The sequence below is a fragment of the Streptococcus sp. HMSC067H01 genome, assembly GCF_001814775.1.
Lineage (GTDB): Bacteria > Bacillota > Bacilli > Lactobacillales > Streptococcaceae > Streptococcus.
Genome location: NZ_KV817784.1, coordinates 97,845 through 154,429 on the forward strand (window position 1 = coordinate 97,845; position 56,585 = coordinate 154,429).

General features: G+C 37.6%; 61 protein-coding genes, 1 tRNA gene, 1 riboswitch and 1 other annotated feature. Of the genes, 54 read left to right on the forward strand and 8 right to left on the reverse strand.

Features of this window, described 5'->3' with window-relative positions; genetic code table 11:
- From HMPREF2987_RS04120 to HMPREF2987_RS10665, 26 genes are all read left to right on the forward strand, one after another.
- On the forward strand, positions 1-245 hold a 245-nt coding region (locus HMPREF2987_RS04120; RefSeq protein WP_180364498.1), incomplete at its 5' end, for an LPXTG cell wall anchor domain-containing protein.
- A 191-nt stretch (positions 246-436) separates the two neighbouring features.
- Entirely contained in the window at positions 437-1,378 is a 942-nt protein-coding gene (gene prsA, locus HMPREF2987_RS04125) for a peptidylprolyl isomerase PrsA (protein WP_075229455.1), read from the forward strand.
- 220 nt (positions 1,379-1,598) lie between these two features.
- Positions 1,599-2,810, forward strand: coding sequence for a cell division peptidoglycan polymerase FtsW (gene ftsW, locus HMPREF2987_RS04130; RefSeq protein ID WP_075229456.1), 1,212 nt, complete (start codon positions 1,599-1,601; stop codon positions 2,808-2,810).
- A 25-nt stretch (positions 2,811-2,835) separates the two neighbouring features.
- A complete protein-coding gene (gene ppc / locus HMPREF2987_RS04135) occupies positions 2,836-5,643 on the forward strand; it encodes a phosphoenolpyruvate carboxylase (RefSeq protein ID WP_075229457.1) in 2,808 nt (935 codons plus the stop codon).
- Between the two features lie 96 nt (positions 5,644-5,739).
- Positions 5,740-5,955, forward strand: a binding site (T-box leader).
- A 128-nt stretch (positions 5,956-6,083) separates the two neighbouring features.
- Positions 6,084-7,082: a tryptophan ABC transporter substrate-binding protein gene (gene trpX, locus HMPREF2987_RS04140; protein ID WP_075229458.1), complete on the forward strand. Its 999-nt coding sequence runs from the start codon at positions 6,084-6,086 to the stop codon at positions 7,080-7,082.
- Between the two features lie 60 nt (positions 7,083-7,142).
- The gene (locus HMPREF2987_RS04145) at positions 7,143-8,009 is read left to right on the forward strand and encodes an ABC transporter permease (RefSeq protein WP_075229459.1); all 867 of its coding nucleotides are present in this window, start codon (positions 7,143-7,145) and stop codon (positions 8,007-8,009) included.
- Positions 8,006-8,764 (forward strand): ABC transporter ATP-binding protein, encoded by a 759-nt coding sequence (locus tag HMPREF2987_RS04150; RefSeq protein ID WP_075229460.1) that lies wholly within the window; start codon positions 8,006-8,008, stop codon positions 8,762-8,764. The genes HMPREF2987_RS04145 and HMPREF2987_RS04150 overlap by 4 nt, the downstream gene beginning before the upstream one ends.
- 263 nt (positions 8,765-9,027) lie before the next feature.
- Entirely contained in the window at positions 9,028-9,738 is a 711-nt protein-coding gene (locus HMPREF2987_RS04155; protein ID WP_075229461.1) for a TipC family immunity protein, read from the forward strand.
- A 372-nt stretch (positions 9,739-10,110) separates the two neighbouring features.
- Positions 10,111-10,734, forward strand: a complete 624-nt coding sequence (locus HMPREF2987_RS04160) for a TipC family immunity protein (RefSeq protein ID WP_075229462.1) — start codon at positions 10,111-10,113, stop codon at positions 10,732-10,734.
- Between the two features lie 39 nt (positions 10,735-10,773).
- On the forward strand, positions 10,774-11,301 hold the full coding sequence (locus tag HMPREF2987_RS04165) for a hypothetical protein (RefSeq protein ID WP_075229463.1): 528 nt from the start codon (positions 10,774-10,776) through the stop codon (positions 11,299-11,301).
- Between the two features lie 31 nt (positions 11,302-11,332).
- Complete coding sequence (locus HMPREF2987_RS04170; RefSeq protein WP_075229464.1) at positions 11,333-11,818, forward strand: hypothetical protein; 486 nt, start codon at positions 11,333-11,335, stop codon at positions 11,816-11,818.
- A 48-nt stretch (positions 11,819-11,866) separates the two neighbouring features.
- Positions 11,867-11,938, forward strand: coding sequence for a GH-E family nuclease (locus tag HMPREF2987_RS11410; protein ID WP_142995355.1), 72 nt, complete (start codon positions 11,867-11,869; stop codon positions 11,936-11,938).
- Between the two features lie 9 nt (positions 11,939-11,947).
- Entirely contained in the window at positions 11,948-12,487 is a 540-nt protein-coding gene (locus HMPREF2987_RS04175) for an ankyrin repeat domain-containing protein (RefSeq protein WP_075229465.1), read from the forward strand.
- On the forward strand, positions 12,480-12,812 hold the full coding sequence (locus tag HMPREF2987_RS04180; protein ID WP_218969677.1) for an immunity protein Imm33 domain-containing protein: 333 nt from the start codon (positions 12,480-12,482) through the stop codon (positions 12,810-12,812). Before HMPREF2987_RS04175 ends, HMPREF2987_RS04180 begins: the two co-directional genes overlap by 8 nt.
- 283 nt (positions 12,813-13,095) lie before the next feature.
- Positions 13,096-13,404 (forward strand): hypothetical protein, encoded by a 309-nt coding sequence (locus tag HMPREF2987_RS04185; RefSeq protein ID WP_075229467.1) that lies wholly within the window; start codon positions 13,096-13,098, stop codon positions 13,402-13,404.
- Positions 13,405-13,440: 36 nt separating this feature from the next.
- A complete protein-coding gene (locus HMPREF2987_RS04190) occupies positions 13,441-13,866 on the forward strand; it encodes a hypothetical protein (protein WP_075229468.1) in 426 nt (141 codons plus the stop codon).
- Positions 13,867-13,935: 69 nt separating this feature from the next.
- Positions 13,936-14,319 (forward strand): hypothetical protein, encoded by a 384-nt coding sequence (locus HMPREF2987_RS04195; protein ID WP_075229469.1) that lies wholly within the window; start codon positions 13,936-13,938, stop codon positions 14,317-14,319.
- 103 nt (positions 14,320-14,422) lie between these two features.
- Positions 14,423-16,183 (forward strand): DNA primase, encoded by a 1,761-nt coding sequence (gene dnaG / locus HMPREF2987_RS04200; RefSeq protein ID WP_075229470.1) that lies wholly within the window; start codon positions 14,423-14,425, stop codon positions 16,181-16,183.
- Positions 16,184-16,185: 2 nt separating this feature from the next.
- Positions 16,186-17,295 carry an RNA polymerase sigma factor RpoD gene (gene rpoD, locus HMPREF2987_RS04205; protein ID WP_000201894.1) on the forward strand — a complete coding sequence of 370 codons (1,110 nt, stop codon included), beginning with the start codon at positions 16,186-16,188 and terminating at the stop codon, positions 17,293-17,295.
- Positions 17,296-17,312: 17 nt separating this feature from the next.
- On the forward strand, positions 17,313-17,642 hold the full coding sequence (locus HMPREF2987_RS04210; protein ID WP_000331926.1) for a metal-sulfur cluster assembly factor: 330 nt from the start codon (positions 17,313-17,315) through the stop codon (positions 17,640-17,642).
- A 100-nt stretch (positions 17,643-17,742) separates the two neighbouring features.
- The gene (locus HMPREF2987_RS04215; RefSeq protein WP_075229471.1) at positions 17,743-18,795 is read left to right on the forward strand and encodes a glycosyltransferase family 4 protein; all 1,053 of its coding nucleotides are present in this window, start codon (positions 17,743-17,745) and stop codon (positions 18,793-18,795) included.
- 8 nt (positions 18,796-18,803) lie between these two features.
- The gene (locus HMPREF2987_RS04220) at positions 18,804-20,120 is read left to right on the forward strand and encodes a glycosyltransferase family 4 protein (RefSeq protein WP_075229472.1); all 1,317 of its coding nucleotides are present in this window, start codon (positions 18,804-18,806) and stop codon (positions 20,118-20,120) included.
- 26 nt (positions 20,121-20,146) lie between these two features.
- Positions 20,147-20,338 (forward strand): PspC domain-containing protein, encoded by a 192-nt coding sequence (locus tag HMPREF2987_RS04225; protein WP_075229473.1) that lies wholly within the window; start codon positions 20,147-20,149, stop codon positions 20,336-20,338.
- Between the two features lie 30 nt (positions 20,339-20,368).
- A complete protein-coding gene (locus tag HMPREF2987_RS04230) occupies positions 20,369-20,503 on the forward strand; it encodes a DUF4044 domain-containing protein (RefSeq protein WP_049548929.1) in 135 nt (44 codons plus the stop codon).
- A gap of 75 nt (positions 20,504-20,578) precedes the next feature.
- Complete coding sequence (gene obgE, locus HMPREF2987_RS04235) at positions 20,579-21,889, forward strand: GTPase ObgE (RefSeq protein ID WP_049548930.1); 1,311 nt, start codon at positions 20,579-20,581, stop codon at positions 21,887-21,889.
- A 9-nt stretch (positions 21,890-21,898) separates the two neighbouring features.
- On the forward strand, positions 21,899-22,063 hold the full coding sequence (locus HMPREF2987_RS10665) for a hypothetical protein (RefSeq protein ID WP_142995353.1): 165 nt from the start codon (positions 21,899-21,901) through the stop codon (positions 22,061-22,063).
- Positions 22,064-22,098: 35 nt separating this feature from the next.
- Here HMPREF2987_RS10665 and HMPREF2987_RS04240 read toward each other — a convergent pair whose 3' ends face one another.
- Both HMPREF2987_RS04240 and HMPREF2987_RS04245 read right to left on the reverse strand, forming a co-directional pair.
- Positions 22,099-22,569: an arginine repressor gene (locus HMPREF2987_RS04240; protein ID WP_075229474.1), complete on the reverse strand. Its 471-nt coding sequence runs from the start codon at positions 22,567-22,569 to the stop codon at positions 22,099-22,101.
- Positions 22,520-24,859 (reverse strand): Xaa-Pro dipeptidyl-peptidase, encoded by a 2,340-nt coding sequence (locus HMPREF2987_RS04245; RefSeq protein WP_075229475.1) that lies wholly within the window; start codon positions 24,857-24,859, stop codon positions 22,520-22,522. Before HMPREF2987_RS04245 ends, HMPREF2987_RS04240 begins: the two co-directional genes overlap by 50 nt.
- A gap of 179 nt (positions 24,860-25,038) precedes the next feature.
- On the opposite strand from HMPREF2987_RS04245, the gene mutY reads away from it, so the two are divergent.
- The 4 genes from mutY to HMPREF2987_RS04265 all read left to right on the forward strand — a co-directional run bounded on the left by mutY (position 25,039) and on the right by HMPREF2987_RS04265 (position 29,124).
- Positions 25,039-26,202 (forward strand): A/G-specific adenine glycosylase, encoded by a 1,164-nt coding sequence (gene mutY, locus HMPREF2987_RS04250; protein ID WP_075229476.1) that lies wholly within the window; start codon positions 25,039-25,041, stop codon positions 26,200-26,202.
- Positions 26,203-26,266: 64 nt separating this feature from the next.
- Positions 26,267-26,971 (forward strand): response regulator YycF, encoded by a 705-nt coding sequence (yycF, locus tag HMPREF2987_RS04255; protein WP_075226880.1) that lies wholly within the window; start codon positions 26,267-26,269, stop codon positions 26,969-26,971.
- Positions 26,964-28,313 (forward strand): cell wall metabolism sensor histidine kinase VicK, encoded by a 1,350-nt coding sequence (gene vicK, locus HMPREF2987_RS04260; RefSeq protein ID WP_075226879.1) that lies wholly within the window; start codon positions 26,964-26,966, stop codon positions 28,311-28,313. The genes yycF and vicK overlap by 8 nt, the downstream gene beginning before the upstream one ends.
- A gap of 1 nt (position 28,314) precedes the next feature.
- The gene (locus tag HMPREF2987_RS04265; protein WP_075229477.1) at positions 28,315-29,124 is read left to right on the forward strand and encodes an MBL fold metallo-hydrolase; all 810 of its coding nucleotides are present in this window, start codon (positions 28,315-28,317) and stop codon (positions 29,122-29,124) included.
- A 36-nt stretch (positions 29,125-29,160) separates the two neighbouring features.
- Here HMPREF2987_RS04265 and HMPREF2987_RS04270 read toward each other — a convergent pair whose 3' ends face one another.
- Both HMPREF2987_RS04270 and HMPREF2987_RS04275 read right to left on the reverse strand, forming a co-directional pair.
- On the reverse strand, positions 29,161-29,508 hold the full coding sequence (locus HMPREF2987_RS04270) for a thioredoxin (RefSeq protein WP_000434637.1): 348 nt from the start codon (positions 29,506-29,508) through the stop codon (positions 29,161-29,163).
- Between the two features lie 110 nt (positions 29,509-29,618).
- On the reverse strand, positions 29,619-31,337 hold the full coding sequence (locus HMPREF2987_RS04275) for a phospho-sugar mutase (RefSeq protein WP_075229478.1): 1,719 nt from the start codon (positions 31,335-31,337) through the stop codon (positions 29,619-29,621).
- Between the two features lie 152 nt (positions 31,338-31,489).
- On the opposite strand from HMPREF2987_RS04275, the gene HMPREF2987_RS04280 reads away from it, so the two are divergent.
- The 3 genes from HMPREF2987_RS04280 to HMPREF2987_RS04290 all read left to right on the forward strand — a co-directional run bounded on the left by HMPREF2987_RS04280 (position 31,490) and on the right by HMPREF2987_RS04290 (position 35,500).
- Positions 31,490-33,391: an ABC-F family ATP-binding cassette domain-containing protein gene (locus tag HMPREF2987_RS04280; RefSeq protein WP_075229479.1), complete on the forward strand. Its 1,902-nt coding sequence runs from the start codon at positions 31,490-31,492 to the stop codon at positions 33,389-33,391.
- Between the two features lie 2 nt (positions 33,392-33,393).
- Positions 33,394-34,257 carry an XRE/MutR family transcriptional regulator gene (locus HMPREF2987_RS04285; protein WP_075229508.1) on the forward strand — a complete coding sequence of 288 codons (864 nt, stop codon included), beginning with the start codon at positions 33,394-33,396 and terminating at the stop codon, positions 34,255-34,257.
- A 76-nt stretch (positions 34,258-34,333) separates the two neighbouring features.
- The gene (locus tag HMPREF2987_RS04290) at positions 34,334-35,500 is read left to right on the forward strand and encodes an MFS transporter (RefSeq protein ID WP_075229480.1); all 1,167 of its coding nucleotides are present in this window, start codon (positions 34,334-34,336) and stop codon (positions 35,498-35,500) included.
- 46 nt (positions 35,501-35,546) lie between these two features.
- On the opposite strand, the gene HMPREF2987_RS04295 is transcribed toward HMPREF2987_RS04290, so the two are convergent.
- The 3 genes from HMPREF2987_RS04295 to HMPREF2987_RS04305 form a co-directional block, all read right to left on the reverse strand.
- Positions 35,547-35,618: transfer RNA gene (locus tag HMPREF2987_RS04295), tRNA-Arg, on the reverse strand.
- 107 nt (positions 35,619-35,725) lie between these two features.
- The gene (gene mscL, locus HMPREF2987_RS04300) at positions 35,726-36,106 is read right to left on the reverse strand and encodes a large conductance mechanosensitive channel protein MscL (RefSeq protein ID WP_049526579.1); all 381 of its coding nucleotides are present in this window, start codon (positions 36,104-36,106) and stop codon (positions 35,726-35,728) included.
- Between the two features lie 70 nt (positions 36,107-36,176).
- Positions 36,177-36,611, reverse strand: a complete 435-nt coding sequence (locus HMPREF2987_RS04305; RefSeq protein WP_075229509.1) for a GtrA family protein — start codon at positions 36,609-36,611, stop codon at positions 36,177-36,179.
- A gap of 28 nt (positions 36,612-36,639) precedes the next feature.
- A riboswitch (PreQ1 riboswitch) is annotated at positions 36,640-36,737 on the forward strand.
- Here HMPREF2987_RS04305 and HMPREF2987_RS04310 point away from each other — a divergent pair.
- The 11 genes from HMPREF2987_RS04310 to HMPREF2987_RS04360 all read left to right on the forward strand — a co-directional run bounded on the left by HMPREF2987_RS04310 (position 36,735) and on the right by HMPREF2987_RS04360 (position 46,853).
- Positions 36,735-37,244: a QueT transporter family protein gene (locus tag HMPREF2987_RS04310; protein ID WP_075229481.1), complete on the forward strand. Its 510-nt coding sequence runs from the start codon at positions 36,735-36,737 to the stop codon at positions 37,242-37,244. It overlaps the preceding riboswitch by 3 nt.
- Before the next feature lie 120 nt (positions 37,245-37,364).
- Complete coding sequence (locus HMPREF2987_RS04315) at positions 37,365-37,781, forward strand: hypothetical protein (protein WP_049526585.1); 417 nt, start codon at positions 37,365-37,367, stop codon at positions 37,779-37,781.
- A gap of 66 nt (positions 37,782-37,847) precedes the next feature.
- Positions 37,848-38,477: a hypothetical protein gene (locus HMPREF2987_RS04320; protein WP_075229482.1), complete on the forward strand. Its 630-nt coding sequence runs from the start codon at positions 37,848-37,850 to the stop codon at positions 38,475-38,477.
- A gap of 160 nt (positions 38,478-38,637) precedes the next feature.
- A complete protein-coding gene (locus HMPREF2987_RS04325; RefSeq protein WP_075229483.1) occupies positions 38,638-39,435 on the forward strand; it encodes a formate/nitrite transporter family protein in 798 nt (265 codons plus the stop codon).
- 340 nt (positions 39,436-39,775) lie between these two features.
- A complete protein-coding gene (locus HMPREF2987_RS04330; protein WP_075229484.1) occupies positions 39,776-40,573 on the forward strand; it encodes a formate/nitrite transporter family protein in 798 nt (265 codons plus the stop codon).
- Between the two features lie 80 nt (positions 40,574-40,653).
- Positions 40,654-41,928: a DUF2130 domain-containing protein gene (locus HMPREF2987_RS04335; protein ID WP_075229485.1), complete on the forward strand. Its 1,275-nt coding sequence runs from the start codon at positions 40,654-40,656 to the stop codon at positions 41,926-41,928.
- A 53-nt stretch (positions 41,929-41,981) separates the two neighbouring features.
- Entirely contained in the window at positions 41,982-42,875 is an 894-nt protein-coding gene (locus tag HMPREF2987_RS04340; protein WP_075229486.1) for a hypothetical protein, read from the forward strand.
- On the forward strand, positions 42,872-43,750 hold the full coding sequence (truB, locus tag HMPREF2987_RS04345) for a tRNA pseudouridine(55) synthase TruB (RefSeq protein ID WP_075229487.1): 879 nt from the start codon (positions 42,872-42,874) through the stop codon (positions 43,748-43,750). The genes HMPREF2987_RS04340 and truB overlap by 4 nt, the downstream gene beginning before the upstream one ends.
- A gap of 178 nt (positions 43,751-43,928) precedes the next feature.
- A complete protein-coding gene (locus HMPREF2987_RS04350; RefSeq protein WP_049504976.1) occupies positions 43,929-44,420 on the forward strand; it encodes a DUF536 domain-containing protein in 492 nt (163 codons plus the stop codon).
- 70 nt (positions 44,421-44,490) lie between these two features.
- Positions 44,491-45,081 carry a 3'-5' exonuclease gene (locus tag HMPREF2987_RS04355; RefSeq protein WP_075229488.1) on the forward strand — a complete coding sequence of 197 codons (591 nt, stop codon included), beginning with the start codon at positions 44,491-44,493 and terminating at the stop codon, positions 45,079-45,081.
- Positions 45,082-45,089: 8 nt separating this feature from the next.
- Positions 45,090-46,853 carry a glycerophosphoryl diester phosphodiesterase membrane domain-containing protein gene (locus HMPREF2987_RS04360; protein WP_075229489.1) on the forward strand — a complete coding sequence of 588 codons (1,764 nt, stop codon included), beginning with the start codon at positions 45,090-45,092 and terminating at the stop codon, positions 46,851-46,853.
- Positions 46,854-46,893: 40 nt separating this feature from the next.
- On the opposite strand, the gene HMPREF2987_RS04365 is transcribed toward HMPREF2987_RS04360, so the two are convergent.
- Complete coding sequence (locus HMPREF2987_RS04365) at positions 46,894-47,193, reverse strand: YbaB/EbfC family nucleoid-associated protein (RefSeq protein WP_075229510.1); 300 nt, start codon at positions 47,191-47,193, stop codon at positions 46,894-46,896.
- 184 nt (positions 47,194-47,377) lie between these two features.
- Here HMPREF2987_RS04365 and efeO point away from each other — a divergent pair, with 184 nt between their 5' ends.
- The 10 genes from efeO to HMPREF2987_RS04415 all read left to right on the forward strand — a co-directional run bounded on the left by efeO (position 47,378) and on the right by HMPREF2987_RS04415 (position 56,543).
- Positions 47,378-48,250 (forward strand): iron uptake system protein EfeO, encoded by an 873-nt coding sequence (gene efeO, locus HMPREF2987_RS04370; protein WP_075229490.1) that lies wholly within the window; start codon positions 47,378-47,380, stop codon positions 48,248-48,250.
- Positions 48,251-48,255: 5 nt separating this feature from the next.
- Entirely contained in the window at positions 48,256-49,470 is a 1,215-nt protein-coding gene (efeB, locus tag HMPREF2987_RS04375) for an iron uptake transporter deferrochelatase/peroxidase subunit (RefSeq protein WP_075229491.1), read from the forward strand.
- Positions 49,445-51,133, forward strand: a complete 1,689-nt coding sequence (locus HMPREF2987_RS04380; protein ID WP_075229492.1) for an FTR1 family iron permease — start codon at positions 49,445-49,447, stop codon at positions 51,131-51,133. The genes efeB and HMPREF2987_RS04380 overlap by 26 nt, the downstream gene beginning before the upstream one ends.
- The gene (gene tatC, locus HMPREF2987_RS04385; protein WP_075229493.1) at positions 51,133-51,864 is read left to right on the forward strand and encodes a twin-arginine translocase subunit TatC; all 732 of its coding nucleotides are present in this window, start codon (positions 51,133-51,135) and stop codon (positions 51,862-51,864) included. Before HMPREF2987_RS04380 ends, tatC begins: the two co-directional genes overlap by 1 nt.
- The gene (locus tag HMPREF2987_RS04390) at positions 51,848-52,015 is read left to right on the forward strand and encodes a twin-arginine translocase TatA/TatE family subunit (protein ID WP_000512114.1); all 168 of its coding nucleotides are present in this window, start codon (positions 51,848-51,850) and stop codon (positions 52,013-52,015) included. Before tatC ends, HMPREF2987_RS04390 begins: the two co-directional genes overlap by 17 nt.
- 336 nt (positions 52,016-52,351) lie before the next feature.
- Entirely contained in the window at positions 52,352-53,059 is a 708-nt protein-coding gene (locus HMPREF2987_RS04395) for an IspD/TarI family cytidylyltransferase (protein WP_075229494.1), read from the forward strand.
- Positions 53,060-53,063: 4 nt separating this feature from the next.
- Entirely contained in the window at positions 53,064-54,086 is a 1,023-nt protein-coding gene (locus HMPREF2987_RS04400) for a ribitol-5-phosphate dehydrogenase (RefSeq protein ID WP_075229495.1), read from the forward strand.
- Positions 54,087-54,103: 17 nt separating this feature from the next.
- Positions 54,104-54,973, forward strand: a complete 870-nt coding sequence (locus tag HMPREF2987_RS04405) for a phosphotransferase family protein (protein ID WP_049549504.1) — start codon at positions 54,104-54,106, stop codon at positions 54,971-54,973.
- Positions 54,963-55,841 carry a DMT family transporter gene (locus HMPREF2987_RS04410; protein WP_075229496.1) on the forward strand — a complete coding sequence of 293 codons (879 nt, stop codon included), beginning with the start codon at positions 54,963-54,965 and terminating at the stop codon, positions 55,839-55,841. Before HMPREF2987_RS04405 ends, HMPREF2987_RS04410 begins: the two co-directional genes overlap by 11 nt.
- 12 nt (positions 55,842-55,853) lie before the next feature.
- Entirely contained in the window at positions 55,854-56,543 is a 690-nt protein-coding gene (locus HMPREF2987_RS04415) for a sugar phosphate nucleotidyltransferase (protein ID WP_075229497.1), read from the forward strand.
- The last annotated feature ends 42 nt before the right edge of the window (positions 56,544-56,585 follow it).

Consider the following 56,585-nt stretch of genomic DNA (forward strand, 5'->3'; position numbering starts at 1 on the left):
CTTCTGATACTTCAAAACCAGAAGTTAAGCCAGAGCTTAAACCACAAACTAATTCGAATACCGCTCCAACAGCTCCTGTGAAACCTGTTGGGCAAACTTCAAACTCTAAAGCTGATAAACCTACTTCGAAAAAAGAAACTCCAGCTCTGCCAAACACGGGTGAACAAAGTTCTTCACTTTCTCTAGTAGGCCTTCTCCTAGCAAGTCTTGGTTTAGCAGGTCTGACTTACAAAGGACGTCACTAAAAAATTAACATACGATAAACAAGAACTTGAACCATTGTTCAGGTTCTTTTTTGGAATAAGAAAAACTGGAATCGTAAAAAATTTAAAAGCTAGTATTTTTAGTCTTATTTAAGTTATCTGCTTTAAAATATGGTATAATGATTGAGTCGGTCTAAAGAAATTTTCGACCGTTTTTAGAAAAAGGAGTAAACATGAAGAAAAAACTAATGGCAGGAGCCATCACCTTGTTGTCAGTAGCTACTTTGGCTGCTTGTTCCAATAGCTCTCAAGGAGCAGACTTGATCAGTATGAAGGGTGATGTGATTACAGAACATCAATTCTATGATGAAGTTAAAAATAATCCAACTGCTCAACAAGTCTTGCTTAACATGACCATTCAAAAAGTTTTTGAAAAACAATATGGTTCAGAAGTTAGCGATAAAGAAGTAGAGGATGCCGTTGCAGAAGAACAAAAGAAATACGGTGATAGCTATCAAACAGTTCTAGCTCGTTCAGGTATGACTGCTGAAAGTCGTAAGGCTCAAATCCGAACAAGTAAATTGGTTGAGTTTGCAGTGAAGAAGGCTGCAGAAGCTGAATTAACAGATGAAAACTATAAAAAAGCATTTGAAGAGTATACTCCAGAAGTAACGGCTCAAATTATTAAACTTGACAGTGAAGATAAGGCTAAGGAAGTTCTTGCCAAAGCAAAAGAGTCAGGTGCTGACTTTGCACAACTTGCAAAAGACAACTCAACAGACGAAAAAACAAAAGAAAATGGTGGTGAAATCACCTTTGATTCTGCATCAACAGAATTGCCAGACGTGGTTAAAAAAGCTGCTTTTGCGCTTGATGTTAACGGAATTTCAGATGTTATCACTGCTCCAGGAACTCAAGCTTATACAAGTAGTTTCTACATTGTGAAACTAACTAAGAAGTCAGAAAAATCTTCAAATCTAGAAGATTATAAAGAAAAACTCAAAACAATTATTTTGACTCAAAAACAAAATGATGCAACCTTTGTTCAAGGTGTTATCGGTAAAGAATTGACTGATGCCAACATCAAAGTCAAAGACCAAACTTTCCAAAATATCTTTACTCAGTACATCAAGGGTGAAGCAACTACTGACAGTAGCAGTAGTTCATCAAACTAAGATAGTAATGAACTGCCTTCCTTTATCAGGGAGGTAGTTTTTGATTATGTAAAAATACAACATTAAAGTATTTTACATTCTAGTCCCAAGTCAGTCTTAAGTAAAATTCGAATGTTTTCACTGTAAGAGTTTTTTTCTAGCCTAAAAAATGGTATAATAGCATGTAAAACTAGAAATAATAAGGGAAAATAAAAATATTTTTCCGAAAGATAGGTGACATATGAAAATAAGTAAAAGGCACCTGCTGAATTATTCAATTTTGATTCCTTATCTACTTTTGTCCGTTTTAGGTTTGATAGTAGTTTATTCGACAACTAGTGCGTCCCTCATCCAAGAAGGAAAGAGTGCATTATATCTAGTGCGAAATCAGGGGATTTTCTGGATAGCCAGTTTATTCTTAATAGCCTTAATCTATAAATTAAAATTAGGATTTCTCCGTAATGAGCGCTTGATCTTTATCGTCATGTTTGTCGAGTTGATACTTCTAGCTCTGGCACGGTTAATCGGTACTCCCATCAATGGAGCCTATGGCTGGATCAAGGTTGGCCCGGTCACGATTCAACCAGCAGAGTATCTAAAGATTATTATCATTTGGTACTTGGCTCAGCGTTTTTCAAAACAACAAGATGAGATTGCGGTTTATGATTTCCAAGTTTTAACCCTTAATCAGTGGTTGCCAAGAGCCTTTAATGATTGGCGATTTGTCCTCTTGGTCATGATTGGTAGTTTGGCAATTTTCCCTGACCTTGGAAATGCAACCATCTTGATTTTAGTATCCTTACTCATGTATACCATTAGTGGGATTGCCTATCGCTGGTTCTCAACTATACTGGGACTGCTGGCTGGAACATCCATTTTTTCCTTGACTGCCATTCGGTTTATCGGTGTTGAAAAATTCTCAAAAATTCCTGTCTTTGGTTATGTTGCCAAGCGTTTCAGTGCTTTTTTCAACCCCTTTAATGACCTTGCGGGATCTGGGCATCAGTTGGCCAATTCTTATTATGCAATGGTTAACGGTGGCTGGTTTGGTCTTGGATTAGGAAATTCCATTGAAAAACGAGGTTATCTACCAGAAGCTCATACAGACTTTGTCTTTTCGATTGTGATAGAGGAGTTTGGATTTGTAGGAGCTAGTCTTATTTTGGCTCTTCTATTCTTCTTAATTCTTCGTATTATTTTGGTTGGTATTCGAGCGAGAGATCCTTTCAACTCAATGGTGGCAATCGGTATTGGTGGAATGATTCTGATACAGGTATTTGTTAACATTGGCGGTATATCAGGCTTGATCCCTTCAACAGGAGTAACCTTCCCCTTCCTATCGCAAGGCGGAAACAGTCTTTTGGTCCTATCAGTAGCCATCGCCTTTGTGTTGAATATTGATGCCAGCGAAAAACGTGCCAAACTCTATCGCGAATTAGAAGCGCAACTCTAAGACATAATATGACAAGGAGAAAAAAATGTCTCTTCAAAAGTTAGAAAATTTTAGTAACAAAGCTGTCGTACAAGAAGAAGTGCAAATCTTGACAGAAATGCTCGAAGATATTACAAGAAACATGCTTGCACCAGAGACCTTTGATAAAATCATGCAGTTAAAAGAACTTTCGACTGTAGCAGACTATCAAGGACTTGATAAAGTAGTAACTAGTCTATCAAACGACGAAATGGTCTACATTTCAAGATATTTCTCTATCTTACCACTCTTAATTAACATTTCCGAAGACGTAGACTTAGCTTACGAGATTAACCACCTAAATAATGTTGATCAAGATTATCTGGGTAAATTGTCAACAACTATCAAAATGGTGGCTGAAAAAGAAAACGCTGCTGAGATCCTTGAACACCTGAACGTGGTGCCTGTTTTGACAGCCCATCCTACTCAGGTACAACGTAAGAGTATGTTGGACTTGACCAATCATATCCATACCCTTTTACGTAAATATCGTGACGTGAGAATGGGCCTCATCAACAAGGAAAAATGGCATAATGATCTTCGTCGCTATATTGAGATTATCATGCAGACAGATATGATTCGTGAGAAGAAACTAAAAGTAACCAACGAAATTACTAACGTGATGGAATACTACAATAGTTCCTTCCTTCAGGCTGTTCCTAATCTGATGCTTGAGTACAAGCGTCTAGCAAAAGAACAAGGAATTGATCTTAAACAAGCCAAACCAATTACTATGGGAATGTGGATCGGTGGAGACCGTGATGGAAATCCATTTGTAACAGCTGAGACACTTATGCGTTCTGCTACCATTCAAAGTGAAGTAGTTTTGAACTATTACATCAGTAAAATCTCTAATCTCTACCTCAACTTTTCTCTCTCAACCAATCTTTCTAAAACAAGTAAAGCAGTAGAAGAGATGGCTGAACGTTCAGGTGACAATTCAGTCTTTCGTGAAAAGGAACCTTATCGCCGTGCTTTCCATTTGATTCAATCTAAACTAATCCAGACCTTGCTCAACTTAAAACAATGGTCTCTAGTTGGTTCTACGGTAGAAGAGCATCGTCCTGTTGCAGGTTTTATTTGGGGGAATAGCCATCAGCAAGGAGCGGTTACAGATTACATTGGTAATCGCCTTTCAGGAGCAATTCAAGAGCTGGCTGAAGATCGTCCACCATTTTACGAAACAGTTGAAGAGTTCAAAAAAGATCTATATACTATTAAGGATTCATTGCTTGAAAATAAGGCAGAGGCCTTGCTTACTGGTGAGTTCGCTGAGCTTTTAGAAGCTGTAGAAGTCTTTGGTTTCTTCTTGGCTTCCATCGACATGCGTCAAGACTCAAGTGTTCACGAGGCCTGTGTCGCTGAATTGTTAGCATCTGCTGGAATCAATGACCACTATAGTGATCTATCAGAAGATGAAAAATGCGAATTGCTCTTACATGAGTTATTAGAAGATCCTCGAATCTTGTCTGCAACCCATGCTGAGAAGTCTGAACTACTCGAAAAAGAGTTAGCTATTTTCCAAACTGCCCGTGAATTAAAAGACCGTTTGGGTGAAGATGTCATTCGTCAAACGATTATTTCTCATGCAACCAGCGTGTCTGATATGTTAGAATTGGCAATTATGCTCAAAGAAGTCGGTCTTGTGGATGCTGAAAAAGCTCGTGTTCAGATTGTACCACTCTTTGAAACTATCGAAGACTTGGATCATTCTGAAGAAACTATGAGAAAGTATTTCTCTCTACCTCTTGCTAAGAAATGGGTTGCTTCAAAAAACAATTACCAAGAAATCATGCTTGGCTACTCTGATAGTAACAAGGATGGTGGTTATCTATCCTCTTGTTGGACACTATACAAAGCTCAACAACAATTGACAGCCATTGGTGATGAGTTTGGTGTTAAGGTAACCTTCTTCCACGGTCGTGGTGGTGGCCCTACTTATGACGCTATTGCCTCACAGCCACTTAAGTCTATCAAAGATCGTATCCGTTTGACCGAGCAAGGGGAAGTGATTGGAAATAAATACGGAAACAAGGATGCAGCCTACTATAACCTTGAAATGTTAGTTTCAGCAGCAATCAACCGTATGATTACTCAAAAGAAGAGTGACACTAATACTTCAAATCGCTATGAGGCAATCATGGACCAAGTAGTCAGTCGTAGCTATGATATTTACCGTGAACTAGTATTCGGAAATGAACATTTCTATGATTATTTCTTTGAGTCTAGTCCAATCAAGGCGATTTCAAGTTTCAACATTGGTTCTCGACCGGCCGCTCGTAAAACCATCACTGAAATCGGTGGTCTACGCGCTATTCCTTGGGTATTCTCATGGTCACAAAGTCGTGTTATGTTCCCAGGCTGGTATGGTGTTGGTTCAAGTTTCAAGGAATTTATCGACCAAGATCCTAAAAATATTGAAATCCTTCGTGACATGTATAAAAACTGGCCTTTCTTCCAGTCGCTTTTATCTAACGTAGACATGGTCTTGTCTAAGTCAAATATGAATATTGCTTTTGAGTACGCACAACTTTGTGAAAGTGAAGAAGTGCAAGCGATCTACTATACTATCTTGGATGAATGGCAGTTGACCAAGGATGTCATTTTGGCTATCGAAGGGCAAGACGACCTCTTGGCTGAAAACCCATATTTGAAAGCCAGTCTAAAATATCGCATGCCTTACTTCAACATTCTCAACTACATCCAGCTTGAGTTAATCAAGCGCCAACGTCGTGGAGAGCTATCTACGCATGAAGAAAGATTGATTCATACGACCATTAACGGAATTGCTACTGGATTGCGTAATTCGGGCTAATTTCCATCGTCTTTTTCGAAAAATCCGTAGGAATTTTACTTTTTTAAAAAAATAATTCATATAATCTCTTGACAAGCATTTTAAAAATGTTATAATTTAACCATTCAGAAAGTAATCATTGAAATTTTTTAGAGAGTCTGTGGTTGGTGAAAACAGATAGATGAAAGTGATGAAAATTGGGCTGAATGTTATAAAGAATTTGAAATCATAAGAATTCGGTGCGCACACCTTACAGTGCAACTCGTGAAGCGAGATTGAGAGATAGGGATATTCCCTATAATTGAGGTGGCACCGCGTATCGACGTCCTCACACAAGTTTTTTGTGTGAGGACTTTTTCTATGGGGAGGATAAATAATGGAATTCAAACGATGGCGACGCTTGGTTAAGCGATTTAAAAGGTAAAATTAGAAGTAAGCATTGAAAAATAAGGAGAAATAAAATGAATAAACGATTAATGGGAATTATCGCAGCATTAGCTGTTTTAGTAGGTGGAAGCCTAATCTACTCTAATCTAACAAAACAAGAAACAAAGACCGAAACAGCTAATAAGACAGCCAAGGTTGGAGTTCTTCAGTTTGTCAGCCATCCATCACTCGACTTGATTTATCAAGGGATTCAAGATGGACTTGCCGAGGAAGGGTATAAAGGTGATCAAGTTAAAATTGATTTTATGAACTCAGAAGGTGACCAAAGTAAGGTTGCCACAATGAGTAAGCAGTTGGTGGCAAATGGAAATGATGTCGTTGTCGGTATTGCAACACCTGCAGCGCAAGGTCTAGCAAGTGCAACAAAAGATCTTCCTGTTATCATGGCAGCAGTAACAGACCCAATTGGTGCTAACCTTGTACAAAACTTGGAAAAACCAGGTGGGAACATCACTGGAGTTTCTGACCACAACCCTGCTCAACAACAGGTTGAATTGATCAAGACATTGACTCCTGATGTCAAGACGGTTGGAGCCCTTTACTCAAGTAGTGAAGATAACTCAAAATCACAAGTCGAAGAGTTCAAAGCTTACGCAGAAAAAGCTGGTTTGAAAGTAGAAACATTTGCAGTTCCATCAACGAACGAAATTGCTTCAACAGTTAACGTGATGACTGGTAAAGTAGATGCAATCTGGGTTCCAATTGACAACACAATCGCATCTGCATTCTCAACTGTAGTATCAAGTAATCAAACAGCTAAAAAACCAATCTACCCAAGTGCGACTGCCATGGTAGAAGCAGGTGGTTTGGCATCAGTCGTTGTGGACCAACACGATCTTGGTGTTGCTACCGGTAAGATGATTGCCAAAGTCTTGAAGGGGGAAAAACCTGCAGATACACCAGTTAATGTCTTCTCAACTGGTAAATCAGTTATCAATAAAAAAGTGGCTCAAGAACTTGAAATCACTATCCCTGAATCAGTTCTCAAAGAAGCTGGTCAAGTGATCGAATAAGAAAACGGGAGGAGTTGGATACATCTCCTCCAATTTTTAAAAGAAGGAAATGAATGTAACATGATAGTATCGATTATTTCACAAGGATTTGTCTGGGCTATCCTTGGTTTAGGAATCTTTATGACCTTTAGAATCCTAAACTTCCCAGATATGACAACTGAGGGCTCCTTCCCACTAGGAGGAGCAGTTGCAGTAACACTGATTACTCAAGGCGTTAATCCTTTTCTTGCTACCTTAGTAGCTGTTGGAGCAGGTTGTCTTGCAGGTTTAGCGACTGGTCTACTCTATACTAAAGGAAAGATTCCAACACTCTTGTCTGGAATTCTAGTCATGACTTCTTGTCATTCTATCATGCTCATGATTATGGGAAGGGCTAACCTTGGTCTTCTAGGGACTAAACAAATCCAAGATGTTCTTCCTTTCTCATCTGAGGTTAATCAATTATTTACAGGCTTGATTTTTGTGACTTTGGTTATCCTTCTTATGCTTTTCTTCCTAGATACTAAATTGGGACAGGCCTATATCGCAACAGGAGATAATCCAGATATGGCTCGTAGTTTTGGTATCAATACTGGACGTATGGAGTTGATGGGTCTGGTTTTATCAAACGGTGTGATCGCCCTTGCAGGTGCCCTTATCGCTCAACAAGAAGGATATGCGGATGTCTCTCGTGGTATCGGGGTTATCGTAGTTGGTCTTGCTAGCTTGATTATCGGTGAAGTCCTCTTCAAGAGTCTTACCCTAGCAGAACGCTTGGTTACTATTGTAGTTGGTTCCATCAGCTATCAATTCTTGGTATGGGGAGTCATTGCTCTCGGCTTTAATACTAGCTATCTCCGTTTGTACAGTGCCCTTATCCTAGCAACTTGCTTGATAATTCCAACCCTTAAGGATAAATACTTGAAAGGAGTCAAGTTAAGCAAATGACAGCAATTGTAGAATTAAGAAATGCCACTAAAATTGTTAAAAATGGCTTTGACGAGGAAAAAATTATCCTAAACGATGTTTCTCTTGATATTTATGAACACGACTTCATTACAATCTTGGGTGGAAATGGTGCAGGAAAATCAACACTCTTTAATAGCATTGCAGGAACGCTACCCTTGACTAGTGGTAGCATTCGTATCATGGGCGAAGATGTGACTCATTTCAGCCCTGAAAAGCGTGCCAAGTACCTCTCTCGTGTTTTCCAAGATCCCAAGATGGGAACTGCCCCTCGTATGACCGTTGCAGAAAACCTCTTGATTGCAAAGTTTCGTGGAGAAAAACGTGGTCTTTTTCCAAGAAGACTCTCAGCTTACAAGGAAGAATTTCAAGCAACTATTGAGAAGGTTGGCAATGGTCTAGAGAAGCACTTAGATACACCGATTGAATTTTTGTCAGGTGGACAAAGGCAGGCCTTGAGCCTCTTGATGGCAACCTTGAAGCGTCCAGAACTCCTTTTGTTGGATGAACATACAGCTGCTCTTGACCCTAAAACAAGTGTGGCCTTGATGGAATTGACAGATGACTTTGTCAGTAAGGACCATCTTACTGCTCTGATGATTACCCACCATATGGAAGATGCTCTCAAGTATGGAAATCGTCTCATTGTTATGAAGGAAGGACGAATCATCCAAGATTTAAACAAGGATGAGAAAGCCAAGATGAAAATTTCTGATTACTATCAACTATTTGAGTAGATGATTTTAAATAATTGATATAAAAACTTGGAAGTGGAATTTTTGCTTCTAAGTTTTTTGTATTAAAGGGAGATTATCTAAAAATGGTTTGGATTCCACCGTCTAAGATTTTATAGTATAATAATTATAAGGAAAATGTTGCTAAAGATAAAAAACTTATAAAAAAGAGTTTTGCATCTAAATTTTATCTTGTCTTTAAAATAAGGTATCTAAAATGTATTTTTACTTTGTAAATTATATAAGTTCTAGATAAGGAAAAAGTCATGAAAAAAATTTTAAAAATTGTACTCATAACTGTATTAGGTTTTCTAACTTTGTTCGGTCTATATCGTGTCTATCAAAAGAATTATTATAATGGAGTGTATGAATCTTTAAGTAATGTCTTTTTAGAAATGAACTATGCAGAAACCCATAGTGGTGTTTTACCTGGACTCGCTGATTTTAGCAAAGCCGTTGATGGAAGTCAGTCGTTTAGAGATCCAGACTGGATAATTTCCATAGGACTCGATGCAGACTTGTCTGAAAATGAAAGTTTAGAAGTGATTGTAGGTTTTGAAGAAACTTTTATTATTGAATACCAACAACTGTTATCTGATGGGAGATATCTATTTATTAGATATAATTATAAGAATAAAAATCTTAACCAAACTATCGAAATTTCGGATTCTAAAAGTTCACTAGCATACTACTTAGCTGGATATAATATAAGAAATAAGGATAGTGGCGAGATAAATTTGGAGTCGTATTTTAAGAGATCAGGCACTGTGGAAAAACCCAATTTTTACTTAACTAATCCCAACGAAGCACTAGAGTATTTAAAGCCTTATGGGATTGATGAAGCTTGGATTAAAGAAAAATCCCACTTCATGCTTTATGATGTTGTTCTGGCACGTTGGTTCAAAAATGGTAGTCAACGTTACTCAGTTGACAATCTTGGAGATGTAGAGATTGTGCCATTGAATGTTTCCAAATAGATTGTCCTACTTATGTAAAAAGTACTTTCTATCAAGTGTAAAATGTATGACTTGGAAAAAGATGTTTATATCTATATTTTAGGATGATGATCGAAATTTTGTGTTTAAATACGGTAAATAGTTACCTTCCATGTTCTACGGAAAAAATATCGAAGGATATTCCTAATTCAGATTATTGGAGCTAATTATAGATTGGATAAGTAATGTAACTTGATTGAAGGGAGAATATGATTTTGTGTTTAAGGAGTTCTTTTAAGTTTTATGATAGAAGATGATAAAAATGTAGTAGTAGGAGTTATAAGAATTTTTCAAATCTTTATATAAAAATCTGATTTGCGCGATTATATTGATTAACAAGAAAGAGGTTGCTAAGTGAATAAAAAAATGTTTTATACCTTATCTATAGGAGCATTTGTAATCATACTACTACCGCTCGCTTTCATTTTTTTAAAGCCACGATATAGTAATGTTTTTGAAGAAATTTATCATGACGAGTACCATCATGCCACAACTTCTTTTTTACGTACGAATTCTACTTTAAATAGAATACCTGATATGGAAGTAAATAAAACAGGAGGTCTACTTTACGGTTCAACTATAGAAAAGTATCGTTCAGAAGTCTTACCTACAGGAGTTGAGAGTATTTCGTACAGTTTTTATTATCCAGATGGTAAACTAGATAGCGGGAGAATGTCTATAGACTTTCTATTCATGCATAGTAGTGGAGTGATTATAGATATATATTATAAGTATAATCACGAATCTGATAAATTGGTTCAGTCTCTAAACATTATTCATGAAAAAAGGTTGACAGACCTCAATCAAATTATGGAGTATGTAAAGGAGAAAAAAATTAATCTTTCACCATACTTTACTACAAGTGAGGAATTGTTACGAAATAAGATTATTCCAGACTGGCTTTCCGTCTATCCTAGTCAATTTTCAGTTGAAAATTGGGGTAATGTAAAGATGATTAGGGAAAACGCAATAGATTAAAGGAAAATCCTAAAACTGTTTACGGATGAGGTGAATCATATGAAGAAACAAAAAGAAGGCGTGATAAATAACATTATTTATGTAAATACAAGTTGCCAAGATTCAAAGTGTAGAGTTTATCCAACAATAACAAATTTATTTGGTATTTTAAGAGAAATTATCCAAACAGAAGAAACTACAGAAAGCATTCTGATTACACCTTTCTATATCAACGAAAAATTAGATTTTCAGGAAGAATTAGATATTGGAGTTTTCTATCTCGAGTGTGCAGACACAGTAACTGTAGAAGATAAAAAGAACTTTTTAAGAAAACAAATGTATTGGTTACATCCAGATTCTGATTATAAAATCCTTGAGAATTACATATCAATGGAAGATGTAGAACATACTAATTTTTTAGTAGAAAAGAAAGATGTTACTGGTTTTCAAGATAGCATTAATAGATATATGGATTATCTGATGATTCGAGGTATTCCTCAAATGATGGAATGGCTTTACGATATGACCACCCTAGATGTGGCATCCCTCCCATATGGGTATTTTTGTTTTGAGATCGTATCAAGTTGAGTTTCTTTGAAATATCTAAATGAGGTATAAATTGAAAAAATCAGATTTTGTTATTTTAACCATCTTACTGTTTACTGTATCCATCCTAACTCTTGTGATCTGTAATATAAAATGGGGAATCATTACTTTAGGTCCAAATGAAGAGACAAAGGTGCGAGTGAACGGACACTCCGAGAGTTTGGACTCCATAATCCATGTAGAGGTAATTCCAGTTACTACAGATGGGAAGATAAAGCTTTCTCGAGGTGATGATTGGTTCGAACCTGAAAAAGGAATTGGATATAATATTAAGGATTCTCAGATTGAGACCTATCATTACAATGAAAAAACACAAAGCTGGGATGTAACGATATTAGAGAATCCTCATAATGGCATTGGTGTCGATCGCGAAGGTATTATTATGGATCCACCTCAAAAGACACTTTTTTCGTTTGCTTCAAAGAAAGGATTTGAGATCAAAATAAAGAATTTATCTAACCAAACTGTTAAGGTTAAAGTAAAAGTGACATATGATTAAGGTTTGTTATTTAGAAAGCAATAGATTCAAATACTAGATTGATTAAAAATAAACCAGTCAAATCCTGCTAACTTTCAAATTGAAGTACCAAAATCAAATAGAAGTCATAAATATGAATAGGAGAAAGAAATGATATTACGAGATATATTTGATGCAGCTCAAGAAGGAACGTTTGAAGAGTTTCATTCGCTCTACAAGGGCGATGTGAATCAAATTACACATGAGAAGTTGAATTTGTTAAACATGGTTTTAACTAGCAATACTTTGCTAGATGAAAAACTAAAGATTATTCAGTTTCTTATTGATGAAAAAATTGATGTTAATTGTTTAGACTCAGATAATAGAAATGCCTTACATAATTTGTTTCAATTTAAAGCGAATTGGAGAGTAGATGTTGAGTATGCAACTAAAGTCTTGTCAATGTTGTTAAAAGCAGGGATAAATGTTAACCAAGTTGATAAATATGGGTCAATTCCATTGATTACTGCGATTACAGTCTTGAAATTAACAACTAAGGAAGCATTACCTTTATATGAGATGTTGATTGCTAGTGGTTGTGATATTCACCGTAAAGATTTTCAAGGGAAGTCAGCTATAGATTATGCGAGAGAATTTAGTTGGAGACAAGATTTATTATCTGAAAATGGAGGGTTACTTGCTGATGAATAATAGTGATTTTGGTGGATTTATGGTTTCAAATAATGTATTGAATGGCTATCCGATTCAGTACACTTATAGAGAGAAATCTTCAATTTCTCAGTTAAATGGCTGGACAATATTATCTTCTATTGATGATGAAGAATATATTTCTGATCCTGATAATTTTACAATTCTAGGTGCGACAAGTATACTGCAAATTGCTCCAGTTCTACTGGAAATTTTTCCTGCAAAATATGGAACAGATTTGTTTTGGCTATACGAGGATAATGTACATATAGGGTTTTATGATTTAAAGTTAGAAAGAGAAGTTACCATTACAGAGATTTTGCAATAATCTTTTCTGAATGACTATGGTAAATTTAAAAAAACAAATGAATGATTAAGCCAAGTAGCTTTAAAAAAACTAGAAATTCAGATAAAGCACTGTTTTTCTGAAAATACAAATAGTAAGGAGATAAAAACATGGCATACATACAAGAAGATTTTCAAGAATGGACTTTCCTCATTTGCTTTTACTAGGGAGTTTGCTGGGGAATAAGGCCTTCATTTAGACTATAGCATCTAGTCTTTGGATGATTTGGAGTCTTAGATATTGGCTCACAAGGGAGGAGATTAAAGTGACGATAGAAACAGAGTTGAAAAAAATTGGTAAAAGTTTATCTTTAATAAATGACAGTCAAACCTCTAACAAGATATCTTCTACTAATTTAGAAAATATAAATGATATTTTAAATGATTATTTACCCCTTCATTTGAAATGGATAGAGAAGGGAAATTCTTGGATTGTTAAGTCATTAAGTGAGAATCGTCAATTAGATAGACAAGCCTTTTCTCAGTTACTTGTAGGAGTTAGAAATCTGTATCTTGATTTAGAGGAACTTCAAGATTTACTGATTGAAGTATCAAATGAAATAGATGAAAATTAGAGGTTTAAAACGTAGAATGGAATAATGGAGGTATATATGACATCAGAGCTAGAAACTAAAAATGAAGAATGGGTAGAAGTCTTTAAAGGTTTGATTCCTGTAGATAAGTATAAGTTAAAAGTCTTGTTGACAAACTTGTCAGATGGTCAAGAAATTCGGTTGATTGGAGAGCAGAACCGTTTTAAATTATCATGTATTTATTATGATGAAGCACGAGTCTTTAGCAGGAAATTGTATTTATCTGCAATTCTAGATAAAGAGATGTTTAAAAAATTTGAAAAAAATAATTTCCAAAATGTCATTTATGAAGTCAAAAATAGTCAATTAGTGAATAAACTCGGATATACAGCCTATGGTAGTGCAGGAACTTTGAGTTCACGACATTATATAATCATAACTCAAGATGGTGTAGTGGAGATTCTTGTTTCTGCAAATTTGAAATTAGATATCAGCCAATACTAGAAAGTTTGCTAATCAAACATGTACACCGCTGTAGTATAATTATCAGAAAATAGAACTTGGAGAAATGATATGGAAAAATGGACGAAAATTAAACCGGGCTTTATTCCTTTTGGTGACTATGGTATCGAGATAAATATAGATGGGGATACTCTAATTGCCTACTTGGAAGATTCAGAAAAATTTAAATTTACCTTTACAAAAGTTTGGGCTTTCCGTTCAGTCTACGAAAGTTTAGAATTAATAGATAGTTACTGGGAGCAAGGATTAGCAAAGAACAGACCACTTTATCTTACCAACTATATCTATGAAGTCGAGAATGCAGAATTTGGGGACTTGGTAGCTTCTGCAAATATAGCTAATAAAAAGCTCCATCACTACAAATTAATGTCGACGCATTTTTTAGTGGACGTTGTATCCGAAAACGATGTAAAAGTGGAGAAAGTGACTAGCTAGTTTTATGAAATAGTCTCATGTAAAGTGTATGAAATGGTTTACTTTTTTTCAGAAATAAGCTATACTAGTTAGAGTAAACTGTGATAAAATGGAGGTATTGTCTATGGTTGACAAGAGACTCATCGAAGAGATCAAAAACAATACCAATATTGTCGAAATCATAGGAGAAGTGATTTCCTTACAAAAATCTGGACGGAACTTTTTAGGGCTCTGTCCTTTTCATGGTGAAAAGACCCCTTCCTTTAACGTGGTCGAAGATAAGCAATTTTACCACTGTTTTGGATGTGGTCGTTCTGGAGATGTTTTTAAGTTTATCGAGGAGTATCAGCAGGTAACCTTTGCAGATGCGGTGAGGATATTAGCTGAGAGACTTGGGATTCAGATAGCAGCGCCTGTTCAAGGTTCTGTACAGCCTAGGTCACCCCATCAAAATCTCTACGATATGCATGATAAGGCTGCACGGTTTTATCATGCCATCCTCATGACAACTAAGATGGGTGAGGAAGCGAGGAACTACCTCTATAAACGTGGCTTAACAGATGATGTTCTCAAGCATTTTATGATTGGTTTGGCTCCAGCAGAACGCTCTTATCTCTATCAACGTTTATCAGATGATTATAGTGATAAGGACTTGCTGGATTCAGGTTTGTTTTATCTATCTGAGAGTAACCATTTCTTTGATACCTTTCATAATCGTATTATGTTTCCTCTTTCAAATGATCAAGGAAAGGTGATTGCCTTTTCTGGTCGAGTATGGCAGGAGGCCGATTCTCAAACTGGAAAGTATAAAAATAGTCGAGCGACGGCAATTTTTAACAAAAGTTACGAATTATATCATTTGGAGAGGGTAAAAAAAGGCTCAGGCAAGGCTCCTGAAATCTACCTGATGGAAGGGTTTATGGATGTCATTGCTGCTTATCGCGCTGGTATTGAAAATGCAGTTGCTTCTATGGGAACCGCTCTGACGAGTGAACATGTGGAGCATCTGAAACGCTTTACTAAAAAGGTTATCGTCACTTATGACGGAGATAAGGCTGGGCAAGCTGCCACAGCGAAAGCCTTGGATGAGCTTAAAGATTTACCTGTTCAAGTCGTCCAGATTCCTGACGCAATGGATCCGGATGAATATCTGCAGAAAAACTCTCCTCAAGACTTGGCTTATCTCTTAACCAATACACGCATTAGTCCTGTTGAGTTTTACATTCATCATTTCAGACCGGAAAATAGTGAAAATCTACAAGCTCAGATTGAATTTATAGAGAAAATTGCTCCCTTAATCGCAAAGGAACCCTCTATCACAGCTCAGAATTCCTACATTCACATTTTGACGGATCACTTGCCATCTTTTGACTATCAGCAAGTCGAACATATTGTCAATGAAAGTCGTGTCAGACAGAGAAAGGAGAAGGTCAAGGAGACCTATAGTCCGAGTCCTGTCACTATGTCTGTTACCAAGCAGCTGACAGCAGTGATGAGAGCGGAAGCCCATATCCTCTACCGAATGATGGAACATCCCTTGGTGCTTAATGACTATCGTTTAAGAGAGGATTTTATCTTTGAAACTCCAGAGTTTCAGACCTTGTATGGACTCTTGATTGATAATGGAAGTATCTCATCTGAGGATTTGGCTCATCAGACTAGAGAAGTGGAGAGTGCGTGGTATCAAGTTCTAGCCTTAGATTTGCCACCTGAGATGTCCCCTCAAGAGTTAGCCGAAGTGGAAGAGTCTAGAAAAAGAGCTCTTTTGAATCAGGAAAATCTGCAAATTAAAAAGAAAGTTCAGGAAGCTAGCCATGTCGGTGATACAGACACCGCTTTAGAAGAGCTAGAACGCTTAATTGCCCAAAAAAGAAGAATGGAGTAAGAATGGCAACAAAACAAAAAGAAGTAACAACCTTTGACGTCCAAGTAGCGGAATTTATTCGCAATCATAAAAAAACTGGTACAGCAACTGATGATGAAATCAATAACGCCCTCGTAATTCCCTTCACTTTAGATGTGGAAGGTATTGAGAATCTTTTGCAACGCATTCAAGATGCTGGTATCTCAATTACGGACAACGAAGGAAATCCTAGTGCGCGTGTTTTGAGCACTGAGGAAGAACCAGAGTTGACTGATGAAGATTTGATTGGTTCAACCTCTGCTAAGGTCAATGACCCTGTCCGTATGTATTTGAAAGAAATCGGGGTTGTGCCTCTGCTTACAAATGAAGAGGAAAAAGAGTTGGCCCTTGCTGTTGAAGCAGGTGATATCGAAGCTAAACAACGCCTTGCAGAAGCTAACCTTCGTTTGGTAGTATCTATTGCTAAACGTTATGTTGGACGTGGAATGCAGTTCCTTGACTTGATTCAAGAAGGAAACATGGGCTTGATGAAGGCCGTTGATAAATTTGACTACTCTAAAGGGTTCAAATTCTCAACTTATGCGACTTGGTGGATTCGTCAGGCTATTACTCGTGCCATTGCTGACCAAGCTCGTACCATCCGTATCCCTGTACACATGGTTGAAACCATTAACAAGCTTGTTCGTGAACAACGTAATCTTCTTCAAGAGTTGGGACAAGATCCAACTCCTGAACAAATCGCTGAACGCATGGATATGACACCTGACAAGGTTCGTGAAATCCTCAAGATTGCCCAAGAACCGGTTTCCCTTGAGACGCCAATCGGTGAAGAGGACGACAGCCATCTTGGTGATTTTATCGAGGACGAAGTGATTGAAAATCCAGTAGACTATACAACTCGTATCGTTTTGCGTGAGCAGTTGGATGAAGTGTTAGACACATTGACTGACCGTGAAGAGAATGTCTTGCGTCTCCGCTTTGGTCTTGATGATGGGAAAATGCGTACTCTTGAAGATGTTGGTAAAGTCTTTAACGTAACACGTGAACGTATCCGTCAGATTGAAGCCAAAGCTTTGAGAAAACTTCGCCAGCCAAGTCGAAGCAAACCACTTCGTGATTTCATTGAAGATTAAGTTAAGGGAGAATGAAGATGGCTTACACAGAAGAACAAATCGAAAATATCAAAACACGTATTTTGACAGCCCTAGAAGAAGTTATTGACCCTGAATTGGGGATTGATATCGTCAATCTTGGTCTGATCTACGAGATTCGTTTTGATGGCGATACAGGTGAGACTGAAATTGATATGACCTTAACAACCATGGGTTGTCCCTTGGCAGATCTTTTAACTGACCAAATCTATGATGCTATGACGGACGTTCCAGAGGTTACTAACGTTGAAGTCAAATTAGTTTGGTATCCAGCTTGGACTGTTGAAAAAATGAGCCGCTATGCTCGCATCGCTTTAGGCATCAAGTAAATAAATGATAAAAAGAGAAATAGTATAAACGCCAGGAAATTCCCAGCTTTTATACTATCTCTCTTTTAATTTGCTGATTTTATTTGAAGAAAATGGTATAATGGTTACTATGGAAAAAGAGAAATTACGCATCAATATGCTAAGTTCAAGTGAAAAAGTGGCGGGCCAAGGTGTGTCTGGTGCTTACCGTGAACTGGTACAGCTTTTAAAACGAGATGCGAAAGACCAACTGATCGTAACAGAAAATCTTCCAATCGAAGCGGATGTTACTCATTTTCATACGATTGATTTTCCTTATTATCTCTCGACCTTTCAGAAAAAACGTTCTGGACGTAAGATTGGCTATGTTCACTTCTTACCTGATACCTTGGAAGGTAGTTTGAAGATTCCATTCTTCTTAAAGGGGATTGTCAAACGCTATGTATTTTCTTTTTATGACCGTATGGAGCATCTGGTTGTGGTCAATCCTACCTTCATTGAGGATTTGGTGGCTGCTGGAATTCCACGTGAAAAAGTGACCTATATTCCTAACTTTGTCAATAAAGAAAAATGGCATTCACTTCCTATAGAGCAAGTTGAGCAACTTCGTAAAGATATGGGAATTGATGAGAATCAGTTTGTAGTCGTTGGTGCAGGTCAGGTTCAGAAGCGTAAAGGAATAGATGACTTTATCACTCTAGCTGAGGAATTACCGGATATCACTTTTATTTGGGCTGGTGGCTTCTCTTTTGGGGGAATAACCGATGGTTATGAACGCTATAAAAAGATCATGGATAATCCTCCTGAAAATCTAATTTTCCCAGGGATTGTTGATCCAGAACGGATGAGAGAACTCTATGCCTTGGCTGATCTTTTCTTGCTTCCAAGTTATAACGAGCTCTTTCCAATGACTATTCTAGAAGCTGCGAGTTGTGAAGCACCCATTATGCTTCGGGACTTAGATCTTTATAAGGTGATTCTAGAAGGAAATTACAGACCAACCACAGATGTGGAAGAGATGAAAGAAGCTATCTTGGAATATCGAGAGCATCCAGAAGCGTTGAAAGAATTGAAAGAAAAGGCAAAGGCTATTTCAAGAGAATACTCAGAAGAGCATTTGCTTGAAATCTGGCTTAAATTTTATCGGGAGCAAGCAGCTTTAGGAAAAAAATGAGGTAGTATATGCGAATTGGTTTATTTACAGATACTTATTTCCCACAGGTGTCGGGTGTTGCGACCAGTATTCGAACCTTAAAAACAGAACTTGAAAAGCAAGGACATGCCGTCTTTATCTTTACAACAACAGACAAGGATGTTAATCGTTATGAAGACTGGCAGATTATCCGTATCCCTAGTGTTCCTTTCTTTGCCTTTAAGGATCGACGTTTCGCCTATCGTGGATTTACAAAAGCTCTTGAGATTGCTAAACAGTATCAACTAGACATTATTCATACGCAAACTGAATTTTCTCTTGGTTTATTAGGGATTTGGATTGCGCGTGAATTGCAGATTCCAGTAATTCACACCTATCATACGCAGTATGAAGACTATGTTCACTACATTGCCAAGGGCTTGTTGATTCGTCCTAGCATGGTCAAGTATCTTGTAAGGGGATTTCTTCATGATGTGGATGGTGTGATTTGTCCAAGTGAGATTGTGCGTGACTTGTTATCGGATTATAAGGTCAAAGTTGAAAAGCGTGTCATTCCTACAGGTATTGAGCTTGCCAAGTTTGAACGTCCTGAAATTGGACCAGAGCACATCAGTGATCTACGAGATAAACTAGGTATTAAGAAAGACGAAAAGATGCTTCTTAGCCTTTCACGTGTTTCTTACGAGAAGAACATTCAAGCTGTTCTGGCAGCACTTCCAGATGTTCTAAAAGAAGAGCAAAATGTTAAATTAGTCGTTGCTGGAGATGGACCTTATCTGGAAAACCTCAAGGAGCAAGCAGAAGATTTGCAGATCCAGGATTCTGTTATCTTTACAGGTATGATCGCTCCAAGCGAGACAGCACTTTACTATAAGGCGGCTGATTTCTTCATTTCAGCTTCAACTAGTGAGACGCAAGGCTTGACCTATCTTGAAAGTCTTGCAAGTAAGACTCCGGTAATAGCTCATGGAAATCCCTATCTTGATAACCTCATCAATCATAAAATGTTTGGAACTCTTTATTATGAAGAGAGAGATCTAGCAGGGGCTATTTTAGAAGCTTTAATTGCAACTCCAAAGATGAATGAAAAACTTTTGGCTGAAAAATTGTATGAAATTTCAGCTGAAAATTTTGCTAAGAGAGTCCATGAGTTTTATTTGGATGTTATCATCTCAAACAATTTTGAAAAAGAATTAACTCGTGATGAACCGATGACACAACGGATTTTAAAGACAGTATTTTACTTGCCACAGCAGGCAGTTTCAGTTCCAGTCAAAAGTTCTAAACGAATGTTAAAAGCATCCAAGAAACAGTTGAATGATTTGAGAGATTATTGGAATGACTAAGGTCTTCGAAGAAAGGAAATGAAGAAATGAAAAAGAAATTTATGAGAAGTAGTCGAGATCAAAAAATCGGTGGAGTATGCGCTGGTTTAGCTAATTATTTTGATATTGATCCGACAATCGTACGTGTGATCTGGGGAGTTCTAGCTTTTTGTTATGGTAGCGGACTTATTGCTTACTTAATTTTGTGGGCAATTGCTCCAGTTTCGGAAGAATATTAAAAATAGGGAATTATAGAAAAGGAGAAAATAATGGCATTTGGTGATAATGGAAAACGTAAAAAAACATTTTTTGAGAAATTGACACTATTCGTCGTTTTGATTATGTTGTTTGTAACCTTAGCAGGTATCTTTGCTACAGCCATCGGTGTATTTAGCAGATTTTAAGAAGCTAGTATTTCTAGCAAGTAGTAATAGTTGGTGACTGGGATTTCCCAGCCCTTTTTAAAGTGAGAAAAGAATATGAGTATGTTTTTAGATACAGCCAAGATTAAGGTCAAGGCTGGAAATGGTGGCGATGGCATGGTTGCTTTTCGCCGAGAAAAATATGTCCCTAATGGAGGACCATGGGGTGGTGACGGTGGCCGTGGTGGTAACGTTGTTTTCGTTGTAGATGAAGGTTTACGTACCTTGATGGACTTCCGTTACAATCGTCATTTCAAAGCCCAGTCAGGTGAAAAAGGAATGACTAAAGGAATGCACGGACGCGGTGCAGAAGACTTGATTGTCCGAGTACCTCAAGGGACAACTGTGCGTGATGCTGAGACTGGAAAAGTTATCACTGACTTGATTGAACACGGTCAAGAGTTTATCGTTGCTCACGGTGGTCGAGGTGGTCGTGGGAATATCCGTTTTGCGACACCAAAAAATCCTGCTCCAGAGATCTCTGAGAATGGAGAACCTGGTCAGGAACGTGAGTTACAGTTAGAACTTAAAATCCTTGCGGATGTTGGTTTGGTTGGCTTCCCTTCAGTTGGAAAATCAACTCTGCTCAGCGTAATTACCTCTGCAAAACCTAAAATCGGTGCCTACCACTTTACAACAATCGTTCCTAATCTTGGTATGGTCCGTACTCAATCAGGTGAGTCATTTGCAGTGGCAGACCTTCCTGGTTTGATCGAAGGCGCTAGTCAAGGTGTGGGCTTGGGAACTCAGTTCCTTCGCCATATTGAGCGTACTCGCGTTATCCTTCACATCATTGATATGTCAGCCAGTGAAGGACGTGATCCTTACGAAGATTATCTTGCTATTAACAAAGAGTTGGAATCTTATAACCTTCGTCTTATGGAACGTCCCCAAATCATTGTTGCTAATAAGATGGATATGCCAGAAAGCAAAGAAAATCTTGAAGAATTCAAGAAAAAATTGGCGGCTAACTATGATGAGTTCGAGGACTTACCAGCCATCTTCCCAATCTCAGGTTTGACTAAGCAAGGTCTTGCACCTTTACTAGATGCAACAGCCGAGCTTCTTGATAAGACACCAGAATTTCTTCTTTATGATGAGTCAGAAATGGAAGAAGAAGTTTATTATGGTTTTGACGAAGAAGAAAAACCATTTGAAATTAGTCGTGATGACGATGCAACTTGGGTACTTTCAGGTGAAAAACTCATTAAACTCTTTAACATGACTAACTTTGATCGTGATGAGTCTGTCATGAAGTTTGCTCGTCAGTTGCGTGGTATGGGAGTTGATGAAGCTCTCCGTGCCCGTGGTGCCAAGGATGGAGATCTAGTTCGTATCGGCAAATTTGAGTTTGAGTTTGTAGACTAGGAGATAGCTATGGGAGATAAACCGATATCTTTCCGAGATTCTGATGGAAATTTTGTTTCTGCAGCAGACGTCTGGAATGAGAAAAAGTTAGAAGAACTCTTTAATCGCCTCAATCCAAATCGTGCTTTGAGACTAGCAAGAACTAAAAAGCAAGCTGAAAATAACAAATCATAAAATAAACCCGTGATGATAGTCATCACGGGATTTTATTAACGATCAAAAAATAGAGGTGGTGCAAATTGTTTGAGGCGTTCAAAGCAAGATTGAGCTTGTTCTTTATCCTCGCAGATAACCAAACAGACATCATTGCCACAGATAGTAGCCACAATTTCAGGGAAGTTTAGGGCATCTAAGATGGATCCAAAGGATTGCGCCAAACCTGGATAGGTTTTGATGACAACCTGGTGTTGAACAGGATGCATCATGTAGAGGGCTTCCTCCATATACACTTCTAGGCGTTTTTCCCACTTTGATGTGGAACCAGTGTTGATTGCATAATAGGAGTGTTCACCTTCACGAATTTTAGAAAGGTTCATCAGATTAATGTCTCGTGAAAGAGTTGCTTGTGTGACATGGACTCCGTTTTCAATCAGTAGTTCTTGTAGCTCAGTTTGGGTATGAATCTTTTGCTTAGTGATTAGGGCTCGGATGAGCTGGTGTCTTTGTTCGGCCTTGTTCATCTACAGTTACCTCCCTTTGAAAAGGTATTTCAAGATTGGACTGTGCGAGATCGACAGTCAAGTGATAGTTTGTATTGTCACGTATAGTGATTTCAAAGTCTGTAGTATAGAGCACCAGACGAAGTGTATCGTCTTTCTGAAGTTTGTAGATAGTTGGTTGCAGTTCAAATTGGAACTCCATCCATTCATCTGGTTTAACTTCTTCAATTTTTAATAAATCATGACGATTTTGGAGGTTGAGGTAGCCTTTGGTAATAACACGTTGGGCATTTGGACTAAATGGTAGTTCGCAAAGGTTTTCCAGCATGTGATAACGACCATTATCAATCGTACGAGCAGCCAAAACTCCTGGATATGGTTGAAGGTATTTCTTTTGACCAAGTTCGAGAAGTTGAGCAGAAAGTAAGCCTTTGTTTGTACTTGACTTGAGACGAAGGTTTAGTTTAACACGACCATTAAGGTGGATATTTTCAGTCACCGGTAGGTCAATCGTAATCTGGTTAACCTTGCCTTGATAGAGTTCATTGTTAAAGGTTTGGTAAGTCTTTCCATATCGTTCGAAGTCAGAATCTTGGTAATGATTTTCAATAACAGCTTCTTCAGTACCTAAAGAGAAAGTTTTATGGTCAGTTTGATTTCCAAAATCTTCAAGTGACAGCCAGGTTTGAGGAGCAGTATTGTCTTGCCAAACGACTCGTGGAAGTTGGTAGTCAGTTTCTTGGTTCAATAATTTCTGCGTCAAAAGAGCATTCATGGATTCACGGAAATCAATAGACTGCCAATTGTTCATATAAACATGGGCGCCGTTATGGTAAAAGAGATGTTTTTTAATATGACTTGGAAGAGCATTGAACATTTGATAGACGTGAAGAGGTTTTACATTCCAGTCTTGTGAACCGTGGGTAAAGACAACTTCAGCCTTAACCTTTTGAGTATTGAGTAGGTAGTTTCTGTCATGCCAAAATTGGTTATAATCTCCAGTTTTACGGTCTAGATTTTTCTTGAGTTCTTCTATGGAAGCTTTATGAGCCTCGTTTCCACGAATAAAGTCACCAGCTAAGAGATTACGAGAATAAGTTAATTCATCTAATGAATCGAAGTCCTCCCCTGGATAGCCACCAGGGCTTGTTACCAGACCATTTCCTCGGTAATAGTTGTACCAAGAAGAAATACCGGCTTCAGCAATGATAACCTCTAAACCATCAACTCCTGTAGTAGCAAGACCATTAGACATTGTACCCAGATAAGAAAGACCAGTAGTGGCGACTTTGCCATTTGACCAGTCTGCCTTAACTTGACGTTTACGACTATGGTCCGTAAAGGCACGGCAACGGCCATTTAACCAATCAATAACATTCTTGTAGCCTTCGATTTGACGATAATCACCATTTGGCATCAGACCTTGTGAATTCTTGGTTCCAAGACCTGATACATAGATATTAGCAAATCCTCTAGGAAGGAAGTAGTCGTTAAGTGTGTAGCTGCTATTGATATGAGTCAGTTTTTCTTCAGCTTCAGAAACAAGTTCAGCATCCCCGACAGGTTCAACCAAGTCCAGGGTTGGATTTTCTAACGTAATTTCATGTGGTTCCTTGACTTCTAGCTCAGCTTCCATTTTGTAAAGAGCTTTATCGCTTGATTTATCATTGGTTCCTTGATGGTAAGGACTTGCCGTCATAACAGCTGGAATTTTGCCATTGTAAGTCGGACGGATGATGCTAACCTTGACTAAATCAGGTAGACCATCATTATCAGAATCAATACGAGTTTCCACATAAACAACTTCACGAATAACATTGTTAGTTGAGAAAGTAGCCAAACTCTTTCCATTGAAGTAGTGGTAATCATTGTTCTCAGGGATAAGACCATCACTAACTAGCTGATCAATCAAGGTATTTCCCTTTTTAGTGCGCGTGTTAAGGAGTTGATAGAGATTGTCAATCAAATCTCCGTATACAATAGGGAATGCCGTTTCTTTATGAAAAGCTAGACCATCTTCAAAGTCTATTAAGTAGTTGAAACCAAGCAACTGAAAGGCAACAGTATAGAAAATTTCTGAAGTTAATTCACGATCAGAATTGAAGAAAGTGAGCAGATCAGTTTCTTTGTCAACCGCTAAAGTTGAGAGGGGATAGTCGGTATTTTTATAATTGAAAAAACAATTTCTAACAAAAGCTTCAAACTGTTCCTTAGTTGAAAGCGCAGGGTCGATCTTGAACCCAAGACTGGATAATTCCTGTAAAGCTTGTTGCTGAGTTACAGGATAGTAACTGAATTGATTAAAACGCATAGATGCCTCCTTTGAAGAATCATTCTGAATTTATTATATCAAAAAAGCAAGGAAAATGATAGAATCAGCTGGTCTGGAAAGGCTAAATTGCTAGTAATCTAACAGAGTTTAAGAGAGTGTTTTAACAAGTCCTATATTGTTTTTTTGAGTATCATTAAAGCTTATGCTATACTAGAAATATGTTAGATTTGGAGAAATATGGTGTGACCATGTGGGAAGAGGACAAGATTATCTCTTTCCGTCAAAAATTATTAGCTTGGTATGACGAAAACAAGCGTGATTTACCTTGGAGACGGAGTAAGAAACCTTACCATATCTGGGTGTCTGAAATCATGTTGCAGCAGACTCGAGTTGATACCGTCATTCCCTATTATGAACGTTTTTTGGACTGGTTTCCGACCGTAGAAAACTTAGCAAATGCTCCTGAGGAACGCTTACTAAAAGCCTGGGAAGGACTTGGCTATTATTCTCGTGTCCGCAATATGCAAACAGCCGCTCAACAGATTATGAGTGAATTTGAAGGCAAGTTTCCGTCAACTTATGCAGGTATTTCAAGCTTAAAAGGGATTGGTCCCTATACAGCTGGTGCAATTTCTAGTATTGCCTTTAACCTTCCGCAGCCTGCAGTAGATGGCAATGTCATGCGTGTTTTGGCACGTTTGTTTGAAGTAAATCATGATATTGGAAATCCTAGCAATCGCAAGATTTTTCAAGCGATGATGGAAGTTCTGATAGATCCTGATCGTCCAGGTGATTTCAATCAGGCTTTGATGGATTTAGGTTCAGATATTGAGGCTCCTGTCAATCCAAGACCGGAGGAGAGTCCTGTTAAGGACTTCAGTGCTGCTTATCAACATGGAACCATGGATCGCTATCCTATCAAGGCGCCAAAGAAAAAGCCAATTCCTATTTATCTAAAGGCTCTTGTGGTGCAAAATAGTCAGGGGAAGTTTCTATTAGAGAAGAATGAGAGTGAAAAACTCTTGGCTGGATTTTGGCATTTTCCCTTGATTGAAGTTGATGAATTCTCAGACCAGACTCAGGACCTGGACCTTTTTAATCAAGTAGCGGAGCCAATTCTAGAACGGGGACCATCTCCACAGGAGAGTTTTGAACAGGACTATGATCTTGAAGTTGATTGGCAAGATCTACGTTTTGAAGAGGTCAAGCATGTTTTTAGCCATCGCAAATGGCATATCCAGATAATCGCAGGACAAGTTACTAAGACACAGGAATATGTTGATAGAGAAGTCCTTTGGTTAAGTCCAGAAGAATTTATCAATTATCCTCTAGCCAAACCCCAGCAAAAAATCTGGCAAGCCTATTTGAAAAGAAGCCACTAGCATCGGTCTTTCGTGTCTTCTTTACATTTTTTTGGTATAATGAGATAAGGAAAAAGGTGACTAAATGAAAAAAATACTAATTGTAGATGATGAAAAACCCATCTCAGATATTATAAAATTTAATATGACCAAGGAGGGTTATGAAGTTGTAACTGCTTTTAATGGTCGTGAAGCTCTTGAACAATTTGAAGCTGAGCAACCAGATATTATTATCTTGGATTTGATGCTTCCTGAGATTGATGGACTTGAAGTTGCTAAAACCATTCGTAAGACAAGCAGTGTCCCTATTATCATGCTTTCAGCTAAAGACAGCGAGTTTGATAAGGTTATCGGTCTTGAACTTGGGGCGGATGACTATGTAACTAAGCCCTTTTCAAATCGTGAACTACAAGCACGTGTTAAGGCCTTACTTCGCCGTACGGAGCTAGCTTCTGCCGATAACCAAGAGCCTGAAACGAAACTACAAAGTCTACAAATCGGTGACTTGGAGATCCTCCCAGATGCTTATGTCGCTAAGAAATATGGAGAGGAGTTAGAGTTGACTCACCGTGAGTTTGAGCTCTTGTATCACCTAGCGTCACATATTGGTCAAGTGATCACCCGTGAGCACCTCCTTGAAACTGTTTGGGGTTATGACTACTTTGGAGATGTCCGTACAGTTGATGTAACCATTAGGCGTTTGCGCGAGAAGATTGAAGACACACCAAGTAGACCTGAATACATCCTAACTCGTCGTGGAGTGGGATATTACATGAGAAATAATGATTGAAGTAATTAAACAAACAATTTTGACGAGTGACTTTATCTTTATCCTCATCCTAATTGGCTTTATTATGCTGGTGACTTTTCTCTTACTGGAAAGTCGTCGCGATAATATTCGTCTGAGACAGCTGAATCAGAAGGTCAAGGATTTGATTGCTGGTGATTATTCTCAAGTTTTGGATATGCAGGGAAGTTCAGAGATTACCAATATCACAAACAATCTTAATGATTTGTCTGAAGTAATCCGTCTGACTCAGGAAAATCTCGAACAAGAGAGTAAGAGGTTGCATAGTATCCTAGCCTATATGACAGACGGAGTACTTGCGACCAATCGTCGTGGCCAGATTACCATGATTAATGATATGGCCAAGAGACAACTAGGCATTGAAAGCGATGATGCTCTTAATCAAAATATCCTAGAGTTGCTCAAAATTGAAGAAGAGTATGAACTGAGAGACCTTATTACCCAAAGTCCTGAGTTGATGATTTATTCGCAGAATCTTAATGGCGAGTATATTAGTTTGCGCGTGCGTTTTGCCTTGATTCGTAGAGAGTCTGGTTTTATCTCTGGTCTAGTAGCAGTATTACATGATACGACTGAACAAGAGAAAGAAGAGCGTGAGAGAAGGCTTTTCGTTTCGAATGTTAGTCATGAATTGCGTACACCTTTGACAAGTGTAAAATCCTACCTTGAAGCCTTGGATGAAGGAGCCCTAACAGAACCAGTTGCTCCAGATTTTATCAAGGTGTCTCTTGATGAAACCAACCGTATGATGCGGATGGTGACAGACCTCTTGCACCTCTCACGGATTGACAATGAGTCCAGTCACTTAGATGTTGAGTTGATTAACTTTACTGCCTTTATCACTTTTATTCTCAATCGTTTTGATAAGATGAGAAATCAGGATGATGAGAAGAAATACGAGTTGGTGAGAGATTATCCGATTAACTCCGTGTGGATTGAGATTGATACGGATAAGATGACCCAGGTGATTGATAATATTCTAAATAACGCCATCAAATATTCACCAGATGGTGGAAAAATCACTGTAAGCATGAAAACTACAGATGATCAGATGATTTTGTCTATCTCCGACCAAGGTCTAGGGATTCCAAAGCAAGATTTGCCGAAGATTTTTGACCGTTTCTATCGAGTAGACAGAGCAAGAAGTCGTGCTCAGGGTGGAACAGGATTAGGATTGGCTATTGCTAAGGAAATCATCAAGCAACATAAGGGCTTTATCTGGGCCAAGAGTGAATATGGCAAGGGCTCTACTTTTACCATCGTACTTCCATACGATAAAGATGCCGTGAAAGAAGAGATTTGGGAGGATGAACTAGAAGACTAGAATGAGTGATATCGGTTTTAAATACAGTATTTTAGCATCGGGTTCCAGTGGAAATTCATTTTACTTGGAAACACCAAAAAAGAAAATTTTAGTAGATGCGGGATTATCTGGCAAAAAAATTACAAGCCTCTTGAGTGAAATCAATCGTAAACCAGAGGATTTGGATGCTATTTTGATAACGCATGAGCATTCAGATCATATCCACGGTGTGGGCGTCCTTGCTCGTAAGTACGGCATGGATCTTTATGCCAATGAGAAAACTTGGCAGGCTATGGAAAATAGTAAGTATCTCGGTAAGGTTGACTCGTCGCAAAAGCATATTTTCGAGATGGGAAAAACCAAAACCTTTGGGGACATCGATATCGAGAGCTTCGGTGTGAGTCATGATGCAGTCGCTCCTCAGTTTTATCGTTTTATGAAGGACGATAAGAGCTTTGTCATGCTGACGGATACAGGCTATGTTAGTGATCGTATGGCTGGCATTGTCGAGAATGCAGATGGCTATCTGATCGAGTCAAATCATGATGTGGAAATCCTGCGAGCAGGATCTTACGCATGGCGACTCAAACAACGCATCCTGTCTGATCTTGGACATCTCTCAAATGAAGATGGCGCAGACGCCATGATTCGCACACTAGGTAATCGTACCAAGAAGATTTACCTAGGCCATTTGTCTAAGGAAAATAATATCAAGGAGCTAGCCCACATGACCATGGTCAATCAGTTAGCTCAGGCAGATCTGGGAGTAGGAGTAGACTTTCAAGTTTACGATACTTCACCAGACACCGCAACACCATTAGCTGATATATAAAAAAGAAGGCCTATGCCTTCTTTTTTATATACTATTTTACAACCCAGCAAATTCTTTGATTTCTTGTGCTGACATTGAAGAGTCGCAACGGACATTGATTTGTCCATCCGCAATGTGAACAAATCCTGGTACAGTTGGGATTCCGTAGCGTGAGCGGAATTCTTGCAACTCATTGAGTTGGCTTGGTTCTTCACTGTTGATGAAGTAGATGTGAGCTTTGGTTTCAGCTACGACACCTGCTAAAGTACCTGCAAATTTACGACAGTAAGGGCAAGTTTTGCGACCGATAAAGAAGGTTGCAGTTTCTTTTTTATCAAGAGCTTCTTGCGCACGCGCTACTGTAGTGACTTCAAGGTCTTTGATATTATCTAAAAATTGTTCCATGAGATTACCTCGCTTTCATTGATATGTCTAGTATGCCATAAAGTTTCTAAAATTGCTTAGATTTGATACGAAAAAAGATGAGATTGGTTGGTCTCATCTTTTATAGGACTTTATTTTACAAAAGCATTGATTTCTGCTTCAATGTTGGCAATTTTAGCTTGTGATTCTTCGTTGGTTTCACCTACAACTGCAATGTAGAACTTGATTTTTGGTTCTGTCCCTGAAGGGCGAACGGCAATCCATGAACCGTCAGCAAGTGTGTATTTCAACACGTCACTTGGAGGAGTTGTCAAGTTTGTAACAGTACCGTCAGCAGCAGTAGCAGTTTGAGCCTTGAAGTCTTCTACGACAGTGATAGCTGTTGTGTTCCATTCTTTCGGAGCATTGTTACGGAATTTAGCCATGATCGCTTTGATTTGTTCAGCACCATCGACACCTGAAAGAGTAACAGAGATTGTTTTTTCTGCATAGTAACCGTACTCTTTGTAGATTTCTTCGATGCCGTCAGCAAGTGTTAAACCACGTGAACGGTAGTAGGCAGCAAGTTCAGCAACGACAAGAACGGCTTGGATAGCATCTTTATCACGTACGAATGGTTTAATCAAGTAACCGAAGCTTTCTTCAAATCCCATCATGTAAGTGTGGTTGTGTTTTTCTTCGAATTCTTGGATTTTTTCAGCGATGAATTTGAAACCAGTCAAGACGTTGAACATAGTTGCGCCGTAGCTTTCAGCAATCTTCGTTACCAAGTCAGTTGAAACGATAGATTTGCAGAGAGCGGCATTTTCAGGAAGAGTTCCAGCGTTTTTGTGGGCTTCCAAGATGTATTTAGCCATGATAGCACCGATTTGGTTACCTGAAAGGTTAAGATAGCTACCGTCTTTTTGAAGAACTTCAACACCGACACGGTCAGCGTCAGGGTCAGTTGCAACAAGCACATCAGCTCCTACTTGGCGACCAAGTTCTTCTGCAAGGGCAAAGGCTGCTTGGCTTTCTGGGTTTGGAGATTTAACAGTTGAGAAGTCTGGGTCTGGAGTTGCTTGCGCTTCAACGACTTGAACAGAATCAAATCCTGCTTGAGCAAGAGCACGACGAGCTAACATTTCACCAGTACCATGAAGTGGAGTGTAGACAATCTTCATGTCTTTACCAAACTCTTCAATCAAGGCAGGGTTGATGTTAACGTCTTTTACTTCTTTGAGGTACTCAGTGTCAATTGCGTCACCAATAACTTCAATCAAACCAGATGCTTTTTCAGCTTCTACATCAGCAACTTCAACTGCAAATGGATTTTCGATAGCACGGATATAAGTTGTCAAAGCATCCGCATCGTGTGGAGGCATTTGTCCACCGTCTTCACCATATACCTTGTATCCGTTAAACGGAGCAGGGTTGTGGCTAGCAGTAATCATGATACCTGCGAAACAATTGAGGTGACGAACGGCAAATGAAAGTTCAGGAGTTGGACGAAGACTTTCAAAAACATAAGATTTAATACCGTGTTTAGCAAGAACTGCTGCAGATTCAAAGGCAAACTCTGGAGAGAAGTGACGGCTATCATAAGCGATGGCTACACCACGTTCTTTTTCATTTCCACCTTTTGACTCAATCAAACGAGCCAAACCTTCAGTTGCTTGACGAACAACGTAGATATTAATGCGGTTAGTTCCAGCACCAATCAATCCACGCATACCTGCAGTACCAAACTCAAGATTTGTATAGAATGCGTCTTCCTTAGTTTTTTCGTCCATGTTTTCCAAATCATGACGAAGATAGTCTGGAAGTTCTGCGAAATCAACCCATTTTTGGTAGTTTTCTTGGTAAGCCATAGGAAATCTCCTTTAATATATAATCTGATCGCCTTCATTATACCACGATTTGAAGTTTTAGTAAAACCTTAGCATAAGTTTCTGAAAAAGTTATGAAATATACCTAAACCACAAGTCTTGAACGGCTTACCGAAACATGCTATACTAACTGTATGATTATTTTACAAGCTAATAAAATTGAGCGTTCTTTTGCAGGAGAGGTTCTTTTTGATAATATAAACCTACAAGTAGATGAAAGGGACCGCATTGCCCTCGTTGGAAAAAATGGTGCTGGAAAGTCTACTTTACTCAAGATATTGGTTGGAGAAGAGGAGCCAACCACTGGTGAAATCAATAAGAAAAAAGATATTTCCCTCTCTTATCTAGCACAGGATAGTCGCTTTGAGTCTGAAAATACTATTTACGATGAAATGCTACATGTATTTGATGATTTGCGTCAGACTGAAAGACAACTTCGACAGATGGAGTTGGAGATGGGGGAAAAGACTGGTGCAGAATTAGACAAACTTATGTCTGACTATGATCGCCTATCAGAAAATTTCCGTCAGGCTGGAGGATTTACCTATGAAGCCGATATTCGCTCTATCTTAAATGGATTCAAGTTTGACGAGTCCATGTGGCAGATGCGAATCGCTGAGCTTTCCGGTGGTCAAAATACTCGTTTAGCCCTTGCCAAAATGCTCCTTGAAAAGCCTAATCTCTTGGTCTTGGACGAGCCGACTAACCACCTAGATATTGAAACGATTGCCTGGTTAGAAAACTATCTAGTTAATTATAGCGGTGCTTTAATTATCGTCAGCCACGACCGTTATTTCCTCGATAAGGTTGCAACCATAACACTCGACTTAACCAAACATTCTTTAGATAGATACGTAGGAAACTACTCGAGCTTTGTGGAGCAGAAGGAGCAGAAGCTCGCAACTGAAGCTAAAAACTACGAAAAGCAACAGAAGGAAATTGCTGCTTTGGAAGACTTTGTCAACCGAAATCTTGTTCGAGCTTCAACGACCAAACGTGCCCAATCTCGACGCAAGCAACTGGAGAAAATGGAGCGCTTGGACAAGCCTGAAGCTGGTAAAAAATCAGCTAATATGACCTTCCATTCTGATATAGTATCTGGTAATGTTGTTTTGACAGTGGAGAATGCTGCTATTGGCTATGATGGTGAAATATTATCTGAACCTATCAACCTTGATCTTCGTAAGATGAATGCTATTGCCATTGTTGGTCCTAACGGTATTGGTAAGTCAACCTTTATTAAATCCATTGTGGAACAGATTCCCTTTATCAAGGGTGAGAAGCGCTTTGGTGCTAATGTTGAGGTTGGTTACTATGACCAGACTCAGAGCAAACTAACACCGAGTAATACAGTCTTAGACGAACTCTGGAATGATTTTAAGTTGACACCTGAACTGGAAATCCGTAATCGCCTAGGGGCCTTCCTTTTCTCAGGTGACGATGTTAAAAAATCAGTTGGCATGCTGTCAGGTGGAGAGAAAGCTCGATTGCTCCTAGCTAAACTTTCCATGGAAAACAATAACTTCTTGATCCTCGACGAGCCGACTAACCACTTGGACATTGATAGCAAGGAAGTTCTGGAAAATGCATTGATCGACTTTGATGGAACTCTTCTCTTTGTCAGCCATGACCGTTATTTCATCAACCGTGTTGCCACTCATGTGATGGAATTATCTGAGAATGGATCAACACTTTATCTTGGTGATTATGACTATTATGTTGATAAAAAAGCAGAGCTAGCAGCTAGCCAAGCAGAAGAAGCGGCAGCTGTTGACCAAGAAAAAGAAGTTTCTCCAGTTAATGACTACCATGCCCAAAAAGAGAGTCAAAAAGAACTGCGTAAATTGATGAGACAAATTGAAAGTCTTGAGGCAGAAATCGAAGAACTGGAAACTCAAGCCCAAGCTATCTCTGAACAAATGCATACCACCAATGATGCAGATGAACTCATGCAATTACAAGCAGAACTGGATAAAATTAGCCATCGTCAGGAAGAAGCTATGCTTGAATGGGAAGAATTATCAGAGCAGGTGTAAAGATGGAAAATCTTGGAAAAGTCTTTCGTGAATTTCGAATCAGTAAAAATTACTCTCTAAAAGAAGCTGCAGGAGAGGCCTGTTCGACCTCCCAATTATCTCGCTTTGAATTAGGGGAGTCTGATCTGGCTGCTTCACGTTTCTTTGAAATATTAGATAATATTCACGTGACGATTGAAAATTTTATGGATAAGGCCAGAAATTTTCAACATCATGAGCATGTCAGCTTGATGGCTCAGATTATTCCGCTTTACTACTCAAATGATATTGCAGGTTTTCAAAAGCTTCAAAGAGAACAACTTGAAAAGGCTAAGAGTTCAACTAATCCCCTCTATTTTGAGCTGAACTGGATTTTGTTACAAGGTCTGATTTGTCAAAGAGATGATAGCTTTAGTATGAAGCAAAGTGCGTTGGATAAGGTGGCAGATTATCTTTTCCAAACAGATGAATGGACCATGTATGAGTTGATTCTATTTGGTAATCTCTATAGCTTCTATGATGTTGACTATGTTGCTCGACTTGGTAGAGAAGTGATGGAGAGGGAAGAATTTTATCAAGAAATTGGTCGCCATAGAAAACTGGTCTTGATTTTAGCCCTTAATTGTTACCAGCATTGTTTAGAGCATCTTTCTTTTGAAAATGCAAGCTATTTTGAGACTTATACAGAGAAGATTATTGGAAAAGGAATCAAACTGTATGAGCGTAATATTTTCCATTATCTAAAAGGCTTTTCCTTGTACCAAAAAGGACAGTGTAAAGAAGGCTGTAAGCAGATGCAAGAGGCTATGCATATTTTTGATGTGTTAGGTCTTCCTGAGCAAGTAGCCTACTATCGGGAACACTACGAGAAATTTGTCAAAGATTAATTTTCCCAAATATGGGAAAAATGAGAAACTCCTCCAAGTTTTGATACAATAGTTTCAAAATTTGAGAGGAGTTTTTATGAATCGATACGCAGTACAGTTAATTAGTCGTGGAGCTATAAACAAGATAGGAAATATGCTCTATGATTATGGAAACAGTGTTTGGTTGGCATCAATGGGAACGATAGGACAGACCGTTCTAGGAATGTATCAGATTTCTGAACTCGTCACATCTATTCTCGTAAATCCCTTTGGCGGAGTCATTTCAGACCGTTTTTCTCGTCGTAGGATTTTAATGGCGACGGACCTTGTTTGTGGGATTCTTTGTCTGGCTATTTCTTTCATAAGGAATGACAGCTGGATGATTGGGGCTTTGATATTTGCTAATATTGTCCAGGCCATTGCCTTTGCTTTTTCTCGGCCTGCCAATAAAGCTATTATAACGGAGGTTGTAGAGAAAGACGAGATAGTGACCTATAACTCTCGTTTGGAGCTAGTTTTGCAGGTGGTTGGTGTTAGTTCTCCTGTGCTTTCTTTTCTTATTTTACAATTTGCTAGTCTCCATCTGACGCTCTTATTAGATGCTTTGACCTTTTTCATCGCTTTTGCCCTAGTCGCTTTACTTCCCAAAGAAGAACCAAAGGCTCAAGAGAAGAAACTTTTTACAGGGAAAGATATTTTTGCAGATATCAAAGATGGCTTGCACTATATCAGGCATCAAAAAGAAATTTTCTTTCTCTTGTTAGTGGCTTCAAGTGTGAATTTCTTTTTTGCAGCTTTTGAGTTTTTGCTCCCTTTTTCAAATAAACTCTATGGTGTAGAAGGAGCCTATGCGACTATCTTAACCATGGGTGCAATTGGCTCAATCATAGGAGCACTGATAGCCAATAAATTTAAATCGAGCATGAATACACTTTTGTTCTTATTGATCCTCACAGGAGTAGGAGTTTTCATGATGGGCTTACCACTGCCTAATTTTCTTACCTTTTCAGGAAACCTAGTTTGTGAATTATTTATGACAATTTTTAATATTCACTTCTTTACTCAGGTACAGACCAAGGTTGATGGAGACTATCTGGGGAGGGTATTGAGTACCATTTTTACACTGGCAATTCTCTTTATGCCGATTGCGAAAGGTGTAATGACATTTTTACCAAGTGTGCAATTAGTTTCCTTTTTAATCATCGGACTTGGAGTTATTTTACTTTCGTTGGTATCAATGATCTATATTCAAAGACAAGGGTAACACAGAAAAAAAGCAACGGCACCGTTGCTTTTTTTGTTTTCATCTATCCACCCTGAGGGAATCGAACCCCCATCTCAAGAACCGGAATCTTACGTGATATCCATTACACTAAGGGTGGAAACTTTAATTATTATACCAAAAAAGAGAGCTGAACTCAAGTTTTTTCTAAACTCAGCAAAAGGAGAATAAAAAAAGATTCAGTATTGAACCGAATCCTCTATATGATTATTTTTTCTCAAGAAGAGCTTTAATTTCTTGAAGAACTTCTAATTCAGTTGGACCAGCAGGTGCTTCTTCAACAACCTCTTCTTTTTTAGTAAGGCTTTGAGCTTTTTCCATAGCTTTAATCACAAAGAATAGAACAGTACCAACTACAAGGAAGTTGATAACAGCACTCAAGAATTTACCATATGTAACACCATTCCATGCAAGCTCAGCGATGTTTTGTACTTTCGCAGCTTCCAAGGCTGGGTTCAATAGGAGTGGAGTGATGATATCATTAACAAATGAAGTAACGATAGCACCAAAAGCAGAAGCGATGATCACACCGACAGCAAGGTCTACAACATTACCGCGGAGCAAAAATTCTTTAAGATCTTTTAACATTTTCTTTTTCCTTTCGAAATTTTACAATCTAAATTATAACTTAATCATCTGTTGAATGCAAGAAATATGCTTAGTGTTTTTTAAAAACAAAAACTTTACTGAAGATGTAATTGAGGACTATGATAGTAACTTGTGCAAAAATAGTCTCAATTGTATTGATAGTATTGAGATTATCACCTACAAACTGACCGATAATATGGGGGAAGCTCGTCACAAAAATAAAGGTCAGCAGTAGGTCTAAGAGGAAGGTAATGAACCTTGCGGTCGTAAATTTTATCAGACGCATGAACCAATTTTTTCGTTTTTGTTTAAAAACAATGGTATCGTTGGTGAAAAAAGCAAACAAAATTCCAGTTATATTTCCCAGAGCAGTCGCCCATAATTCTTGTTGGAAAAAGTAAAAAATAGTGATACGAACAATGATAGAAACAAGTGTAGTTGCAACCCCGAAAAATAAGTAGGAGAGGATTTCATTATCGAAGAATTTTTTGATGTATGTTTTCATAAAAATAGTATAGCATAAAGGAGATAAATGTGCTATACTTGTAAGGTTGACTTGCTCAACCCTTGGTGCTTAGCTTCTTTCACCAAGCATATTATATGTGATATTGTCACTAAAGGAGAAAACATGAAAAAATTAACTGTCCGTGATATGGCAGATATTGCCATTGTCGCAGCTATTTATGTGGTTTTGACAATCACACCACCACTGAACGCCATTAGCTACGGAGCTTACCAATTCCGTATTTCTGAAATGATGAATTTCCTATCTTTTTACAATCCTAAGTACATTATCGGTGTTACTCTTGGATGTATGATTGCAAATTTCTTCAGTTTTGGAATCATCGATGTCGCAGTTGGTGGAGGCTCTACGCTTGTCTTCCTAAGTTTAGGCGTATGGTTGTTTAGCAAATACAGCAAAGACTATCTTTTTAATGGATTGATTCGTAAAGATCATTTCTTCTTTTCAATTCTTTTTTCGATTTCAATGATCACCATTGCTGCTGAATTGAACATCGTAGCAGAAGCACCTTTCTTCTTAACTTGGTTTACAACTGCTATCGGAGAATTCGCTTCCTTGATTGTTGGTGCTATTCTTATCGGAAAAATCGGTAAACGTCTTGATTTGACTAGATAATGAAATCATATCAAGTATTCATGAAAAGGTCTGAACTCTGTTCAGTCTTTTTCTTATTTTTCTATAGACCCAGACTCTCAACAAAAGTGGTATTATAAAGAAAAAAGGAATTATTTTAATATGTATAGTTATCGTATTTCAGTTTTTGAAGTCCTTTGGAAAAATCAGGTCATTAGATTTTTGTTAATTTTTTTAGCACTATTTTATTTCTATCTTTTTTTCCAAAGAGTTAAGACATCCTTAAAAAGTGGTGGGAGTATGTTGGATCCTTTTCATATTGCAAAGGGAAGATTATACATTCACACGATTATTCTTTTTAGAAAAAGGATTGTTCCTCTAGCTGAAATTAGACAGATTGATATTGATTACGTTCGAGGGAGAAGAATGAATGGGGACAGGTATCATCTGTACTTTACAAGGAAAGATGGAAAATCTTTTACTTTTCATTTTGGAAAAAGCAAAAGAAACGAGGAGTTAGTGAAAAATCTTGCCAATGTGGCCAAGAAGTGCCATATTAAAATCTATTATTATTATTAAGAGTCGATTGCTAAAATTGAATTGTTGTCACTTGTGACAATTGTCAAAGCCAGGAGAGTAGCTAATATGCTTCAACTACAAGTAATAAGAGAAGATAATCAACTGAGAAACTTATTGATGCAAGAATGCGATATTCTCTTTTATGACCAGTTGAAAGAGGTTGAATTTTCTCAGAACAATGAAGTTTATTCTCTTTCGCCCATAGCCTTTGCTAAAGACGGTAGTGGGGGAGAATATGTAATTCTTGAAGATCAGAGTATCGGCTTTATAGGGAGTGAAGGCCAAGTTGGGAGGTTAGCAGAAAGCCTTGATGACTTACTTACCTTCTTACTTCATGCTGGTTCTATCTCTGATTTTTCTTGTCGTTTGCTCTATCAAAACAAGCATTTGTTGGAAAAATTCAGTCAGGGATTTATCGACAAAGCACGAGAAAATTATCAGTCAAAAGGTGAAGATTGGGATAAAGTGAGAACTGGACTTGCACAAGAGTTGGGACTTGAATTTGATCCAGAAAAACTGCAAGAGTTAGCCTTAAAATTTTATCAATCAGCCATAAGAACCCCTCTTTTCACTTGTAAATATGGTCATGCTGAGGATGAATATGTTTGTGATTCTATTTTGTCCGATATTATCGGCTTGTGGGTTTCAGAGCTTGTTGGAATGAGTAGGGAAGAAATTATGAACTTTGGCAACTAATAACTAGATGGTAATGATTTTTCGCTGTAGCTTGGGTAAGGATTTCTAAAAAAGATGATGGAAAAATAAGGTCTGAAATTAATTTAAAAAAAGAAAAAATCTTTATTTCCTTAAAGTTTTTTATGTTATAATAGTAACAGAAAAATTTTTAGGAGTTTATATGAGTTCTTCAGAATTTATTTCAAAGATTGATTATTATTGTCATAAGAAAGAAAGTTTATTTGACAAAAGTAAGTTCAAGTATGCCATTCGTTCCATGTTTGCAGGTGCTTTTTTAACCTTTAGTACAGCCGCTGGGGCTATCGGTGCTGATCTACTAAATAGCATCGTTCCAAGTGCTGGCTATTTTCTTTTTCCCTTTGTGTTTGCTTGGGGACTGGTTTACATTGTATTTTTAAATGCTGAATTGGTCACATCAAACATGATGTACCTGACAGCTGGAACATTCTTGAAGAAGATTGATTGGAAGAAAGCCTTTATTATCTTACTTTATTGTGCTTTTTTCAACTTAGTTGGAGCCATCTTGGCAGGTTGGTGCTTTGCTAATTCATCTGCTTTTTCACACCTGACACACGACAGTTATCTAGCAAAGATTGTTGCTAAGAAGTTAGCACGACCTAGTGATTTGGTCTTGTTGGAGGGGATTTTGGCAAATATGTTTGTAAATATTGCCATTCTATCTTCTATTTTGGTTAAGGATAGCAGTGCTAAGTTGTGGATTATCTTATCAGCTATCTCTATGTTTGTTTTCTTGTCAAACGAGCACATTGCAGCTAACTTTTCATCCTTTAGCATTATTAAATTTAGTATTGTTTCTGACCAAATTGCTAACTTTGATATTCCAAATATCCTACGCCATTGGGGAGTTACCTTTATCGCTAACTTGATTGGTGGAGGATTCCTGATAGGATTACCATACGCTTTTTTAAATAAAAACGAAGAAACTTACGTTGATTAGACCTGAGTGTTTTATATTGGTGTAATAGAAGAAGAGAGAATCATTGCGATTCTCTTTTTATTTAGAATTAAATGCAGTCATTACTGGCTGATAACTTTAATCTAATCTTTATTTCAGAAATTTATTATTACTCCAATTTATAAAATATATTAAATAATTTAGTATAGAAAACATAAACCTAACTAAAATAATAATTATAAATTAATAAAATAAATGTATAGAATAAGGATGGAAACGATTGCTAAAAGTGATAAAAATATTGTAAATAGAATTAAGAAAGCCTTCCCATAATTTCGATTTTATGTTATAATATTCACAAATAAAAGTTTTAGGAGTTTATATGGTTTCTTCAGAATTTATCTCAAAAATTGAGTTTGCTTGTAAGAAAAAGGAAAGTCTTTACAGTCAAAGTAAATTCAAGTATGCTATCCGTTCAATGTTTGCTGGTGCATTCTTAACATTTAGTACAGCAGCTGGTGCAGTTGGAGCTGACTTGATTAATAAGATTGCTCCTGGTAGTGGACGTTTCCTCTTCCCATTTGTTTTCGCTTGGGGATTGGCTTACATTGTCTTCTTGAATGCTGAGTTAGTAACATCTAACATGATGTTCTTGACAGCTGGTAGCTTTTTGAAAAAAATTAGCTGGAGAAAAACAGCTGAAATTCTTCTATACTGTACACTCTTTAATTTGATCGGTGCTCTTATAGCAGGTTGGGGATTCGCTCATTCGGCAGCTTTCGCAAAATTGTCACATGAAAGCTTTATTTCGGGTGTTGTAGAGATGAAGTTAGGGCGTGGTAATGATTTAGTCTTACTTGAAGCAATTTTGGCTAATGTCTTTGTAAATATCGCGATTCTTTCATTCGTTTTAGTTAAGGATGGTGGAGCAAAACTTTGGTTGGTTCTTTCAGCGATTTATATGTTTGTATTCTTAACAAACGAGCACATCGCCGCAAACTTTGCATCATTTGCTATTGTGAAATTCAGTGTTGCTGCTGATTCAATCGCAAACTTCGGTATTGGAAATATTCTTCGTCACTGGGGTGTAACCTTCATCGGTAACTTTATCGGTGGTGGTCTACTGATGGGATTACCTTACGCCTTCTTAAATAAAAACGAAGATACATACGTAGATTAAAAGTTGGATTGATTCCAACTTTTTCTTTTTGTTTATCCATGCTATAATGAAAGTAGAATAGATAAATTTAGAGGAATAACATGAACGAGATTAAATGTCCAAATTGTGGCGAAGTTTTTACAGTTAATGAAAGCCAATATGCAGAACTGCTTTCTCAAGTTCGCACTGCTGAGTTTGATAAGGAATTGCATGAACGAATCAAACAAGAATTGACATTGGTGGAACAAAAATCCTTAAATGAACAACAGGCAAAACTGGCTCAAAAAGATCAAGAAATTGCCCAGCTTCAAAGTCAAATTAACAACTTTAATACAGAAAAAGAATTGGCTAAGAAAGAAGTGGAGCAAAGTGCAAGTCAAAGCTTGCTAGAGAAGGAAAAAGAAGTCCAAGCACTGGAGAATCAGTTAGCTACCTTGCGCTTGGAACATGAGAACCAACTTCAAAAAACATTATCTGATTTAGAGAAAGAACGTGATCAGGTCAAAAATCAGCTCCTTCTACAAGAAAAAGAAAACGAGCTTTCTCTGACTTCAGTTAAGCAAAACTACGAAGCCCAGCTTAAGGCAGCTAATGAACAGGTTGAGTTCTATAAGAATTTCAAAGCCCAACAATCTACAAAGGCTATTGGTGAAAGTCTGGAACATTATGCGGAAGGTGAGTTCAACAAGGTTCGTAGCTTTGCCTTCCCAAATGCCTACTTCGAAAAGGACAATAAGGTTTCTGCGCGTGGTTCTAAAGGGGACTTTATCTTCCGTGACTTTGATGAAAATGGGTTAGAATTCATTTCCATTATGTTTGAGATGAAAAATGAAGCAGACGGGACAGAGAAGAAACATAAGAATGCAGACTTTTACAAGGAATTAGACAAAGACCGCCGTGAGAAAGACTGTGAGTATGCTGTTTTGGTAAGTATGCTTGAAGCAGATAACGACTACTTTAATACAGGAATTGTTGACGTTAGCCATGAATATGAGAAGATGTATGTCATTCGTCCCCAGTTCTTTATTCAACTAATTGGACTCTTGCGCAATGCTGCCCTTAATTCCCTAAAATATAAGCAGGAGCTGGCTTTTATCAGGGAACAAAATATAGATATCACTCGTTTTGAGGAAGATTTGGACGCCTTCAAGGTCGCCTTTGCAAAGAATTATAACTCAGCTTCTGTCAACTTTGGCAAGGCAATTGACGAAATCGACAAGGCAATTAAGCGGATGGAAGAAGTCAAGAAATTCCTGACAACATCAGAAAACCAACTCCGCCTCGCAAACAATAAGTTAGATGATGTTTCTGTTAAAAAATTGACTCGTAAAAATCCGACTATGAAGGCTAAGTTTGATGCTTTGAAGGGGGAGTAGTTTTATTTGTAATGTATGGTACTAGTTCAACAATATGAATGAGGAATTATAAAATGAATAATAAAAGCTTAATACCTATGCCTGATCTAAATTTGGATGACATAGTACATCTGTCAAAAGAAAATGAAAAGTTAATTGTTAATTTTCTAAGTGCATTAGACGAGTTACATACAATCAATCAATTTTATCATATTTATATTTTTAATTTTTATCAAATACTTTATCACTTTGAGTTGGATACTAACGATAACATAAGAAAACAAAATGGTTTGAATGGCGATGAATTCATTATTATTAATTCTTTACTTATAAATTTAATGAGCTCATCTAAGACTTTAGTTGATTTGTTAATCCACTTTGATAAGAAATATTCACAAAAGTTAGAAAAAAAGATAAATAAAATATATGATTCAGAGTTTTCGTATATATTGATTATGACTTTAAGAAATTTCGCATTGCATGGACACATTCCTCTATCTTTCAGTCAAAATAAGTATAGCTTTAATTTAGATTATATACTAAAAGAAGGCGAAAAGTTTAATTTCAGTAAGTCGTCAAAGGAAGCTTTTATAAGAATTCGTGATGAAATTAGGCATGTGTATGGAGATATAGCAAATATTGCTTTTACAAAAACACTTATGGATTTTCACCTTAATTTACTAAAAATTCATTATCACTTTTATCTCGAAAATAAATCTTTACTAGAAAGTTTCTTTAAATCTGTAGAGTTAAAATTACAAAAAGAGAAAAGAAAAATAAAAAATGGACAATTAATTATAGAGATTGATGGGGAATGTCACAGTATTATAATGTCCAGTAAAATAGCATTGTTGAATAAACTAATGCAAGAAGCAAAAATTAACTTTTACGATTTTAAGAAACAAAAGTCAAAAAGTTGTAGGGATAAAAAGTTAAAAGATAGTAGTAAACTAGAAAGCAAAACATGAACGGTATTATCAATTTAAAAAAAGAAGCGGGGATGACCTCGCATGATGCAGTTTTTAAGCTGCGTAAGATTTTGGGAACCAAGAAGATTGGTCACGGTGGGACGCTAGATCCTGATGTGGTGGGCGTTTTGCCGATTGCCGTTGGTAAGGCGACTCGCATGGTCGAGTTTATGCAGGACGAAGGCAAGATTTATGAGGGTGAAATCACCCTAGGCTATTCTACGACCACCGAGGATGCTAGTGGCGAGGTGGTTGCTGAGTCACCGGTCTTGTCTCCTTTAGATGAAACCATTGTAGATCAAGCGATTGCTAGTTTGACTGGGACCATCACACAAGTGCCTCCTATGTACTCTGCTGTCAAGGTCAATGGTCGCAAACTCTATGAGTATGCGCGTGCTGGTCAGGAAGTGGAACGTCCAGAACGTCAGGTGACCATTTATCAATTTGAACGGACAAGTCCGATTTCTTATGAGAGCGAACTTGCACGATTTACTTTTCGTGTAAAATGCAGTAAGGGAACCTATATTCGTACCTTGTCGGTTGACTTAGGAGAAAAACTTGGCTATGCAGCTCATATGTCTCATTTAAAACGAACAAGTGCAGCTGGCTTACAGTTGGACAATGCTTTGACCTTAGAGGAAATTGCAGAAAAAGTAGAGATTGGACAACTTGATTTTCTACATCCGATTGAGATTGGGACAGGTGACTTGGTCAAGGTTTATTTGACACCAGACCAGGCAGAAGAAGTGCGTTTTGGTCGCTTTATTGAATTGGAACAAACTGAGAAGGAATTGGCTGGCTTTGAAGGTGAAAAATTACTAGCCATTTTAGAGAAACGGGGCCAACTTTATAAGCCGAGAAAGGTTTTCAATTGATTAGGACTGGTGGTAAAATCGCAAATTGATTTTTAGTTTTAAAAAATGCTAAAAGACAGTTCAGTTTAGACCCGAAAAAGTTATGAAAAAGGGTTGAAAACACGGTGGTATTTGACAGTTTTGCTTGCTTATGATAATATTTAAATAAAGAAAAGCTAGAAAACTTTCAGAGGATATTATGAGTATTGAGATGACTGTAAGTGAGATTGCTGAGGTCTTGGGCTTGTCCCGTCAAGCAATCAATAACCGTGTCAAGGAATTACCTGAAGAAGATACGACTAAAAATGATAAAGGAGTCACTGTGGTAACTCGCAGTGGCTTGATTAAGCTTGAAGAAATCTACAAAAAAACCATTTTTGAAGATGAACCTGTTAGTGATGATGTGAAGCAACGTGAGTTAATGGAGATTCTTGTTGATGAAAAGAATGCGGAAATCATCCGTCTTTATGAGCAACTAAAGGCTAAAGACAAACAGTTAGCTGAAAAAGATGAACAGATGCGTGTTAAAGACCGTCAAATCGCAGAAAAAGATAAGCAATTGGATCAACAACAACAGTTAACCCTACAAGCCATGAAGGACCAAGAAACCCTTCAGTTGGAGTTGGATCAGGCTAAGCAAGAAGTACAAGCAACGAAGAAAGGCTTCTTTGCTCGCTTATTTGGAGGATAAGAAAAAACTGCTTGGTTTCTAGGTATAACCAAGTAGTTTCTTTTTACAAATACAGTAAGGAATGGATAAGATGGAAAAATTAAGAGATTACATTTCATTTGATTTGGAATTTAATAAACACCAGGATAAAACTCACTTGATTCAGGTTTCTGCAGTCCGTTTTAAAGATGGTGAAGAAGTAGGAGCATTTGACTCATATGTTCATACAGATGTACCATTGAAAAGTTTTATAAACGGTTTAACGGGTATCACGTCTGAAACCTTGAAAGATGCTCCGAAGGTGGAAGATGTTCTCAAAGATTTTCAAGCCTTTATTGGTCAATTACCTATCGTTGGCTATAATGCAGCTAAGAGTGATTTACCGATTCTATTGGAACATGGTTTGGATTATAGTATCCAATATCAAGTGGATCTCTATGATGAAGCTTTTAAGCGACGTAGTTCGGATCTTCACGGGATTGCCAATCTCAAGTTACAAACTGTTGCAAGTTTTCTAGGATTTAAGGGACAATCTCATAACAGTTTAGAGGATGCTCGTATGACTGCTCGTGTTTATGAAGCATTCCTAGAGTCTGACGAAAGTAAAATCTTACTGGACGTCAAGAGTAGTCTTAACTCTAATCCCTTTGGTGGTTTAGATTTATCACAGCTGTTTGATTAGGAGGTTTTATGAAACCTGAAAAGCCTAAAAAATTGGGTTTTAAAAAGATTTACCTCAATCTTGATAAAATCCTCTTTCTATTTTTTCTAATCTTTATGTTGGTCGACTATATTTGGTTACCTTTGAATTCATTGATAGCGGGTTTTTTGCTAAGTCAGACGGGCTATTTGTTTATTTCTTACAATAACATTTTTGCCATTATCAAAAATGCTCCTATAGTCAGTATTGGCTTCTTAATCTTAATCATTCTTAACCTTTTAGTTGCTTATTTTCAACTCAGTCTTCTCTTTATAGGGGCGCGTCATCTTCTCTATCATGAGAAAAGAACACTGATAGAATACAGTCGTAAGGTCTTTCGTGAGAGTCTTGTCTTTATGAAAGGTCTGACAATTACAAAAGCCTTATTTATCTTCTTCTATGTTGCCATGCTTTTTCCTTTTATCAGGAAGTTTTTAAAGATTTATTATTTTAATAAAATCGTAATCCCAGAGTTTATTCAGACCTACATGGAAGATAAATACTGGATGTGGTGGCTAGGTATAATCATCTTGTCAATCCTCTTCCTCTACGTTTCTGTTAAGTTGGTATTTGTTCTTCCAAAAATCTTTTATGATAAGATGACAGTCAAGGAAGCTGTGCTCTATAGTCTTGAAAGAACTAGAAATCAATTCTGGTTTTACGCTTGGCATCTCTTTCTCATTGTTGTCAAAACAAATCTTTTCTTTTACTTGCTTCTAATCCCACTATTAGTTGGGCAGTTTTTAGTGGATGGTCTCACACAAAGAGAATCCTTGATTCTTGCTATTTCAAACTATACCTTGATTAAAAATATCCACTATATGGCCCTGACTTACTTCTTGGTTAAGTTCACCTCATTTTTAACGGGTGAGGAATTGGATATTATACCGAGACGAAAAAAAGACCATCTCATGAGATGGGGAGTTATGGGGTGTGCGAGTGTCATCTTTGCTATTGAAGGCTATGTCTATTTAGAAGCACCAGTTGCAAATCCTCCGCGCGTGATATCCCACCGTGGTGTTTCCAATGGTAATGGCGTGCAAAATACTGTAGAATCTCTAGAAAAGACAGCTCAACTAAAACCAGACCTTGTTGAAATGGATGTGCAGGAAACCAAGGATGGTCAGTTTGTCATGATGCACGATGCGAATCTGAGAAGTCTAGCAGGATTAAATGTGACCCCTCAAGACCTAACTTTAGAAGAGTTGAAGCAGATAGATATTTTTGAGAATGGCTATCAAACTAAGATATCAAGTTTTGATGATTATCTAAATCATGCCAACCAACTAAATCAGAAACTACTTATTGAGATTAAAACAAGTAGGAAAGATAGTGCTCAAATGATGGATCATTTTCTTGAAAAGTATGGTGCTAAGATTAAGGTTTATGGTCATCAGATGCAATCTCTAGATTACCATGTTATTGAAAAGGTAACCCAGTATGATAAGGAGATTCCAGTCTTCTTCATCCTGCCCTACAATTCCGTTTTCCCAAGAACAAATGCTACCGGCTATACCATGGAGTATTCTACTTTGGACGAATACTTTGTGACCAAACTCTGGAACACAGAGCAGAAGCTCTATGTTTGGACGATTAACGGTTCGGAATCCTTTAACAAATCGCTTCATCTAGGAGTAGATGGTATGATTACGGATAATTTGGAAATGGTACAAGAAGAACTTGAAACTGCCCAGGAAGACCCAGAATACGCCGATTTACTTCTAAAGAAGGCAACAGAATTCTTTACTTTTTAGATAAGACAAAAGAGGCTGAATTCAGCCTCTTTTTATGCTATTAGAATGGTAATTTTCCTGCAAAAGCACCGAGTTTCTTTTTGGTTGCCTCATCGATTTGTTCAAGAGCTGCATTCACTGCCTGAACAGTCATGTCAGAAAGAGTTTCGATGTCTTCAGGGTCAACAACCTCAGGATTGAAATCAATTTTTGTGACCTTCTTATCTCCAGTCAATGTCGCAGTTACAAGGTTTTGAACAGAAGTGCCAACAAATTCTGTAGCAGCAAGTTCCGCTTGACTTTGCTCCATTTGTTTTTGAAGTTTTTGAGCTTGACGCATCATGTTTTGCATATTCATCATAAGATTTAAGGTTTCCTTTAACAATTTTTTCTCCTTATTTTATCAATTTTAGATAGAAATGTCTAATGTTAATTTATAGCTTGTAATATTAAATTTTCTGACAATTCTATTGAAAAATGAGAAAAAGGATGCTATAATAAAACGAAAATAAAATGGGCTTCCCATGATTTAATAGGAGTATCTAATGAAAAAACTTGGTTTTATCCTTTTATCTTCGGCATTGTTGTTATCTGCTTGTGCAGTTCGTTTTGAACAATCGTCAACTACAAGTGATTCCTCTCAGGTTACAAAATTGTCAGAAGATAACCAAAAACTATTGGATAAGGCAACTAGTGACTACAAAGTATTTGTGGAAGAACAGATTGATAAACTTTTAACGGATACAGAAGGTTTTGTTCAACTATTGAAGGATGGTAAGTTAGAAGAAGCTAAAAAGGCATACCCTTTAATCCGTATGTCTTATGAACGTTCAGAGCCGATTGCAGAGAGCTTCGGAGAATCTGATGTGAAGATTGATTTTCGATTAGCAGACTACTTAGATGAAAACAAGACCGAAGAAGGTTGGTCTGGTTTCCACCGTATCGAGCGCATTCTTTGGGAGGAAAACACAACCAAAGGAACTGAGGTTTTTGGTGACCAACTGGTAAATGAAATCAAGGAATTGAAGGCTAAGATTGCGACTGTAGATGTTGATTACAAGATTATGCTAACTGGGGCTGTCGATCTTCTAAATGAAGTAGCGACAAGTAAGATTACTGGTGAAGAGGAGATTTATTCTCATACAGATTTGTATGATTTCCGTGCAAATATCCAAGGTGCTGAGAAGATTTTCCAGCTATTTAAACCCTTGCTTGCAAAATCAGATGCAGCCTTGGTTAAGGAATTAGAGGAAGATTTCAAATCTGTCAATAGTTTGTTAGACAAACACATGACGGACAAGGAACATTATAAACTCTATACAGACTTAACGAAAGAAGACACTAAAGAATTGTCTGAAGCAGTGACAAAACTTGGTGAACCATTATCACAAATGGGTAAATTTCTTGGTGGAGAATAAGTAATATGACAAACAAAGGCGAAAAATTTTTTGAACAAAAAATGGACCGTCGAGAATTTCTAAAAAAAGCAGGTATCGGAGGTGCCGGTCTCGCACTTGGACTCTCTGGTGCTTCTGCTTTTTTCGCACCTAAGCTTGATGGTCAGGAGAAAATCTCGTACGGGGATGAAAAAATAGCCTTCTATGGTAAACACCAAGCTGGCATTACAACTGTCATGCAGAAAAACATCTATTTTGTTGTCTTGGATTTGTATACAACTGACAAAGAGAAAATCATCCAGTTATTTAAAGATTGGACGGATTATAGTGCCAAACTTGTAGAAGGAGAATTGGTTAAAAAAGATGGTAACAATAGCCTCTTGCCTCCAAGTGATACTGGAGAAACAGTTGGGCTTAATCCTCATCGTTTGACCCTGACTTTTGGAGTTTCGGCTAGTTTCCTAGAAAAAATGAAACTAGAGAACAAACGTCCAAAACTTTTTAGAGATTTACCTCCATTTCCAAAGGAACAATTACGAGAAAAGTACACGGGTGGAGATATTGTCATTCAAGCTTGTGCAGATGACGAGCAAGTTGCCTTTCATGCTGTTCGTAACCTTATCCGAAAAGGAAGAAATGCAGTTACTCTTCGTTGGAGTCAATCAGGTTTTGCAGCTATCGGTAATCGTATGGAAACTCCTCGGAATCTCTTTGGCTTTAAAGACGGGACTGCTAATGTTACCACTGAGAAAGAATTTGATCAGGTTGTGTGGGCAGATAGTAAGGATTGGATGGAAAATGGTTCCTACATGGCCGTTCGTCGCATCCAGATGTTCCTTGATACTTGGGATCGAACCAATCTGGAGGAGCAAGAAAATACCTTTGGACGCTATAAGGAAAGTGGAGCTCCTTTTGGTAAGAAAAACGAATTTGATGAGGTGGACTTGAGCCTTCTTCCTGACGATTCTCATGTACGCTTAGCAAAAGAAGTGGATAAACCTCTCCTGCGTAGATCCTATTCTTATTCTGATGGAATTGATGAAAAGACAGGTCAGTTTGATACCGGTTTGCTCTTTATCTCTTTCCAAAAGGACCCAGATAGCTTTGTTAAAGTGCAGACCAATCTGGGTGCTACGGATAAAATGAACGAATATGTTACTCATATAGGTAGTGGCCTCTTTGCCTGCTTTGGTGGAGTGGAGAAGGGAGGTTACATTGGGCAGAAATTATTTGAATCCTAAAAGTCTTATCCTCCTATTTGCTTGTTTCTTCCTATTGATTTTTCCGGTAGGAGCTAAGGAAAATTTGAGTCCCTACTTTGTGAAAATAACTGATGCAACTAAAGCTGTTAAAGAAGGCAAACAAGATCAGGCAAGAAAACTAATCGATGAAATGACCAAAGATTTCGAGAAAGTCGAGAATTCTGACTCTGAAGCAGGGCGACAAGTTCAAGAAAAGTTGGCCTTAACTGGTGATATTACTGAAGACCAGTTAACTCAGATTTCTTTAGCCCTTTTGACATTTGAGAAAGAGCAAAATCCAGTCGACCTTGATGTAGAAAAAGAGAAACTTGTTTCACGATTAGAACCTCGTTTTGAAGCCTTAGACAAGGCAATCGCTTCTCAAGATCTGGAAGCAGTAAGAGAAGCCTATAAAAAAATGAATTCAACCTGGACCATCAATGAAGTAGTGGTTCGCGACCATAGTACAGCTCATTATGGGCAAGTGGAAACAGCAATTTCCTTCTTGCGTAGTAGCATTGAGACTGAACCAACGAACTTTGATACTATTCAGGCATCGTTTGATGATTTGAAAAAAGCCATTTCTAACTTTGTTGAAGGTACAGAAATAGCGGCGACATCATCGAATCTGACCCTTAAGGATGGAATTGATCTTTTAAAAAAGGCCTTGACACAATTTCAAGCTGGTCAAGATAGTGAAGCAGCTGCAAGCATGAAGGAGTTTATTACTATTTGGCCCACCATCGAGGGTTCTGTAAGTACAACCAATCCTTCGCTTTATACCAAGGTTGAAAGTGAAAGTCCTGTCATCATGGTTAAGGGAAAGGAAAGTGAATATCAAGAAAAGCTTTCTAGCTTGATTGCAGAATTGTCTCAAATTGATACTAGCGCTTCCTATAATGCATTTGATGCCATGCTCATCTTGCTCCGTGAAGGTGTCGAAGCTCTTTTGATTGTCATGGCGCTTGTGACAACTTTGAAAGCTGCTAAGATGAGAAAGGGACTCAAGTGGGTCTATGGTGGTGCATTTGCTGGTATAGTGGCCAGTCTTTTAATTGCCTATATCCTTCAGATTGCCTTTCCAGCAGTCACCTCAGGAACTAACCGTGAAATCATCGAAGGTGCAGTCGGGATTTTTGCGGTTATCATGATGATTTTAATCGGTATTTGGCTCCATAGCAAATCTTCTGTTAAAAAATGGAATACTTTTATGGAATCACAAATGCAAACTGTCACGAAAACAGGCTCTTTCCTTTCTATGTTCGCTCTGAGTTTTCTGGCCGTCTTCCGTGAAGGTGCTGAGACGATTTTATTCTACGTAGGGATTCTGCCAAGGATTTCTAGTTTTGACTTTGTCCTAGGAATTTCTCTGGCCCTCTTAGTCTTAGTCGTGATTGCCTTTGTGATGAACAAGGCCAGTCAATTTTTCCTACCTCACAAGGTTTTCTTTATCCTGACTTGGATGATTTATGCCTTGGCTTTCAAGATGACGGGAGTCAGTATCCATGCCTTACAGTTGACAAATATAATTCCAAACCATCTGATCTCAGGAATACCAAATATTGATATATTGGGAATTTACCCTAGTTGGGAAGGGTTAGCAGGTCAGATTATCTTTATCCTCGTAGTTTTTCTAATTACCATTAGACAGGGTGAAAAGTGATGGATCAAAAGGAATTGACAATTATTGAACATTTGGTAGAATTTAGAAAGAGATTGCTAGCAGTAGTTGTTTGCTTCTTTCTAGTATTCTGCGTTTCACTATTATTTGCCGATCAGGTTTATCAATTTATCACACAAGGCTTTAGTCAGAAGTTGATCGTCTTAGGACCGAATGATATTTTATGGATTTATCTCCGTTTGGCAAGTTTGATGGCCTTTAGCCTTACCTTGCCCTTTACCGTTTATCAAGTTTGGAGTTTCGTCCGACCAGCCCTTAAAAATGAAGAAGCAGGGGCGATTTTTGCTTATATCCCTGCAACTTTCCTTTGTTTTATCTTGGGATTAGCCTTTGGCTTTTATTTTGTAACACCAGCTATACTTCAGGTCTTACTGGGACTAGGTGAAAACTTATTTGAGACGCAACTGACAGCACAAAATTATCTAGCCTTTGTCTTTCAAACAACTGTACCACTAGCGTTTATCTTTGAATTGCCAGTTATCATTGCTTTTTTTACCTCAATTGGTTTGATTGGACCTGGCCTACTCATTTCTTATAGACGTTATGCTTACTTCATTTTATTGGTATTGGCAGTTATATTGACGCCGGCCGATTTTATTAGCGATTTAGCGATGACTGTTCCCCTAATCCTTTTGTATGAGGTTAGTATCGCTATTAGTAAATGGATAATTAAGAGAAAAAGGAAAGGAGAAAAAAATGGGAATCTTACGTGATATTGGTGCACCAGGCTTGATAGTCATTGTTCTTGGAGCATTGTTGATTTTTGGACCAAAACGCTTACCAGAGCTAGGCGAATCAGTAGGAAAGATGCTTGCCGAGTTTAAGAAAGCCGTTAAGGGCATCGGTGAGCAAGAAGAAAAATAAACGAAAAATGATTGAATAGAGTTGAGAATTGTTAGCTTGGAATTATCTCTGGCTACAATCTCAACTTTTTTATTTAGTTTAAGGTTTCTTTAAGGTTTCTATAATATTCTAAAGAACTCTATATTAATAGGATTGACTAGATCTTGGTAGAAGAAATTAGATAATCATTTGCTTTTTTTTAAAAGAAAGTGCACTAGGAAGAAATAATGTTCAGATTAAGGTTTAAAAAGAGCGTTTTCTAGGCATAAAGTCTTTGTATTTCTTTCAAGATAGAGCCAGATTGTGATATAATAGTTAACAATAAGTTTTTTTAGAATGAACTAAAGGAGTATAAAAATGATCTACGCTGGAATTTTGGCGGGTGGCACTGGCACACGCATGGGGATCAGTAATTTGCCAAAACAATTTCTAGAGTTGGGAGACCGCCCAATCTTAATTCACACTATTGAAAAATTTGTTTTGGAACCAAGTATTGAAAAGATTGTAGTTGGAGTCCATGGAGACTGGGTTACACACGCAGAAGATTTAGTTGAAAAATTCCTTCCGCTTCATAAAGATCGTATTATTATCACCAAAGGTGGTGCTGATCGTAATTCTAGTATTGAAAAAATTATTGAAGCTATTGATGCTTACCGTCCAATCACGGAAGATGATATCGTAGTCACACATGACTCAGTTCGTCCCTTTATCACACTTCGAATGATTCAAGACAATATCGCTCTTGCTCAAAAACATGATGCGGTTGATACTGTGGTTGAAGCGGTGGATACTATCGTTGAAAGTACAAATGGTCAGTTCATTACAGATATTCCAAATCGTGCTCATCTCTATCAAGGACAAACCCCTCAAACCTTCCGTTGCAAGGACTTTATTGACTTGTATGGTTCTTTATCAACAGAAGAAAAAGAAATTTTGACAGATGCTTGTAAAATCTTTGTCATTAAGGGTAAAGATGTTGCCTTGGCAAAAGGGGAATACTCAAACCTTAAAATTACAACAGTTACAGACTTGAAGATTGCTAAAAGCATGATTGAGAAAGATTAGAGACATGATTAATCAAATTTATCAACTGACAAAACCAAAGTTTATCAATATCAAATATCAGGAAGAAGAAATTGATCAAGAGAATCATATTCTCATCCGACCAAATTACATGGCGGTTTGTCATGCGGATCAACGCTACTATCAAGGAAAACGTGATCCAAAAATCTTATCAAAGAAACTTCCAATGGCTATGATTCACGAGTCTTGCGGAACGGTCATTTCTGATCCAACTGGTACATATCAAGTCGGTCAGAAGGTTGTCATGATTCCAAATCAGCCACCAATGCAAAGTGATGATGAATTTTACGAGAACTACATGGCTGGTACTTATTTCTTATCTAGTGGTTTTGATGGATTCATGAGAGAGTTTGTTTCTCTTCCTAAGGATCGCGTGGTAGCCTATGAAGAAATTGAAGACACAGTTGCTGCTATTACAGAGTTTGTCAGTGTTGGCATGCATGCCATGAATCGTTTCATGACGGTATCTCACAGCAGACGTCAACGTATTGCAGTTATTGGTGATGGTAGTCTAGCCTTTGTAATGGCAAATATTATCAATTATACCTTGCCTGAAGCAGAGATTATCGTCATTGGACGTCATTGGGAAAAACTTGAACTCTTTTCCTTTGCGAATGAACGTTATATCACTGATAGTATTCCAGAAGATTTAAGCTTTGATCATGGATTTGAGTGTTGTGGTGGTGATGGATGCGGTCCTGCTATCAATGACTTGATTCGTTACATCAAACCCCAAGGTACCATTTTGATGATGGGAGTGAGTGAGTATAAGGTTAATATCAATACTCGTGATTCTTTAGAAAAAGGCTTGTTATTAGTTGGATCTTCTCGTTCTGGAAGAGTTGACTTTGAAAATGCCATTCAAATGATGGAAATTAAGAAGTTTGCCAATCGTTTGAAGAATATCATTTATCTAGAAGAACCAGTAAGAGAGATTAAGGATATTCATCGAGTTTTTGCTACAGATTTAAATACTGCCTTCAAGACAGTCTTTAAATGGGAAGTGTAAGGATATGGAGGTTGACCGTGGAGAAACTTATTAAAGAAAAGATTGCTTCTTTATTATCGGAAGAAGAGGATATTCTCAGTGTTGAGCAACTAGGTGGGATGACCAATCAAAACTATCTAGTCAAGACGACTGCAAACCAGTATATCGTTAAGTTTTTCGGTAAAGGTACAGATAAATTAATCGATCGCCAGAATGAGAAGTTCAATCTTGAATTGTTGAAAGATTTGAAATTAGATGTAGAAAATTATCTTTTCGATATTGAAGCTGGTATCAAAGTTAATCAGTACATTGAAAATGCTGAGACACTTGATTCAGCTACCATTAAAACCAAATTTGAAAAGATTGCACCAATTCTACAAACGATCCATGCTTCTGGTAAAGAATTAAAAGGAGAATTTGCTCCTTTTGAGGAAATCAAAAAATATGAATCATTGATTCAAGGAGAGATTTACTATCCAAACTATGAAGCTGTCAGGAAATCTGTATTTTCTCTGAAAGAAGAGCTTGAACAAATTGGAATTGATAAGAAATCATGTCATATTGATTTGGTTCCTGAAAACTTTATTGAAGCACCAGATGGACATCTTTATCTCATTGATTGGGAATATTCTTCTATGAATGATCCTATGTGGGATTTGGCAGCCCTCTTCCTAGAATCTGAATTTACAAGTGCAGAAGAAGAAGACTTTTTAAGTCATTATGAGAGTGACAAGACTCCAGTTTCAAGGGAGAAGATTCGTATTTACAAAATCTTGCAAGATATCATTTGGAGTCTTTGGACTATTTACAAAGAAGAAAATGGTGCAGATTTCGGAGATTACGGAATCTCTCGTTACAATAGAGCAGTAAAAGAATTAGAGTCTGAAGGAGAATTAAATGAAAACTAAAAATGGAGTTTCTTTTGGGCTACTATCAGGTGTGTTCTGGGGATTAGGATTAACTATTAGTGCTTATATCTTTTCAATCTTTACTGAGCTTTCGCCTTTTGTAGTAGCAGCAGCACACGATTTTCTGAGTATTTTTATCTTGCTAGGATATCTTCTCGTTAAAGAAGGAAAGGTACGTTTTTCAATCTTCTTGAACATTCGAAATGTCAGTGTTATTATCGGAGCACTATTGGCTGGGCCAATAGGCATGCAGGCCAATCTCTATGCAGTCAAATATATCGGTAGTTCATTAGCATCCTCAGTTTCAGCTATTTATCCTGCAGTATCTGTCATTCTCGCTTTCTTTTTCTTAAAGCATAAGGTTTCTAAGAATACAGTATTTGGAATCTTATTAATCATTGCAGGCATTATTGCTCAGACCTACAAGGTTGAACAAGTCAATTCTTTCTATATCGGAATTCTTTGTGCCTTAATTTGTGCTCTTGCTTGGGGGAGTGAAAGTGTTCTAAGCTCATTTGCTATGGAAAGTGATCTCAGTGAACTTGAAGCCCTCTTGATTCGACAAGTAACTTCCTTCCTGTCCTATCTTGTTATTGTTCTCTTCTCGCATCATTCATTTGCAGAAGTGGCAAACGGACAATTGTTGGGACTTCTGATTGTCTTTGCAGCATGTAATATGATTTCTTATCTAGCCTACTATATGGCTATTAATCGATTGCAACCAGCAAAAGCAACAGGTTTAAATGTGAGTTATGTAGTCTGGACTGTATTGTTTGCAGCAATTTTCTTGGGTTCACCCCTTAATTTACTAACCATCATTACTTCACTTATCGTAATGGCTGGTGTTTATATTATTATTAAAGAATAAAGGAGAAAACGCGTGAAAGCGATTATCTTAGCAGCGGGCTTGGGAACTCGTTTGAGACCCATGACGGAAAACACTCCCAAAGCCTTGGTTAAAGTCAATCAAAAACCTTTGGTTGAATATCAAATTGAATTTTTAAAAGAACGTGGAATTGATGATATTATCATCGTTGTAGGTTATTTGAAAGAACAATTCGACTACCTTAAAGAAAAATACGGTGTCCGTTTGGTCTTCAATGACAAGTTTGCTGATTACAATAACTTTTACTCTCTTTACTTGGTAAAAGAAGATCTAGCCAACAGCTACGTTATCGACGCGGATAACTATCTTTTCAAAAATATGTTCCGAAATGATATCGAACGTTCAACATACTTCAGTGTTTATCGTGAAGATTGTGATAATGAGTGGTTCCTAGTTTACGGTGATGACTTCAAAGTTCAAGATATCATCGTCGATAGCAAAAATGGACGTATCTTAAGTGGCGTGTCGTTTTGGGATGCTCCAACAGCTGAAAAAATTGTTGGATTTATTGACCAGGCTTATGCAAGCGGCGAGTTTGTTGAACTCTATTGGGATAACATGGTCAAAGATAATATCAAAGAACTAGATGTTTATGTAGAAGAGTTGGAAGAAAATTCTATCTACGAAATTGACAGTGTCAAAGATTATCAAAAATTGGAGAAAATTTTGTCTTCACAAAAATAAGCAACTTTTATAAACTGATACCTTACCTATTTTTACTTGACT

What these genes read in the sequence shown, in the direction of transcription:
- prsA (WP_075229455.1), top strand. Translation starts at nt 437, where the DNA reads ATGAAGAAAAAACTAATGGCAGGAGCCATCACCTTGTTGTCAGTAGCT.
- ftsW (WP_075229456.1), top strand. Translation starts at nt 1,599, where the DNA reads ATGAAAATAAGTAAAAGGCACCTGCTGAATTATTCAATTTTGATTCCT.
- ppc (WP_075229457.1), top strand. Translation starts at nt 2,836, where the DNA reads ATGTCTCTTCAAAAGTTAGAAAATTTTAGTAACAAAGCTGTCGTACAA.
- trpX (WP_075229458.1), top strand. Translation starts at nt 6,084, where the DNA reads ATGAATAAACGATTAATGGGAATTATCGCAGCATTAGCTGTTTTAGTA.
- HMPREF2987_RS04145 (WP_075229459.1), top strand. Translation starts at nt 7,143, where the DNA reads ATGATAGTATCGATTATTTCACAAGGATTTGTCTGGGCTATCCTTGGT.
- HMPREF2987_RS04150 (WP_075229460.1), top strand. Translation starts at nt 8,006, where the DNA reads ATGACAGCAATTGTAGAATTAAGAAATGCCACTAAAATTGTTAAAAAT.
- HMPREF2987_RS04155 (WP_075229461.1), top strand. Translation starts at nt 9,028, where the DNA reads ATGAAAAAAATTTTAAAAATTGTACTCATAACTGTATTAGGTTTTCTA.
- HMPREF2987_RS04165 (WP_075229463.1), top strand. Translation starts at nt 10,774, where the DNA reads ATGAAGAAACAAAAAGAAGGCGTGATAAATAACATTATTTATGTAAAT.
- HMPREF2987_RS04175 (WP_075229465.1), top strand. Translation starts at nt 11,948, where the DNA reads ATGATATTACGAGATATATTTGATGCAGCTCAAGAAGGAACGTTTGAA.
- HMPREF2987_RS04180 (WP_218969677.1), top strand. Translation starts at nt 12,480, where the DNA reads ATGAATAATAGTGATTTTGGTGGATTTATGGTTTCAAATAATGTATTG.
- HMPREF2987_RS04190 (WP_075229468.1), top strand. Translation starts at nt 13,441, where the DNA reads ATGACATCAGAGCTAGAAACTAAAAATGAAGAATGGGTAGAAGTCTTT.
- HMPREF2987_RS04195 (WP_075229469.1), top strand. Translation starts at nt 13,936, where the DNA reads ATGGAAAAATGGACGAAAATTAAACCGGGCTTTATTCCTTTTGGTGAC.
- dnaG (WP_075229470.1), top strand. Translation starts at nt 14,423, where the DNA reads ATGGTTGACAAGAGACTCATCGAAGAGATCAAAAACAATACCAATATT.
- rpoD (WP_000201894.1), top strand. Translation starts at nt 16,186, where the DNA reads ATGGCAACAAAACAAAAAGAAGTAACAACCTTTGACGTCCAAGTAGCG.
- HMPREF2987_RS04210 (WP_000331926.1), top strand. Translation starts at nt 17,313, where the DNA reads ATGGCTTACACAGAAGAACAAATCGAAAATATCAAAACACGTATTTTG.
- HMPREF2987_RS04215 (WP_075229471.1), top strand. Translation starts at nt 17,743, where the DNA reads ATGGTTACTATGGAAAAAGAGAAATTACGCATCAATATGCTAAGTTCA.
- HMPREF2987_RS04220 (WP_075229472.1), top strand. Translation starts at nt 18,804, where the DNA reads ATGCGAATTGGTTTATTTACAGATACTTATTTCCCACAGGTGTCGGGT.
- HMPREF2987_RS04225 (WP_075229473.1), top strand. Translation starts at nt 20,147, where the DNA reads ATGAAAAAGAAATTTATGAGAAGTAGTCGAGATCAAAAAATCGGTGGA.
- HMPREF2987_RS04230 (WP_049548929.1), top strand. Translation starts at nt 20,369, where the DNA reads ATGGCATTTGGTGATAATGGAAAACGTAAAAAAACATTTTTTGAGAAA.
- obgE (WP_049548930.1), top strand. Translation starts at nt 20,579, where the DNA reads ATGAGTATGTTTTTAGATACAGCCAAGATTAAGGTCAAGGCTGGAAAT.
- HMPREF2987_RS10665 (WP_142995353.1), top strand. Translation starts at nt 21,899, where the DNA reads ATGGGAGATAAACCGATATCTTTCCGAGATTCTGATGGAAATTTTGTT.
- HMPREF2987_RS04240 (WP_075229474.1), bottom strand. Translation starts at nt 22,569, where the DNA reads ATGAACAAGGCCGAACAAAGACACCAGCTCATCCGAGCCCTAATCACT.
- HMPREF2987_RS04245 (WP_075229475.1), bottom strand. Translation starts at nt 24,859, where the DNA reads ATGCGTTTTAATCAATTCAGTTACTATCCTGTAACTCAGCAACAAGCT.
- mutY (WP_075229476.1), top strand. Translation starts at nt 25,039, where the DNA reads ATGTTAGATTTGGAGAAATATGGTGTGACCATGTGGGAAGAGGACAAG.
- yycF (WP_075226880.1), top strand. Translation starts at nt 26,267, where the DNA reads ATGAAAAAAATACTAATTGTAGATGATGAAAAACCCATCTCAGATATT.
- vicK (WP_075226879.1), top strand. Translation starts at nt 26,964, where the DNA reads ATGATTGAAGTAATTAAACAAACAATTTTGACGAGTGACTTTATCTTT.
- HMPREF2987_RS04265 (WP_075229477.1), top strand. Translation starts at nt 28,315, where the DNA reads ATGAGTGATATCGGTTTTAAATACAGTATTTTAGCATCGGGTTCCAGT.
- HMPREF2987_RS04270 (WP_000434637.1), bottom strand. Translation starts at nt 29,508, where the DNA reads ATGGAACAATTTTTAGATAATATCAAAGACCTTGAAGTCACTACAGTA.
- HMPREF2987_RS04275 (WP_075229478.1), bottom strand. Translation starts at nt 31,337, where the DNA reads ATGGCTTACCAAGAAAACTACCAAAAATGGGTTGATTTCGCAGAACTT.
- HMPREF2987_RS04280 (WP_075229479.1), top strand. Translation starts at nt 31,490, where the DNA reads ATGATTATTTTACAAGCTAATAAAATTGAGCGTTCTTTTGCAGGAGAG.
- HMPREF2987_RS04285 (WP_075229508.1), top strand. Translation starts at nt 33,394, where the DNA reads ATGGAAAATCTTGGAAAAGTCTTTCGTGAATTTCGAATCAGTAAAAAT.
- HMPREF2987_RS04290 (WP_075229480.1), top strand. Translation starts at nt 34,334, where the DNA reads ATGAATCGATACGCAGTACAGTTAATTAGTCGTGGAGCTATAAACAAG.
- mscL (WP_049526579.1), bottom strand. Translation starts at nt 36,106, where the DNA reads ATGTTAAAAGATCTTAAAGAATTTTTGCTCCGCGGTAATGTTGTAGAC.
- HMPREF2987_RS04305 (WP_075229509.1), bottom strand. Translation starts at nt 36,611, where the DNA reads ATGAAAACATACATCAAAAAATTCTTCGATAATGAAATCCTCTCCTAC.
- HMPREF2987_RS04310 (WP_075229481.1), top strand. Translation starts at nt 36,735, where the DNA reads ATGAAAAAATTAACTGTCCGTGATATGGCAGATATTGCCATTGTCGCA.
- HMPREF2987_RS04315 (WP_049526585.1), top strand. Translation starts at nt 37,365, where the DNA reads ATGTATAGTTATCGTATTTCAGTTTTTGAAGTCCTTTGGAAAAATCAG.
- HMPREF2987_RS04320 (WP_075229482.1), top strand. Translation starts at nt 37,848, where the DNA reads ATGCTTCAACTACAAGTAATAAGAGAAGATAATCAACTGAGAAACTTA.
- HMPREF2987_RS04325 (WP_075229483.1), top strand. Translation starts at nt 38,638, where the DNA reads ATGAGTTCTTCAGAATTTATTTCAAAGATTGATTATTATTGTCATAAG.
- HMPREF2987_RS04330 (WP_075229484.1), top strand. Translation starts at nt 39,776, where the DNA reads ATGGTTTCTTCAGAATTTATCTCAAAAATTGAGTTTGCTTGTAAGAAA.
- HMPREF2987_RS04335 (WP_075229485.1), top strand. Translation starts at nt 40,654, where the DNA reads ATGAACGAGATTAAATGTCCAAATTGTGGCGAAGTTTTTACAGTTAAT.
- HMPREF2987_RS04340 (WP_075229486.1), top strand. Translation starts at nt 41,982, where the DNA reads ATGAATAATAAAAGCTTAATACCTATGCCTGATCTAAATTTGGATGAC.
- truB (WP_075229487.1), top strand. Translation starts at nt 42,872, where the DNA reads ATGAACGGTATTATCAATTTAAAAAAAGAAGCGGGGATGACCTCGCAT.
- HMPREF2987_RS04350 (WP_049504976.1), top strand. Translation starts at nt 43,929, where the DNA reads ATGAGTATTGAGATGACTGTAAGTGAGATTGCTGAGGTCTTGGGCTTG.
- HMPREF2987_RS04355 (WP_075229488.1), top strand. Translation starts at nt 44,491, where the DNA reads ATGGAAAAATTAAGAGATTACATTTCATTTGATTTGGAATTTAATAAA.
- HMPREF2987_RS04360 (WP_075229489.1), top strand. Translation starts at nt 45,090, where the DNA reads ATGAAACCTGAAAAGCCTAAAAAATTGGGTTTTAAAAAGATTTACCTC.
- HMPREF2987_RS04365 (WP_075229510.1), bottom strand. Translation starts at nt 47,193, where the DNA reads ATGATGAATATGCAAAACATGATGCGTCAAGCTCAAAAACTTCAAAAA.
- efeO (WP_075229490.1), top strand. Translation starts at nt 47,378, where the DNA reads ATGAAAAAACTTGGTTTTATCCTTTTATCTTCGGCATTGTTGTTATCT.
- efeB (WP_075229491.1), top strand. Translation starts at nt 48,256, where the DNA reads ATGACAAACAAAGGCGAAAAATTTTTTGAACAAAAAATGGACCGTCGA.
- tatC (WP_075229493.1), top strand. Translation starts at nt 51,133, where the DNA reads ATGGATCAAAAGGAATTGACAATTATTGAACATTTGGTAGAATTTAGA.
- HMPREF2987_RS04390 (WP_000512114.1), top strand. Translation starts at nt 51,848, where the DNA reads ATGGGAATCTTACGTGATATTGGTGCACCAGGCTTGATAGTCATTGTT.
- HMPREF2987_RS04395 (WP_075229494.1), top strand. Translation starts at nt 52,352, where the DNA reads ATGATCTACGCTGGAATTTTGGCGGGTGGCACTGGCACACGCATGGGG.
- HMPREF2987_RS04400 (WP_075229495.1), top strand. Translation starts at nt 53,064, where the DNA reads ATGATTAATCAAATTTATCAACTGACAAAACCAAAGTTTATCAATATC.
- HMPREF2987_RS04410 (WP_075229496.1), top strand. Translation starts at nt 54,963, where the DNA reads ATGAAAACTAAAAATGGAGTTTCTTTTGGGCTACTATCAGGTGTGTTC.